The sequence below is a fragment of the Candidatus Poribacteria bacterium genome, from assembly GCA_009839745.1.
GTDB lineage: Bacteria > Poribacteria > WGA-4E > WGA-4E > WGA-3G > WGA-3G.
Genome location: VXPE01000079.1, coordinates 1 through 57,671, shown reverse-complemented (window position 1 = coordinate 57,671; position 57,671 = coordinate 1). Strand labels below are relative to the sequence as shown.

Here is a 57,671-nt window from a genome sequence, read left to right as displayed (position 1 = left end):
GGGACGTACGAGAAGGACATCGCCTATGCCGACCTGTTCAATAGGGATGTGTTGTTCTTCGCCGTTTTTTAGGCGACACGCGATTTGGGGGGACAGTTGAGGGAGCTTTTTGAGGGCTGCGTTTATCTTACCTTTGGCGCGGGCTTCGATCAGTTTCCCTAACTTAATCAACGTAATGATAACCGCGGCTGTCTCAAAATAGACGTGGGTTCCAAAGCGTGTCCCTGCGTCCATCCCCAATGCAATCGTTACAACGAGGCTATAGAGGAACGCTACGGATGAACCCATAGCGACGAGGACATCCATATTGGCGGATCCGTGGCGCAAGGCTTTAAAACCACCGATGTAATAGTCCCAAGCAACGTAACCCTGCACCGGTAATGCTAAGCCAAACATGAACCAGTTAACCCAGCCTGCTGATGCCCACGCACCTAACAGATTCATATCTCTACCCATACTGAGGAGAAAGAGTGGAAGCGTGAAGATGATCCCGACAGTGAATTGCCTCTTTTGCCGTTGGAATTCCGCAGCGCGGGCAGTGTCTTCTTCACCTTCATCGACAACGTCAAAACCGAGATCTCGGATCTTATCGACGATGGTTTCCTCGCTGAGCGTGGACGCATCAAAGGTAACCGCCGCATATTCAGTGGCGAGGCTAACTTCTGCGGCAAGGACACCATCCATCTTTTTCAGATGTCGTGTGATGGTGCTTGTACAGTTTTCGCAGTGCATCCCAGTGATGGGTAGATTAATCTGATGTTCCATTTTTTTCAATTAGCTGCTGCTTAATCGAACTGGCGTTTCTTTATCAATTTTAGCACATCGCGGGCAAGAGATGCAAGGAAGGGATATAATAAGCAAAAGTCTCTCAGTTAGCCTAAGTGGACAGGTAGCCCCGTTTCAAGGGATTCGTTGGCAGCGATAGATAAAATAGCGGTTTTGGCGGCATCGGGATAAGGGGATCGGATTGCGCTGCCATCGCCTGTGCGGACTGCTTGAATAAAAGTGCTGTCCATATCAATTGTGCAATTGTTTTGTGGATTCCACGTGGTTGTCTCATCAGCAGTAGAGAGCACCAACGCGCTACGGAGATGGTATTCGAGCGAACCGTCCTCACAGAAGATGTCTAAACCGGAACGCCGCATCCCGTTCGTTGTAAAGCAGGCGGAAAACATAACACCGAAGACACCACTCTCGAAGTGTAATGAGACAGCGGAGGCTTCCTCAATATCGTAATCGGTATTCGGGATCATATCGTTGCGTGCGACAGCATAGACGGTTTTGACTTCACCGAAGAGGTATCTCGCCATATCAAATTCGTGTGTCGTCTGTTCCATGAGCTGCCCCCCGGATTTCGCCTTCTCGCGCCACCATCCACCAGGCATACCACCCATCCAATATCCCATGAAAAATCCGACGCGTCGAGAAGCGAGAAGTTCTTGTGCCTTATCGATAATATCAAGATACCGTTCCTGATACCCGGTCGCGGTGATGATCCCTTTTTCTTCGACTTCAGCTGCGATCTCTTTCGCTTCACTGGTGTCCATGTGCACTGGCTTCTCTACAAACATCGGCAGTCCAGCAGCAATGACAGCACGCTCAGGGGCACCATGGGCAAACGGCGGAATTGAAACATAAACGGCATCCAATTCCTCGCTCGCGAGCATTTGATTATAGTCTGCGTAGGCTTTACCACCGTATTGGGCAACAGCCTGCTCCGCTTTCTCAATGACAATATCACAGAAGGCGACGAATTTTGTGCCGCCAATTTCGGTTAATTCACGTAGGTGACGGTTCATGTTGCCACCCGTGCCGATAAAACCTAACCTAACGTCTGACATTTTTTTAAGTTTCCTTGCGGTTCGATGAAGTCGTTCGGGACTTTGATGTTTCCTTACGTAACGCCGCCTTCCATTTCATTACAGGCTACGTTTCGGATGCTATGAAATGTTGAGAAACGAACGGTTTATTAGAAAATATTGGGCAGGCACAAGACCTGCCCCTACAGTTTGTGATGTGTGTTTAACTGATAGCCGATAGGCATTAAAAAACGGAATTCTGTGCTGGCGTGAGCATGAGCGATGGCAGAACACCTATGAGTAATACGCCAATCGCTGCGAGGATTAACCCAACAACAAGTGTGCTTGGGTATGCGGTAAAGCTCAGTTCCTCTTCGGGTTCACGCATATACATCGTGACAACAACACGGAGATAGTAGAACGCCGATATCGCTGTATTGATGGCACCCACGATAACAAGCCAGATATGCCCTGCCTGAACTGCGGATTTGAAGACATAGAATTTTCCGACGAACCCGGCAGTCGGTGGAAAACCGGCGAGTGATAAAAGCATAATCGTCATAAACATAGCAAGTAACGGTTTTCGGAGACCGAGTCCGGCGTAATCGGAAATCATGAGACTCTCGCCGTCCTCTGTTTTCGCCAAGATGACCGCACCGAACGCACCGATGTTCATGACACAATAAACGAGTAGATAAAGCATCGCACTCGAAATTCCGTCGTTATTTGCAGCCGCCAAACCGATGAGCACGTAACCCGCATGGGCAATACTTGAATAAGCGAGCATCCGCTTGATGCTCGTCTGCGCAATGGCAATGACATTTCCGACAGTCATCGTTAACATCGCCAATACAATCACAACGCTACTCCACTCGACTTGCAGGCTTGGTAGGGCTTCCATGAAAATTCTGAGGAAGGCTGCGAACCCTGCCGCCTTTGGTCCGGCAGAGATAAACGCGGCTATCGTTGTGGGCGCGCCTTCGTAAACATCGGGTGCCCATTGGTGGAACGGAACAATAGCGACCTTAAACCCAAATCCAACGATCAGAAGGAACATGCCTGCTAACAACAGTGGCGATTTATTCGGGGCAGTAATTGCCTCAGCGATCGCGGGGACATTCGTCGTTCCTGCCCCCCCGTAAATCAGAGCGATCCCGTAAAGGAAAAATGCACTGGCAAACGCGCCGAGCAACAGGTATTTCATGCCCGCTTCGCTTGACGCAGGATTATCTCGAAAGTAGCCTGCCAACACATACAACGATAACGACATCAGTTCCAATCCGAGGAAGACAATAATCAACTCATTGCCCGCAGCCATCAACATCATACCGAGGGTCGCCAGCAGAATCAGTAGGTAGTAAGGTCCCTGTTTTCTGTCATCCCTGCTCAAATAACTCATCGAAATCAAAGCGACCAAAATCGTCGAAACAAGGAAAATGATGTTGAAGAAGAGGGAGAAATTATCCACCTTAAACATGTCGTTGAACTGGGTGCCCACAGTGCCTGCTTGGTGCATCTGGATAGAGACCCATAGTGCAATTCCAGCGCCAACGATCGTCATCCAGCCGAGAATCGCTTTTGAAATAGAGTCGAACAGGTCAAAAACGAGGACGATGAGCAGTGTTAAAGTGATAATCAGCTCCGGCATCAGTAATTGCCAGTTAATCTCTATTGGCATTCGAAATCTCCTTTTTAATTTTACCTTGCGGAAGAACGACGCTGTTAGAAATTTGACGGTTTTTTCCCAACATCCGCCTGCGCCGTTGTTGCAGGCTACGGTTTATGATGTCTCCAAACATCTGCGCGTAATCGAATGGAGTGCAGCACAAAAAACCGATAACTGATAACCACTACAGGAACACAAACGTTACAATCACAAAGAGCGGGACTAAAATTACTACCGACCAGAGCATATATCCGAAGAAACTCGGCATACGGATACCGCTTTGTTCCGCGATTGCCTTCACCATGAAATTCGGAGCATTACCGATATAGGTATTTGCCCCCATAAACACCGCTCCAACAGATATAGCTGTTAGCAATTTGACGAACTCTAAGTGTTCGGGACCTGTCAATTGTCCAGACAAAATTTCCGGTATCATGGCTTCAGTGAGATGCAATTTCCCGAGTGCTGTGTTGAAAAAGGTCAAATAAGTCGGGGCATTATCTAAGAAACTCGACAGAATTCCAGTTATCCAGAAATAGTGCATCGGTTCTTTTATTGCCCCAATTAACCCACGTAACTCGCCGTTTTCACCCGCCTTTAGAATCGCTAACGCCGGAATAATGGTCATAAAGATACCGGCGAATACTTTGGCGACCTCTTCAATCGGCTCCCACGAAAACTCATTCGCCTGACGCAACTTACCACTGAAGGGTGTGAACCTGAGAGATAACAGACCCATGACGACAATCAATACATCGCGGGTAATATTCTGCCAGTATACATGGACACCAAAGATATTGACTTCTCCCCACTTGAAACTACCACTCATTAAGACAGCAGCGACGATGCCGAGGAGGAAGACGAGATTGAAAAGTCCATCTACACGGATTGGTTCGTTGGTACCATCATCTGGCACGACACCGCCTTCCCGTTTAAACATGAATGTGTCTAACACAAAGAAAAGCACAATTAAGATCACACTGATAAACAGCATGTGCGGAAAGAGAGCCGTCGTTGTCCAGAAGAAAGGGACGTTGTGCAAGAATCCCAAAAACAGCGGCGGGTCGCCCAAGGGTGTTAAAGAACCTCCGATGTTACTTACGAGAAAGATAAAGAAGATGACCAGATGGACCTTGCTTTGCCGATACGCGTTTGCTCGAATGAGGGGACGGATGAGAAGCATCGACGCGCCTGTTGTGCCGACCCATGAGGCGATAGCAGTGCCGATAAGGAGTAAGAACGTGTTAACCAAGGGCGTGCCACGTAATGTCCCACGCACGAGAATTCCACCCGCGACCGTGAACAATCCCCATAACAGAATAATAAACGGGATATAGTCTATCAGGTAGATATGCAGAATGTCGTAAAACGCTTCTCCTTGAAACGCTATGAGATACGGAATAGCGAAGGCTAACGCCCAAACCAATGACATTTTGCCGCCGTGGTGGACCAGGAAATGAGAATCCAACACGAGTGGAAAAATCGCAATAGAGAGGAGTATACCAACAAACGGGATAATACTCCAGATAGGCAATTTTGCACCGTCTACGCCATGCCCGTGGTGTGCATCACCGCCATGTGCGTCGTCTGCTCCGAAGGAACCCCCCACTGAAACTAACAGCGCAATCCCTAAAATTACACAAAAAATAAGACCGGATGTGAGTTTAAACTTCATTTATGATCGAGAGTCGCGATTCGGAGATCGCTCCTACTGCTCTGCCTCCTTTTCAATCTTTTCACGTTGGACGCGCTGTGTTCCGTGTAGAGCGAGTTCAGTGTCTTGTTGTATCCGTTCTCCCGCGCGTCCGATAGCAGGTTCAGTTTGCACCTGCGTCACGACAAGGCCTACGGATTTCTCCATCTTATTCAAGAAAGGTTTCGGATAAACGCCGATCCAGACGATGAACAGCAATATGGGGAGCATCACAACGATTTCACGTGCGTTCAGGTCAGGTAAGGCTTCATTTGTCTTATCCAGTGTCCCAAACATCACGCGTTGGAACATCCATAGCATATACACGGCTGCGAGAATTACACCCCCAGTTGCCAGAACTACATATATTTTTGAGAAGGCTCCCTGAACAAAACTACCGAGCAGTATCATATATTCGCCAACGAATCCATTCAAACCCGGTAGCCCAATTGAGGATAGCGTCACCACCATAAAAATTGTAGCAAAGATAGGCATACGCTTCGCCAAGCCTCCGAAATCCACAATCATCCTGCTGTGTCGTCGTTCATAAATCATTCCGACCAAAAGGAACAACGCGCCCGTGCTCAAGCCGTGATTAATCATCTGTAAGACGCTGCCTTGAATACCGGCGGGATTTTTAGAAAACAACCCCAACACCACAAATCCAAGGTGGCTTACACTGGAATATGCGACCAGTTTTTTCAGATCGGGTTGGACCATCGCCACCAATGCCCCGTAAATAATGCCTATGACAGCGAGCGGGACGATCAATGGCGTGAATTCAGCCGCTGCATCAGGAAAGAGGGGTAGGCAAAATCGGATGATGCCATAGGTTCCCATCTTCAGCAGCACCCCGGCAAGGATTACACTTCCCGCCGTGGGGGCTTCAACGTGGGCATCTGGTAGCCACGTATGGAAGGGAAAAAGCGGAACCTTAATGGCAAATGCAATGAAAAATGCCAAGAACAATAGATGTGAATGTTCAAACGGACCGCTGAGCGTCGTGAGGTCGAAACTGTTGTTGTTTTGGAAATAGAGTGCCAAGATACCAACCAACATGAGGGCACTGCCTGCCATTGTGTAAAGCACAAACTTCACAGTGGCATAAATTCGGCGTTCTCCCCCCCAAATACCGATGAGGAAGTACATCGGAATCAACATCGACTCCCAAAATACGAAAAAGAGGAACAGGTCCAAGGCACAGAAGACACCCAACATCCCGGTCTCAAGAGCAAGGAGCGACATCATAAAACCGCTGAGCCCTTTCTCAATCGAGTTCCATGCGGCAAGGATACATAGCGGTGTCAGGAAAGTTGTAAGCAACACTAACCATAGCGATATACCATCGATGCCGATGTGGTAGCTTGTCCCTAAACCGGGGATCCACGCCTGCTGTGTGACGTTTTGGAACGTTGCAGTCGTTGTGTCGAACCCGGTATAAAGCCCCAACGAGACAATAAACGTCAGGAGTCCAATGACAAGTGCAGTGCCTTTGACAGCAGATGCCCCGAGTCCTCTGAGCAACGCGATCGCTATCACGCCGAGTAATGGTAAAAAGATGACTGTTGAGAGTAGCAAAAAAATCTCCTTTTTAATGGTTATCGGCTAAAAGAATAAATCATCGCCTAAAGAAATTTTTCCAGAACTACGCCGAAGGAAAAAACCAAAAAAGTTTTCCCAAATTGCGCTGCAGACACTGCCCGCCCCTGGGGTCCCTAAAAGGAAACCGCGTAGGGGTGACAGGTCTATACAAAAAACAGATAGTATGCAAGGAATAACACTATGCCGAGAACCATTGATACAATGTAGGCTTGGACAATTCCTGTCTGGAAGCGGCGCAACGTTCCGCCAATAAATCGGATAATAGAGCCTACACCGTTGACGATTCCATCAATAATGCCGTTATCTACAATCCGCCAGAGTAGGTAATGAGAACCGTTTTTAATCGGTTGCACAATGAGTGCGTTGTATACCTCATCAACATAGTACTTGTTCGCAAGAAGTTTGTGTAGGGCATTTGTCGGTTCATCGGATGGGGTCCTGTCGCGATAACGCGACCATGCAAACGCAATGCCTGCCAAACCGACTACAGATGAAATCACCATGAACAAGATCATATTACCCGATGCGTCATGGTGTGCCTCTGGAAATACACTCTTTGTGAAGTGGTGGAGCCAACTGTCATGTCCACCCCAGCCTAAAAGTAAGCCGATTAAGGCAGAAGGAATCGCCAGGATTGCCAGGGGTACCCACATGACAGGTGGCGATTCGTGAAGATGCGAAGCAACTTCAGGTTCAACACGAGATTCACCATAAAACGTCACAAAGATTAGTCGGAACATATAAAATGCTGTCAAAAATGCCGTGATTAAACCGATGACGTAAATAATAGGCGAACTTCCCCATGCACTGTGCAAGATTTCATCTTTGCTCCAGAAACCGCTTAGAAATGGAAACCCCGCAATAGCAAGCGCCCCCACTAAAAAGGTCCAGTGCGTTATCGGCATCTTTGCTTTTAAGCCGCCCATCTTCCGCATATCCAATTCATTCGCCATCGCGTGCATTACACTGCCAGCGGTAAGGAACATCAATCCTTTAAAGAAAGCATGCGTTACTAAATGGAAGATGCCAGAAGCGTAGGCTCCAACACCGACACCCAAGAACATATAGCCGAGTTGGCTTACAGTGGAATAGGCGAGGATACGTTTTATGTCGTTCTGGGTAAGTGCTATTGTTGCGGCGAAGAAGGCAGTCAAAACCCCAATCCACGCGACCACTTCGCCGGTATGTGCTATATTATAAAGCACAGCCGATCGAGCTATCATATATACACCCGCTGTCACCATTGTAGCGGCGTGAATCAATGCACTGACAGGTGTGGGACCTTCCATTGCGTCTGGAAGCCATACATAGAGCGGAATCTGCGCCGATTTACCTATCGCGCCAACGAAGAGTAGCAACGTCGCAATTACGAGGGTACTGGCACCAAAGACTTTCTGAAAGTTATCTGCCTCAGCGGCATCGAATATCGACGCGAAATCGAGGGTTCCGAACGCAGCAAACAGAGTAAACATACCCAGCAAGAATCCGAAGTCGCCGATCCGGTTCACGATGAAAGCCTTTTTTCCAGCATCCGTTGCCGTTTGCTTCTCATACCAGAATCCTATGAGGAGATATGAGCAGAGTCCAACGCCTTCCCATCCGACGAACATCATCAGATAGTTGTTTCCGAGAACCAAGATCAGCATTGCAAAGACGAATAGGTTCAGATAGGCAAAATAGCGTGTATATCCTGCATCGCCATGCATGTAGCCAATCGAATAGACGTGGATGAGAAACCCGACACCCGTAATCACTAACAACATCACTGACGTTAGTGCGTCCACGCGGAACCCGATATTGAAAGCGAACGACTCGCCTGTAATCCATTCATACAGGGTTTCATCGAACGGGGCGGCACCGCCGTGCAAACTGGCAAAAGCGATAATCGAACAGACTAAAGAGATAAGCACTGCAAGCGAACCTATCCACCCACTCAGTTGCTCGTTCCCTTTTAGCCCCTTATTTTCTGCAAGTCCTAATAACCCGTTAATCAGAAACCCAACAAGTGGGGCAGCTAACAGGACAACAATTAATTCTATTGTCATTTTTTATCCTTCTATGGGTTCGAGGTATTCAGTAAGAGATTTCTGACGCACATCGGAATCTTCTTGAACGGATAGCCAATTTTGCTTAGCCCTTCAACGAATTAACTTCATCCACATTAATCGTCTGTCGATGTTTGAAGACGCTCACGATAATTGCGAGTCCAATCGCGACCTCAGCAGCGGCGACGGTCATAACAAAGAAAACGAACACCTGTCCCGTTGCCTCACCGAGACTCCGACTGATTGCTACAAAGGCGAGGTTCGCCGCATTCAGCATCAGTTCGATACACATAAAGATGATGATAGCGTTTCTGCGGATGAGGACCCCGATGACTCCCGTTGTAAACAGGAGTGCACTCAAGACGAGATAATACTCTAATGACATTTTTTAATTATGTACTCCTGGACACCGCTCCATTACATTACGCGGTGGTTTCCGGTTAATTCCGACCGGGTCTGGGTTAAAGTAGTTGCCAAGAAATAGTTGTGGCAATCGCAATCGTTTTCTCTTGCTATACGCGAGGGATTGACCGCTGACAACGATTCTTTATTCAATTTTCTTCTTGACTATCGCGTTTGACCAAGACGATAACGCCAATCAATGCCGCCAACAAGATAAGTGAAGTAACCTCAAACGGTAAGAGGTACTTGCTGAACAGGAGCTCACCAATGTCGTAAGTGGTTGTCGTTATCGCTGCAGGTTCTGCTGATGCCACTGCGGTGTCATTCAGGGCATTCACTGCGATGTAGATACCTTCGGCGGCAAAAAGGATGCCTAAAATAATAGCGAATCCCTTCAGTTTCGTTCCAATCGCCCCTTTCGCCGAGAGGGTCCCCAAGTTCAAGAGCATAATCACAAAGAGGAACAGGACCATAATCGCGCCGGCGTAGACGATGACTTGGACAGCCGCGACGAAATGTGCGCCGAGCAGGACGAAAAGTCCCGCTTGTGCGAAGAACGTTACAATGAGCGAAAGCGCGCTATAAATCGGATGTCGAAACGAGATAACAGCAATCGCGCCAATCAGCGAGACCCCTCCAAAGAGAATAAATAGAATCTGTTCTGCATTCATAAGCATGCCTCCTATTCTATTGCGTCGAGAGCGGACGGTGTGAGCCGGTTGTCGCTATCTTGGATTGCCGGCTTAGGTGTCTTCATTACAAGGAGACTTGCGACAATAGATACAACAATAAACGCGGAGACGACATTACCAATACCCACGATGAGGCGAGAGTTGGTCGTTATCCATAAAATGCCGGTTACGACAATTGAAGTCAAGGCGACAGGCAACAGGAATTTCCAACCGAAGTTCATGAGTTGGTCGTAGCGGAACCGCGGGAGCGTCCAACGCACCCAAATAAACACGAACAGGAAAATCGCTGTTTTGACAAAAAAGATACCGAACGAGATCAGTCCGCTCCATACAGGGCCGCCCATATTTTCTAAACCGAAGAAATGCCATCCTCCTAAGAAGAGCGTCACTGTCACGGCAGACCCGACGATCATGTTCATATATTCAGCCATAAAAAACATTGCGAATTTCATGCTACTGTATTCGGTGTGATAGCCTGCGACCAGTTCCTGTTCTGCTTCAGCGAGATCAAAGGGCAATCGGTTGGTTTCTGCGAACATCGCCGTTGTAAACGCCAGAAATGCCGGAAAGTGAATCAGGAAATTCCACTGCCACGGATAGGCACCTTGTTCTACTGCGATTGTCCGAAGACTGAGAGAACTCGTTAGCATCAATATTCCGATAATACCCAATCCGAGTGTTAGTTCGTAACTAATCATCTGTGCAGAAGAGCGTAACCCGCCCAGAAGGGAATACTTGTTATTAGATGCCCACGCCCCGAGCACAACACCATAGACGCCAAGAGACGTTATCGCCAATATATAGAGGATACCGATGTTGATATCTGCAATCTGGAGCGGTATTTCATGCCCAAATACCGTAATAGCACTCCCAAATGGCACGACTGCGACCGCCATAAATGCTGGGACTAACAACATCGCGGGTGCCATCACATACAGCGGCTTATCCACGTGATCTGGGATGAGGTCCTCTTTAAACAGGAACTTAAGCCCATCTGCGATAGGTTGGAGGAGGCCTTGGGGGCCAACCCGGTTGGGTCCCAACCGATCCTGCATCCATCCGCTCACCCGTCGTTCCGCCCAGATCATTATCATCACACCAATAAGCAGCAGATGGACAATGATGAGAATCTTGACGATTGAACTGATGATTAAAACGAGAGGGAAATTTTCCATATTTTAATTTTACCTTGCGGAGGAACAACAGACGTTTCGACTTTAACGTGCGTCCCTCGTATCCGCCTGCGCCGTTGTTGCAGGCTCCGGGTTTTGGTGCTATCCTAAGAAGCAACGGTATTAGACGAAAACCTCTTAACTGATAACCGATAACTGACAACTGACAACTATTCTGCTAACTTAATCCCAGCATCTCCAATTTTTTGATGTGTTGCATCAGCATAACCCGTTACATTCTCAGCGATTTCCAGTGCGATTTCACCAGCAAAGTGATAGTTCATCTCACCGCCCAACTGCTTGGCAAGCTGCTGCGTAATTTCCCAATCCACACGTGCTTCGCCCGGCGGATCAAGCGTCTTACGAATCCGCTGCACCCATCCTGTAGAGTTGGTGAAGGTGCCATCTTTCTCTGCGAAGGTTGTTCCTGGTAGGACGACATCGGCGAACTGGGTTACTTCTGAAGGCAAAACATCTTGCACAATAAGGAAATCGACGCTCTCCAATGCAGCTTTTTCAGCATCTTCAAGGGGACGTTCCGGTGCACCACTCACGAGGTAGACGACTTTGGCACTCGATACCTTTTCCCAAAGCGCATCACCCTCTAAAACGGTGTTGCCATTCGCAGAACCGAGTATCGTTCGTGCCCCTGCCGTGTTTGGATTCTTGTCGGCTTCAATTGTAAATTGTGGGAACTTGTGTTCTTCACCGGGCAGATGCCCAAAGAGTCCCAACTGCGTTGTTTTCAGGACATCATGCGCGAACTGCTGTAAGACGTAGTTGTCTTCATTGGTGCCCTGTGCAGAGCCGATAACAACACTATCTTCGGTTTCTATTTCCGACAATTTTTCTGTAATCGTGGCTAAGGCATCTGCCCAATGTGTTGGCGTGAGAACGTCGTCAACCCGTTTAAGGGGAAGTTGGAGCCGGTCATCGCTGTTGACATAGTGGTAACCGAGGCGACCATCGTCGCACATCCAATGTTGGTTGATGTCTTCGTGGAAGCGCGGCTTGAGTCTGTAAACACCGTCGGCTTTATATTCTACGGTGATATTGCAACCGACGCTACATCCTGAACAGACGCTGTTCGCTTTCTCCAAGAACCATGGACGCGACTTAAACAGGAAGTCTTTGCTAATCAATGCCCCAACAGGACAGATATCAACAACATTCCCTGCCAATTTGTTATCCAGGACCTGCAAGGGAACACCCTCGTGGCTGCGTGGGATATCAATTTCATCGTGGGAGCCGCGGTGAACTAAGCCTAATTCGCCCGTTCCGGAAACCTCGTCAGCAAATCGGATACACCGGGTACAGACAACGCAGCGTGTCGCGTAGAGCAATACATCAGGCCCCAAGTCTTTCTTAGGTGGAACATTTTTGACCTCAAGATAGCGACTCTTATCATATCCATGTCGATGCGAGTAGTCTTGCAAATCACACTCACCAGCCTGATCACAGACGGGGCAATCAAGTGGGTGATGCACAAGCAGAAATTCCAATATGTCCGCGCGTGCCTTTTTGACGCGCTCGCTATCTGTGCGAACAATAAAGTCGTATTTCCCATCAAGTTTCCTATCGGGGGGTGCTGTTCTCAGCACCGTGGTACACCCGGTTGCGAGTTGTCGATCCGGGACAATTGCGCCAGCGGGTGGAAAGAAAACATGCGGTTCAACGAGACACATTCTGCAGTTTGCAGGACGGCTCAACCCTGGGTGATAACAGTAGTGAGGAACTTCAATACCGTGTTGCCTGGCTGCCTCGACTACATTCGTTCCATCTTCAACCTCTATCTCAAGGTCATTCAGTTTAACAAATGCCATTTTTTAATTTTTCCTTATAGGTCAGCGAACTCCTTCGGAATAAACCGCTGTTGATACGCGTAATTTTCCTCCGGTGGGACAGTCGCTTCAGCAACAGGTAGAGTGACAAGTTTCCCTTCTCGGATAGCGGCTTCAAATTCGGGTCGGAACTTGCGCAGATAACTCACGGCGGGCCAGGAAACTGCGATGCCAAAGACACAAATCGTATTCCACGTCATTGTATCCACATTCGCAATGTTATTGGCGACACTTTCCAGCAACTCTAAGTCTTCGTAGATCTCTTCTGTCTCACCGGTATCCCCCCATCTACCATTTTCAGCAACACCGAATTTAGGACGTGTCATCGTGCTTTTTCGCCCATTTCCATCGGCGATACGTTGCACAATATCTCGCACCCACGGGGTTCCCCAGCGGCACGGCGTGCACTGCCCACAAGATTCATGTGCATAGAACTTCATGATATTGAGCAGGCAATCGACGATGTTCCGTGTCTCGTTCATGACAATGATGCCCCCGGAACCGAGCATTGACTTGGCAAGTGTGAGCGAAGTAAAATCCAGTCGCGTGTCCAACTCGTAGTGTGTTAAAATCGGGGCGGAACTCCCACCAGGGATAACTGCTTTCACCTCTTTGCCGCGTAGCCCCCCTGCGACCTCAATAAGTTCTGAACAGGTCAAACCGAGATCGAGTTCATAAACACCGGGTTCGTTAACATCACCACTGATGCAATAAAGTTTCGTGCCTGTGTTGGGGTCGGGTGTCGGCGGATTCGCGCGCGTATCGGCATACGTCGGTCCCATCTGGGTGTACCATTCAACGCCGTTGCCAATGATGAAGGGCAGATTACACAATGTCTCAACATTCTGGACGACGGTTGGTTTTCCAAATACGCCTTCAACAGCAGGGAACGGGGGTTTGTTCCGAGGTTGCCCACGTTTGCCCTCAAGCGATTCAATGAGTCCCGTCTCCTCGCCACAGATATAAGCACCGGCACCTGGGTGTGTATAAATGTCGATGTTGAGACCCGTGCCGCGGATGTCTTTGCCGAGGTATCCCTTCTCGTAAGCTTCCTTGATGGCGGCATCTAACATCTTTTTCCCGAGTGTGAATTCACCGCGAATGTAGACATAAGTCGTCTCGATGCCCATTGCATAGCAGCAAATCAGGATCCCCTCAATCAATAGGTGTGGATTCTTTTCCAAAACGTAGCGATTGCTAAACGTCCCTGGTTCACTTTCGTCGGCATTGCAACAGAGATAACACGGTTTTATGTCTCTCGGAACGAAACTCCATTTCAAGCCTGTCGAAAATCCGGCACCGCCTCTACCCTTCAACCCGGAATCCATCACCATTTTCGCAATATCGTCTGGTTGATATTCCGCGATTGCCTTTTCAAAACGGGTGTAGCCGTCGTATTGCCGAAACACATCGAACGTGTTAATATCAGGCACATCCAGATGCTCGTAGAGAATTCGTCTTTCTTCAACCATTTTTTAATTTATTACTCCTGGGCGTTGCTCCATTATATTACGCAACGGTTTCCAGTAAAGTTAGGAACCTTTCCAAACCTAAAGTAGGCTCTCCAACAGCCCCTGGGGGTCTAAACGTTTTTAATTCCCCTTTTTATAACTACTCTCCCGATAGATTGCCTAAGATTTCATCAATTTTTTCCGGGGTTAAATTCTTATACAAATCGTCATTCACCATGATAACAGGAGCAACATCACATGAGGCAAGACATTCCACTTTCATGAGCGTGAACTTCCGATCACGGGTTGTGCCTTTGGCGAGATTGGTTTCAGCAGCAACATCCGTGTCCAACTTCGTCTTAAGATGGTCCAAAACGCCTTTACAATCTCGCAATGCACAAGGAAGGGTATGACATACCCGAATGACGTATTCTCCTACCGGCTCCTCAAAGAACATCGGATAGAAAGTAACGACATCCTTGACCTTCATCACGGACACCTCGAGCTGCTCGGCGACATACTTCATGACGGCGGGCGTAATATATCCTGCCTGCCTTTGCGCGAGATGAAGGGTCGGAAGCATCGCCGCTTCTTTAACGGGGTACCGCCCTATCAAGGCGTCGAATTCACGTTGGTTTTCTTCATTAAACGCGAAAGGCGTTTCGATTTGAATGAGTTCATCTGACATATTTTTAATTTTCCTTGCGGTTAAAGGATGTGGTTTGTGCTTTGACGCTTTTCGCTCCAGAGCCGCCCTCCACTGCGTTTCGGGCTTGCGATCTTAGGCTCAGAAGAGAGATGTTAGGGGTATCAAAAACCCATCCATTAGACTGCCGCTACGAATGCCTCCTGTACTTTGCGAGGTAGTTGAATAAAAATGAAATAGGATTCCGGATATAAATAGTCTTCCAAAGACGCATCAATAACTCGAAGATACCCCGCACAAGCCGCTTCTGCATCAGGCAGAATTTGGTAGAATTTCCGCTTCTCTATGTCCTCACAGTCTCCATTTTCGATGCAAAGCCCGAATTGGGTTTCTAATAGTTTCTTTTTCATTTAAAAATGTTACGATTGTGTAACATTTAGTGTACAAAAGATATTCAGCAGAAACCCTTGTAACGACAAGGGTTTATCCATGTTTTTTTATCTGATTCTCCGTAGTAAAAAAAATAATTTGGCGAAAAGTGTAACATTCGAGTAACGACGGTTTCCTCTGCTACGGTGCCGCAGGCTAACAGCCTACGCTACATTAGTATTTTCCCCCAAACTGAATACGGTTGCCTTCTCGTGCTTTTCTAATAAACGGCAAAACGCTCTACCGGTTAGCACTTTCAAACAGCTATCTCCATTACTCTGTCATTTTCTGCAATTTCTATAGTGCTAACATCTACGGATAAACATCCTTCAATTGCTTCATAAATGTTTTCAAGTAATTCTTCAAAAGTGTCCCCTTGTGTAGCACAACCGACGATTGATGGCACTACTGCCCAATATCCGCCTTCTTCAGCTTTGTGGATAACAACTTTTAGTTTCATGGAATTTAATGCCACTCCCTTCAAAAATTGCTTTATCTATCTTTGCGAAAACTTCCAAAATCAATAGTTGCCGTAAAACTGAATACGGTTGCCTTCTGGATCGCGGATGTCGAAAATGGCCTGCCCATTTTCGTTCTCAAGTTTTCGTAATCGTTTCCCTTTCGATTTTATGTGCTGATGAATGGCACTGACGCTTTCAACGTGGAACATGAGTTTTTGTCTGCCTTCGTTGGGTTTGCTGGCACTATGGAGACACAACGTGCAATCACCTGCATTAAAACGGAAAAAGCGGTGTTCTGGGAACGGTTGATCTTCGTCAGGTGTCAATCCGATGACATCCCTGTAAAAGGCGATGACAGTTTTCATGTCTTTGACGAAAAGCATAATGCCGCTGAGATTTATTTCATTCTCTTTCATTCCATTCTCTCCATTTTAGCGGTCCAACTCCCCGGCAATAACATTCAGACTTCCCAAGACAGCCACGGTATCCGAAACCATTCCGCCCTCCAACATGTGGGGGAGTACTTGGAAGTGAAAGAAACTCGGTGGACGGATGCGGATGCGATAAGCCGTGCCGCTGCCATCACTGAGAATATAAAATCCGAGTTCGCCGTTCGGGGACTCGGTTGCACAATAATGCTCACCCTTTGGCGTTTCGACACCGTGTCCATCCATGACAACCTTAAAGTGATGGATTAAGCCCTCAATATGCCCATAAGCATCGGACTTATTCGGCATCGTGATCTTATTATTCTCAACGTTGACCGGTCCGTCAGGCATATTCTCCAAGACTTGGGTAACGATACCGCAACTCTGGATCATCTCCTCCATCCGGACCAGGTAGCGATCGTAGGCATCACCATTCGTTCCAACTGGCACATCAAATGTGACCTCATCGTAACTGGAATACGGTTCAGCCTTGCGTATATCATGGGCTACACCGGCGGCTCGAAGGCAGGGACCTGTTAATCCGTAGTTGATGGCATCATCGGCTGAAATGGGTCCGACCCCTTTCGTCCGATCCATCCAGATACGGTTTCGTGTGAGGAGCGTGTGTGTCTCCTTCAACGCCTTCGGGAAGTTATTGATGAATTCGCGTATATCTTCTTCACACCCGGCATAGAGATCGCGAAGCACACCGCCAATACGCGTGTAACTGGTCGTCAACCGTGCGCCAGTCGTCTTTTCAAAGATGCTATACAACTTCTCGCGTTCCCGGAAACTATAGAGGAATACAGAGAACGCCCCCAAGTCTAGGGCAGCGGTTCCCAACCATAAGAGGTGATCTGCGAGTCGTGAGAGCTCCGCCATCAATATACGGATGTATTGACACCGCTTTGGAACCTCAATGTCAAGCAACTGCTCGACGGCAAGCACATAACCGAAATTGTTAGACAACGGCGACAGATAGTTCATCCGGTCGGTTACAACAATGTACTGGTTGTAATCCAAGTGTTCACCGAGTTTCTCAAATCCGGTATGCAGGTAGCCGGCATGTGGTGTCGCCTTCAGAACGGATTCGCCATCAAGTTCTAACACAATGCGAAGGGTGCCATGCGTTGCCGGATGTTGCGGACCGAAGCTGAGAACCATCTTCTCACCTGTGGCGCGTTCCAGCCCACCTTGCATAAGATACTCCTTTTTTGTAGTTATCGGTTACAATAGTTATCGGTTGTCGGTTGTCGATTGTCGGTTAAGAGGGTTTCTTGTAACAATCTTCCCAAGTGTTGGAATATTCCAAGTTTTGGGTGAATTGTTAGCCAACGCCTCTTGTAACTGAACACCGAAAACTGAAAGAATTTTTGAAAAAATCTGAACCGAAAACTACTCCTCTGACAACCGTTTAGACATTCTGTTTATCAAAATTAAAGCGTTCGCGCTCACCACGTCCGCGGAGTGGATAATCCTTACGAAGCGGGTGTCCTTCAAAATCGTCCGGCATCAGGATCCGACGCAGATCGGGGTGTCCCTCAAAATTGATACCGAACATGTCGTAGGTCTCACGCTCCAACCAGTTTGCACCTTTCCACAATGCAGTCACGGATGGAATGCTTAAGTCACTTTCATGGACGGGCACCTTTACTCGGAGGCGACACTGTCCCTGATAGGAATAGAGCTGATAGACCACCATGAACCGCGCGTAGTCAAACTGCATCAACTCGGATTCCATCTGAGAATTGTCAACAGCGGTAACATCAACGAGAAAGGTATAGGCGAGTTCAGCATCCGTTTTCAGATACTCCAAAACGGCGTAAGCCTGTTCTTTACGAACAACAACGACGGCAGTGCCGCGCATTTCGTCCTGTGCCAAAAGAGCATCTGCGTGATGTTCCTCTAATTTTTCAAGGACGAGAGGTTTCGACTGTTCTTCAACTTCTTTCTCTTCATTCATACGACTGCCTCTACTCCCTTAGGTGAAGCACCACTGGTGATTTTCTGCTGCACCTGTATCACGGCATCAATGAGATCTTCGGGGCGTGGCGGGCATCCGGGTATATAAACATCCACGGGGATGAACTGATCAACGCCTTGGATGAGGGTATAGGTGTCAAACACGCCGCCGCAGGAAGCGCATGCCCCCATCGAAATCACCCACTTCGGATCCGGCATTTGGTCATAAATCCGTTTTAGCACCGGCATCATCTTGATGGAAATCCTGCCGGAAACGATGAGCAGATCCGATTGGCGGGGTGAAAAGCGGATCGCTTCAGAACCGAATCGAGAGAGGTCGTATTTGGAAGCCAAGGTCGCCATCATCTCAATGGCACAACACGCTGTTCCGAACGGCATGGGCCACAACGAATTCTTACGTCCCCAGTTGACAACCTTATCTATACTCGTTGTGATGATATTTCCATCCGTCTCTCCGACCCCGCGTCCAACAAAATCTAATCCCATGTTAAGCCTCCTTTCTTCCAAGCATAGATATAGCCGAGAAGAAGAATGCCGATAAACACCAGCATTTCAATTAAAATAAATAAACCACTCGTTTCAGAGAATTTCTTGAAGACCACTGCCCACGGGTAGAGGAACACCACCTCAATATCGAAGATGATAAAGAGCATCGCGACGAGGTCAAACCGGATTGTAAATCGTTGCCTTGCATCGCCAACGGGTTGGACACCAGATTCGTAAACGGAGAGTTTAACGCGGTTCGGGCGTTTGGGTCCAAGAATATGGGTTAGGGCGAGATTAATACCCGCAAAGAGGACTGCGAAGAGTCCCAACAACAAGATTGGAAGATAATCTATTAACATTGTTTCTAATCTACTTGGTTTCCCTCACCGAATTTTCGGGCAGGAAGTTTCCCAAACTTTTAAGTTTGGGAGGAATGCCCGCTCCTATAGTTAAAGTTAAGGCGTGTTAGCAATCTGAAATCAGACCGCTTTGCGTCCGTTGTTAATCGCTTGTTTCCTTCTAAGGTGTATATGGAAAACAAGCCTCTTGCGTTAATACCAGCAAGTCGCGTTAGACCATATTTGACATGTTTTATCAAAGTGTTTTTGATTAATCCTTTGCCTAATACAGTACCCCCCTGCCGTGAACGTTTCCGCCCTTTGGATTCTTGCTGTCTGTGCAATTCTCTGCGTTTTATCCGTATCGGTGATATACAGAAGATACTCGTATTATCGGGGATGCCTTCCCCACCGACAGCGTGATATGCTAAGCACCAACTATCAACGCAATGTGCCTCAAAAGTTTCTGCTAACTTTTTTGAGGACTTCTTGAGTCCAAGCCGATCGCGTATCTCTTTGGTTTTCCACCCTTGAGGTGTTCGCAGTTCCCACCGTTTTTCTATTTTCGTGTAAAACCACTGTTTACCGACTTCCAAAGGGCTAAACGACTGATTCCACTTCTTGGCACGTTGTAGGGTTCGTGCCTTAATATCTTCAACACAAACATGTGTGATAGGATAAAGTTTGGATAACCAATCAAGGATACGCAGTTTCCAATCCCATCTTGCGCGCGTGCCTGCGGGGATACGCTCTCTATTCGCAAGACGATTCGTTCTGTTCTTGCGATTTGGACATTTCCGTGAACGTCTACTCCTCCGCAACTCACGACGCTTTTCTACCTTCTTGCCGACCTTGTTATGGGCATCCGCTTGAACATTCAGATAGGTATGTCCCTCGCTTTTGACGGTAAAACCTTCCTTTTTACTGCCAGGGTCAACACCGACAGCAATCTCTTGGGTATGTTCTTTGGTTTCGTAGTTTAGGCGAATACAAAAGATACCATTAGACCAATAGGGTGTTGCTAACCCTTTCTTGATGAGCACCCCTGCTTTGTTAGGGTGTGTCGGCATTAATCGTTTGCCAGACTTGCTTGTTACAGGAACAAACATGGTTTGTAATCTCCCTTTCGGGTTGTATATTGCCCCTTCCAGATCGCAGTATCCAAGAGGAATCAGACGAGGGGAGTATCCGAAACATAGGTTTGGCTGCCACGCCAAGATACCACGATAGTTTACTGTAGAAAACCGTTTAACTTGTGGAGTGGACGCTTGGCGCGCTTCGCACAAGCCCAAGTCTTTAGACTTGGGTGGTTGACACATCTTAATAATGGCTCGCAAACTTTGCCAAAGTTAAAAGTTAATGCCGATTCAGAAACACAATTTCCTAATATGCTTAATATTTTCTCATATTTCAAAAACATTGTCAAGTTTTTTTTAGAAAAAAAAGCAAGTTGATGTATTTCCCTGAATCTGTTATCATAACTTCATGCCGAGACTCAATCTCAAACCCACTCACAAAGCAATCCGCGACTACTACGCCACGCTACAGCAATACGCACAACACGACATCATACGCGAAAGCGCGGTCAGTTCTCCTTTTGAAACCCTTCTGCACGCCTGCGCAAAGCAGATAAACGCTACGCTTGTCCCACAATATCCAATGCGCGCTCCAAAAGGAAATCGTATCGTTATCGACGGTGCCATCATCGACACATACGGACTCCCGCTCGCCTACTGGGAGGCGAAAGATATAGCGGATAACCTCCGTAAAGCTGCACAGGAGAAACAGGATGTAGGCTATCCGCTGGACAATATCCTCTTCCAAACACCGCAGCGCGCCATCCTGTATCAGAACGCAGTAGAGGTGCTTGATATAGATATCACCGACCCCGCCAACCTGATTGCCGCCCTCCAATATCTATTTGCTTACGTCCCACCCGAGATTGACAATTGGCAGACGACCGTCTCCGATTTCAGAGAACAGGTGCCGGACCTCGCAGGCAAACTCAAAGAACTCATTGAACAACGCCACGAAACCGATTTTGCGTTCAAAAAAGGGTTCACCGACTTTTACGAAATTTGCCAGACCTCCATTAACCCAGATCTCTCACGAGATGCGGTTGAGGAGATGCTCATTCAACACATTCTCACCGAACGTATCTTCCGCACGGTTTTCAATCGGTCGGATTTCGCCCGCCGAAATATCATCGCCCGCGAGATTGAAAATGTCAGTGACACCCTTATGGAGCACGCAGTGAGTCGCGACGCGTTTCTCGCACCGCTCGACCGCTTCTACCTCGCTATCGAGCAGGCTGCCCTGCTCTGCAAAGACTTCTCTCAAAAGCAGCACTTTCTCAACACTTTTTATGAGAAGTTCTTTCAAGGGTTCTCCGAGGACGTAGCCGATACACACGGCATCGTCTACACCCCACAGCCGATCGTCGATTTTATGGTGAAAAGTGTGGCGTATATCCTTGAAACCGAGTTCGGTCGGTCGTTGTCGGACACTGGCGTTCACATCATCGATCCGTTCGTCGGCACAGGCAATTTTATCGTCCGTCTCATGCAGGACATCCAAGGCACGGCGTTGGAGGAGAAATACCGCAACGAGTTGCACTGCAACGAGGTGATGCTCCTGCCTTACTACATCGCTAGTCTGAACATTGAACAGGAGTACTATCAACGGATGGGAACGTATCTGCCGTTTGAGGGGATCGCGCTTGCGGACACGTTCGAGTTGCTTGAGCAGCAGCAAAGAGAACTCTTCACACAGGAAAACACAGAACGCGTGGAGCGACAGAAAGCAGCAGATATGTTTGTCGTCATCGGCAATCCGCCCTATAACATGGGACAGATTAACGAGAACGATAATAACAAAAATCGGACGTATGAGACGATGGATGATCGAGTTGCGGAGACGTATGTAAGAGATTCCGAAGCAACACTGAGGAATAAACTCTACGATCCGTACGTTAAGGCGATTCGGTGGGCATCTGACCGGATTGGTAAAGAAGGGATCGTTGCCTTTGTGACGAATAACGGTTTTCTTGACCGTATGGCGTTTGATGGGATGCGGAAACACCTCGCCGACGATTTCGATGCGATTTATATTCTGGACTTGGGCGGGAACGTCCGTAAGAATCCAAAGTTATCTGGAACAACACACAACGTCTTCGGCATTCAGGTTGGCGTGAGTATTAATTTCTTTATCAAGAAAAGTGCTGAGAAAACAGATTCAAAATCCACCGAAATCTTCTATGCTCGCGTTGATGAATTTTGGCGGAAGGAGGAGAAGTATAACCATCTCAATTCAAAGGAACATTATCAAAACGTTGAATGGCAGCAGATAATACCGGATCACCGCTATACATGGTTCACCGAAGGATTGCACGCTGAGTTTGACACCTTCCTACCCATGGGAAGTAAGAAAACAAAAAATAGAACAGATGGAAAGACTATTTTTAATCTATATTCTCTGGGTGTCGCCACGAATAGAGATATTTTGACTTACTCTTTTGACCTTGAGTTGTTACGAGAACGGGTGCATACATTTATTGAAATATACAACACCGCTGTTGACAAAAAGCGAAGGCATAATCTAAAAACTCCAGTTGAAGATTTCATTGACACAACTGACTCGCGTATCAAATGGACTCGCCAAGTTAAAGCATCACTGAAAAAACTGGAGCCAAGCACCTATGAAGATACCCACTGTCGCACAGCTTTGTATCGTCCCTTTTGTCAGAAATATCTCTACTTCGATAATTTCTGGAATGAGGAACGTTATCAACAGTACCGAATCTTTCCAACACCTGAGACGGAATCTGAAAATCGAGTGATTTGTGTGCCAAGTAAGGGCGGGCGGACCGATTTTTGGTGTTATTTAACAAATGTAATCCCAAATTTGACGATAACTTCTATAGATGGAAATCAATGTTTCCCATTCTACACCTACGATGAGGATGGCACAAACCGCCAAGAAAACATCACTGATTGGGCATTGACCGAATTCCGAAACCACTACGGCGATGATACCATCACCAAGTGGGATATCTTCCACTATATTTACGCTCTCTTGCATCATCCCACCTATCGGGAAACATACGAAATGAACCTCAAGCGCGACCTCCCGCATATCCCAACCCCCCTTGCCCCCCTTGACAGGGGGGTTGCATCGGACTTCTGGGGATTTGCCACTGCGGGGGCGGCGTTAGCAGACCTCCACATCAACTATGAATCCGCGCCGATATACGATCAATTGCGGCAGCATGAAACCCCCGGCGTGCCGGTCGATTGGAACGTGGAGAAAATGAAATTCTCCAAAGATAAGACGCAGTTGATATACAACGATTTCTTGACGCTGGACGGCATCCCTGCAGCGGTTTATGATTACAGGTTAGGCACTCGGTCTGCGTTGGAATGGGTGGTGGATCAATATCGAGTGAAAGTAGACAGGCGGAGTGGGATTGAAAGCGATCCGAATCGTATGGATGAACCGCGATATATCGTGGATTTGATTAAGCGGGTTATTACGGTGAGTCTAAAAACGGTGGAGATTGTTGGGAATTTGCCGGAACTTTGAGCCAGAAATGCGTAATGAATTGCGCGACTACGAACCATATCAGTTACAAGGACTATCCCGTCTCTAACCCTCTAATTTTTTGATAATTCGGGACTTCAATTCTTCGTCCTCCATTTTTTCCGCCAAATTTAATGCCCTCTGAAAATCTCGCTTGGCATCATCTGTGAGCCCTAACTTCTCCTTGGCAATACCTCGGTTGTAGTAGGCATTTGTATGGTTTGGATTGAGACGGATAGCCGCGTCATAGTCCGAAATAGCCGCTTTAGGATGCCCTAAATTAGATTTCGAGACGCCTCGATTGTTGTAGGCATCTACATCGTTTGGATTTAGACGGATAACTGCATCATAATCCGAAATAGCCTCAAAGTATTGTCCAATCTCGTCTTTCGCATTCCCTCGGTTGTAGTAGGCACTTGCATCGTCAGGATTAAGACGGATAGCCGCATCATAGTCAAGGATAGCGGCTTCAGGATGCCCTAAATTAGATTTAGAGATACCTCGATTGTTGTAGGTATCTGCATCGTTTGGATTTAGACGGATAGCCGCATCATAGTCCGAAATAGCCTCAAAGTATAGTCCAATCCGGCCTTTCGTAAAACCTCGGTTGTAGTAGGCTTTTGCATGGTTTGGATTTAGACGGATAACTGCATCATAATCCGAAATAGCCTCAAAGTATTGTCCAATCCGGCCTTTCGCAACACCTCGTTTAAAATAAGCATTAGCAAGGTTAGGGTTTAGGTCGAGTGCTTTATCATACGCCAAAATAGCGGATGCATAATCTTCCTGATCGAGCAGCGCATTACCTTTATTAAAGTAACTCTCGGCAGATTCGACAGTGTCATTTGCGTTGTTAATGCTTTCCATTAGACTTTCTCTCTTGTGGCCTGAGCATCGGACTTTAAGGAGGTTTCCAATTCTTTTCCCTCGGGGAACTTTGACGGCACTGTTGGGGTGGGAGCAGTTTCGGTCTCACTTATCTGTGTGGGATTCGTAGAAGCATCCGTGCTCTGATTAGGGTGAACAACTTGAGTAGGAGTTGTCTTGTTGTCCTTGTTCTTTTTCACCTTTTCGTAAACAGAAAGCAACATGGGAGCGAAAATCCCTGCAAGGATTACATACTGCCACCGAGTGTTATTTTTTGTGTCCCGCTCAATTCCTGCGATTCTTATTTGCATATCGACCACAGTTGTATTCAAGGCAGTTACGCTCTCTTCGAGTTTCGTAATAGTTTCAGTCAAGGACTTCATATTCCTATTCAATTCTTCCACATTTTCGGCAAGTTTCAACACATCTATATCTTTGGTAACCGTTATAACGCCCGAATCCGATGACTCTTGCCCATACGCAGCAGAGACAACAGAAAGAACGCACAGAATTCCGATGAGTATAACTCGCCTATTTCGCATTGTAAATCCCCGTTTTCCGTAGCGTAAACTTTTAGTTTGCGCACGCTTTATACACAATCTAAATGAAGATTAATTTATTAATTCGGTAATTTCCTAACGGGTCCGGTGCGGTTAGGAAACCGCATCTACCGGGCCGGGGAAAATATTGGATTACCGATTTATTTTCTGAAACTTCATAAAGATTGTGCTACAAAGAGGTAACTTAGGTTATTTTAGCATATTTTTTATAAAAGAAAAAGCAAAATACAAACGACTGCTAAATCCGCAAAATCTGCGTTATCCGCGCTAACCTACAATGTCAAGTGAGTTTCCAAATTTCCGTTCGATTTAGGGCGACAAGCGTTTCATCTCCCATGTTCCATCGGGCTGGAGCGTATAACAGAGTCGATCATGGAGACGGTTCGGACACCCTTGCCAAAATTCAAATAGATTCGGCACGAGTCGGTATCCACCCCACTGTGGTGGACGTGGAATGGTATCTTGGGCATAGGTCTTTTCTACTTGTTGGAACCCTTCTGTGAGATGTTCTCTTCCCGTAATCACAAGGCTCTGACGCTCTGTCCACACGGCGAGTTGACTGCTTACAGGACGACTGGCGAAGTAAGCATCTGATTCCTCCGCTGTCATTTTTTCGACAGTGCCGGTACTGCGGACCTGCCGATCGAGTTCACGCCAATAGAATACCAACGCGGCGTTCGGGTTTTCAGCCAGTTCCTTTCCCTTTTGGCTCCCATAATCCGTGTAGAAACAGAAACCTCTCGCATCGAAACCTCTGAGGACCACCATTCGAGCGGAAGGAATACCTTGGGGTGTTGCTGTCGCTAACGTCATCGCATCCGGTAGGTCGAGTTTGGCGGCAATCGCGTCCGAGAACCATCTTTCAAATTGTTCAAACGGATCGGACGAAACATTCTCTTCAAGTAGGTGTCCATCATGGACTCTATATTCTCTGCGTAGTTTATCGGTATTCATTTTTTAAACTATGGTCTCCTGGGCTGCGCTCCATTATATTACGCGCAGGTTTTCAGTCACGTCACGATCCGTCTGGAAATCTGCCCATTTTTAAAAAGGGCAGAGGACAAGGTTCCAAAATTCACCAGCGGTCACTGAGTAGTGCGTTTCAGAGAATGTTTACTTTTTCCAAAAATTCGGTGAAAAAAGGATAAGCACGGTATAAAGTTCTAAACGTCCCAGTAACATACAGAAAGACAAGATGTATTTTCCAGCCGTGTGAATATGGGCGTAGTTATCGGTGGGTCCCACACTGCCGAGACCGGGACCGATGTTTCCGAGTGTAGCGATTGTCGCACCTGCGGCACTCACAAGATCAAGCCCCAAAGTTGCCATAATGCACGTTACAATCGCAAAAATCCCGATGAAAAAGAAAAAGAAACCGAGAACATTGGTCATCACTTCGGGGGGGACGACTCGATCGTTAACACGAATAGGGAGCACAGCATGTGGGAAAAGGAGGCGTTTAATTTCGGCGCGACTCTGTTTAATAAGGAGTAGGAATCGGACCTGCTTCATACCGCCTCCCGTGGAGCCGGCGCACCCCCCATAGAACATAAGTGTCACTAAAATGAATTGGGAGAGGGCGGGCCACTGCTCGAAGTCAGCCGTCCCGTAGCCAGTGGTCGTGATGATAGATGTCACCTGAAACGTAGCATAGCGTAGCGATGTCCACATTGAATCATAAGGGATATCCCCATCGACCTGAAACCTGATGGTATTCCATGAAATTAGGGTAATACTCACTGCGATAACAATACAGTAGAATTTGAATTCTGTATCCTGGAAATAGGCTTTGACATCGCCCCGAAGCGCACGATAATGCAGCGCGAAATTGGTTCCGGCGAGAAACATGAAGAAACTGATAACCATGTCAACATAAACACTGTTGTAGTGCCCGATGCTCTGGTTCTTCGTTGAAAACCCACCAGTTGCCATCGTGCCGAAGGTGTGGCAGAGTGCGTCAAAGAGTGACATGCCGCCGAGCATCAGGAGGGCTGTTTCTAAAAAAGAGAGCAGGAGATAAACGCCCCAGAGAAGTTTAGCGGTTTGTGCGATACGGGGGGTGAGTCGATCGGTCTGCGGTCCGGGCGCCTCGGCACGAAAAAGCTGCATACCCCCGATGCCGAGCATCGGAAGAATGGCGACGGCAAGCACAACAATTCCCATGCCACCCAGCCAGTGGGAAAGGCTCCGCCAGAAGAGCACAGCGTGTGAAAGATGCTCAATTTCGGTGAGGACAGTGGCACCCGTCGTCGAGAACCCTGCCATAGATTCAAAATAACAGAAGGAAAATTCTACCCACGGGGAGCGACCTTCACTGCGAAACACGTCTGCAAATATGTAGGGGAGCGATCCAAAAAGGGCAACTGTCACCCATCCCAAAGCGACAACTGCAAAACCTTCGCGGATGCCGAGTTCTTCCTGTCGTGCGCGAATGCTAAAGCGGAGAACCAAACCAACAACTAAGGTGAGTATCGCTGATATGACAAAAGCCGACAAATTGCTCTCGGCTTCACCTGCTCTTGTCTGATAATAGATAGCCACTCCCAAAGGCAGCAGCATCGTTCCGGCGAGACAGATAAGCAAATTACCAAGCGTATAGGCGATTAATTTAAGACTCATATTTAATAGTTATCGGTTATCGGTTGTCAGTTAAGAGAGCTTGATATATCAATCCGTGACCTCTGGGAATAATCCAAACTCGGGTAGATTGTTACAGAAGTGTCTCTTTACCGATAACCGATACCTGAGAATTGACAACCATTTAGTCTCTCCGCTCCGCGAACAGGTCTTCGACAATTGGAATCGCGTCGGGCATACTAAAGACGATCACGCGATCTGCAGGTTGGATAACAGACTGCCCGGTTGGAATCATGAGTTTTTCTCGTCGAAGAACGGCGCCGATAAAGGCATTTTCTGGAAATTTTGATTTGAAAGAGATGAGTTCCTTGTGGACAATCTTCGCGTTGACGCCAGCGACAATCTCAATCACTTCCGCATCTATCCCGTGGAGCGATGCAACAGAAATGATATTTCCGCGACGGATGAGCCGCAGGATATTGCTCACAACTGTGAGATGTCTACTCACCGCGCCATCGAGTCTCGGAATACGTGCCAACAAAGGGAGATAACGGGGGCGCTGCACGAGCGCGAGGACACGCTGGGCGCCGTTCTCTTTAGCAGTCATGCATGCCATAATGTCGTTTTCATCGTCCCCTGTGACGGAGACGAATCCATTAACACCCTCTACACCTGCTTCTTCAAGGAGTCTGTATTGAAGATAATCGCCTTGTAAAACGGTGGTCCGCTTGAGGCGTTGGGAGGCCAGGCGCGCTTGGGTTTGATCGGCTTCAATAAGTTTGACATCGGTGTCATTTTCTTCAAGCACACGAGCGAGTCCAATGCCAATGGGACTTGCCCCTACAATGATAACACGATCGAGTTGCTGGTTAAATGTGATACCACTAATGCGTAACAATTGCTCAACTGCCAGCGAACTGCCGATGACAAATGCTTCATCCCCTTGTTGCAGCGCATCTGCCCCTCTCGGAATGATAATGTGTCTGTTGCCGTTACTGATCAGGTTGCCGTTATTAGGGGTGCCACGACGACTAATAGCAGCAAAGCGGATATCGGCGAGCAGCCCACTTGCGTCCAACTCGGCGAGCGATTTTCCTATTAAGGGGTTTGACTGTCTGGTACGAAACGAGACAAGTTGGACTTTTCCGTCTTCAAAGTCGACAATTTCTCGTGCCTCAGGTATCTGCAAGAGCCGGACAAATTCAGCAATGCAGCGTTGCTCTGGACTCACCAGTAGATCAATGCCGAAATCTTTAGGCGTCAGTCCACTTTCTGTAGAGAAGTAGTCAGGATTTGAGACACGTGCGATTTTTGTGCTGACGCTGTATCTGCCGGCTATCTGACAAGCCAGCATATTAATCTCATCACTATTCGTAACGGCAATGAGGAGATCCGCTTCGTCAATACCAGCGGTCTTGAGAAGGCGCGGGGATGCTCCGGAGCCTTGCAGTGTCTGCAAGTCCAATTGTTCATTAACCCGATCGCAAGCAGCATCGGATTCATCAATGAGAACAACATCGTTATCTTGGACAGTGAGAAGTTTGGCAATATGGAACCCAACCTCTCCTGCACCTATAATTATCGCTTTCATATTTTTAAAGTTGTCAGTTATCAGTTGTCAGTTACACCATTTCTGAAAGTCCATTGTTTGGAGACCAGATTATTGAATTTTTTCATGCTTTCAATATGTATCAAGCGGGGGGCAGGCACACATAAGGTTCCTGTCGCCATAAACCTCGTTGATACGTGCAACTGCGGGCCAAAATTTAGCCTCGCGGACCCACGGTTTCGGAAACGCAGCTCTTTCACGGGGATAGGAATACTCCCACTCGGATTGTGTAACCATTTCTACGGTGTGAGGCGCGTTTTTCAACACATTGTCTGCCCGATCAGCGGCACCTGCCTCAATTTCCGCTATCTCTTCACGAATTGAGATAAGGGCATCACAGAACCGCTCTAATTCTGCTCTCGATTCGCTTTCCGTCGGTTCAATCATCATCGTTCCCAAGACGGGCCAAGAGACAGTCGGTGCGTGGAATCCATAATCCATCAATCGCTTTGCGACATCCGTCACATCTATATCAGCACTCTTCTTGAAAGCACGCAAATCGATGATACATTCGTGTGCCACTAAACCATTTTTTCCGGTATAAAGGACAGGATAATGCGGTGCAAGCCGTTTGGCAATATAATTGGCGTTCAGGATCGCGACTTCTGTCGCTGCTGTAAGTCCTTGCGGTCCCATCATCGCTACATAAGCCCATGAGATAGGCAGAATTCCTGGACTTCCCCACGGTGCAGCGGATACGGCACCAATACCAGCATCACCCCCGACGGGGACAAGTGGATGTGTTGGCAAAAAATCTGTGAGATGTGCCTTGACCCCAATGGGTCCCATCCCTGGACCCCCGCCGCCGTGTGGGATACAGAAAGTTTTGTGAAGGTTCAAATGGCAGACATCCGCGCCAATATCCGCAGGCTGTCCGATGCCAACGAGAGCATTCAGATTCGCGCCGTCCATGTAGACCAGTCCACCGGATTGATGAACAATATCGCAAATTTCTCGAATTTTCTCCTCAAAGACCCCGTGTGTTGAAGGGTATGTAATCATGGCAGCTGCAAGATTTTCACGATGCTCGTCAGCTTTTAATTGGAGATCCTCGATATCAATATTCCCATCCGTATCGCACGCCACGACGACCACTTGCATCCCCGCCATCACAGCACTCGCAGGATTCGTGCCGTGCGCAGATGTTGGTATTAGACAAACATTACGATGCGACTCCCCGCGACTCTGGTGATATTTTCGTATGACTAACAGTCCGGCATATTCACCTTGCGAACCCGCATTCGGCTGCAATGAGATACCACTATAACCCGTTATTTCAGCTAACCACATCTCCAATTGTGAAAATAGATGCTGATACCCCTTTGCTTGTTCCAGTGGTGCGAAGGGGTGCAATCCGCCAAATTCGTTCCATGTTACCGGGACCATCTCCGCCGTAGCGTTGAGTTTCATGGTGCAAGAACCGAGCGGTATCATCGCATTCACAAGGGAGAGGTCTTTGGTTTGAAGTTTGTGGATATAGCGAAGCATCTCGGTTTCAGAATGGTAACTATTGAACACCGGATGCGTTAGGTAGGCACTCTTGCGTTGCAAATCTATTGGAATTTCACTCGCGGGAACGTTTTCCAAACGTGTCTGTGCACCAAATATTTGCAAGATTTCTTCAACATCAACAGGTGTTGTTGTTTCGTCTAAAGAGATACCGATATGCGTTGAATCAATTGCCCGAAAATTTATTTCTCTTGCACGTGCAGAAGCGAGCAATTCTGCTGTTGCTTCCGCTGGGATCGTAACAGAAAGTGTATCAAAACAGGGAGTTGTGCCTGTTGTAAATCCCAGTTCTTCAAGCCCCGCCCGTAATGCGCAAGTGAGGGAGTGGACGCGTTCAGCAATATGTTTAAGTCCGGTAGGTCCATGATAAACCGCGTACATCCCCGCCATTACAGCGAGGAGGACCTGTGCGGTGCATATATTGCTCGTGGCTTTTTCGCGTCGGATATGCTGCTCCCGCGTTTGGAGTGCCAGACGGATCGCGGGTTTGCCGGTCGCATCTTGAGAAACCCCCGCAATCCGTCCGGGAATACTACGTTTAAGTTCTTCATGTGTGGAAAGAAAAGCTGCGTGGGGACCGCCGTATCCGAGCGGCACCCCAAATCGCTGAGCGCTACCGATAGTGATGTCAGCGCCGAATTCCCCAGGAGGACGTAAGAGTGTTAGTGCCAACAGATCCGTTGCAGTAACGAATAAACCGCCAGCGGCATGCACTTGTTTAGCGAACTTACTGTAATCGTAAATCGCCCCATCTGTAGCCGGATATTGCACGATGGCACCTAAGATCGGTGTGTCAAAATTGACCTCGCGATGATCACCGATTTGTAGTTCAATACCGAGGGGTTCAGCGCGTGTTTGTAGGACAGCGATTGTTTGTGGATGACAGGTTTCTGAAACAAAAAAGTTTCGACTGATCTTCTGTGGTACATTCGCAACACACATTCCCATCGCCTCAGCGGCGGCGGTTGCCTCATCTAAGAGGGAGGCATTCGCGACAGGTAAACCGGTTAAATCAATTACCATTGTTTGGAAGTTAAGCAATGCCTCCAAACGTCCCTGTGAAATCTCGGCTTGATAGGGGGTGTATTGGGTATACCAACCGGGGTTTTCCAGAATATTTCGCTGGATGACTGGCGGAACAAAGCAATTATAGTACCCCATTCCAATAAAGGAACGGAAGACCTTATTTTCGGAGGCGAGCTTCTTTAACGATGTGAGAACTTCTGACTCTGACTTTGTAATATGGGTTTGCAAACTACGTCCTGAGCCACACACCTCTCCATTTAAACGGAAAGGAGAAGCTAAACGAATGTCCGTTGGCACAACCTCTTCAATGAAATCAGCCATTGAAGAATAGCCGAGCGTTGACAACATCAGTTCAATATCTTCTGAACGGGGCCCGATGTGTCGATCTGCGAAGGATCTTCCGTTTTTCTGTTTTTTATCCATGTTCCGCCTCAATATGTGCCTGATAACTCTCGGCATCAAGAAGCGCGTCAAGTTCGCTGTCGTCAGTCATCCTAATTTTGAGAAACCATCCCTCATCGTAAGGGGCTTCATTAACCTGTTCTGGGGCATCAAGGAGGGATTCGTTCACCTCAATAACCTCCCCGCTGACAGGGGCATAGAGGTCAAATGCGGCTTTGACAGATTCTATCACGCCGAACTCTGTTTTCTGTGTGAGCTCAGTGCCAACTTCAGGCAATTCAACGTAGACGATATCCTGTATTTCGGATTGAGCGTAATCGCTGATACCGATGGTAACAATGTCGCCTTCTTGTTTTGCCCATTCATGGCTTTCCATGTATTTTAAATTTTGTGGAATCATCTTTTTAATTATTTAATCTGGTCAGCACAGACGATGTCCGTGCTGGTTTTCAGTTGAATCAATACCGAGACTGGGCAGTCTACGTATATTATATCTATGTGAAAAAAATCACGTTCCTGTTGAAAGAAAAGGCACCTTCACAATTTTTGCGGGGTGCATCTTACCACGAATTTCTATATCAATGTTTTCAGTTTCAGGTACCGCTTGTGATTCAATAGAAGCGAACCCGATACTACATTTGAGAGTTGGTGACGGGGCACCACTGGTCACGTCGCCTATGTGTTTGCCCTGCTGATAGATGGCATAACCCGGGCGTGCTACGGCGCGGTCAAGCATCTGAAATCCGATCATCTGTTTCGTGATGCCCTTCTTTTTTTCTGATAGGAGTGCCCTTTTGCCGATAAATTGTCGATTCTTAAGTTTGACGAATCGACCCAACCCAACCTCGAACGGGTTCGTATCGTCGTTCATATCCATGCCGTAGAGACGGAGTCCGGCTTCAAGGCGTAACGTATCGCGTGCGCCGAGTCCTATGGGATGCCCTTCTGCTGCAATTACAGCGGGATAGAGCACTTTCCATAAGTCTTCTGCCGTGCTTGCGTTAACATATAACTCAAAACCGGTTTCACCGGTATACCCTGTTCGTGAAATTATAGTAGGGATCCGCGCAACTTTACCTACCACGAACCGAAAAAACGAAATTTGAGAAACATCCCGTTCAGGGACAAACAGGTTCAGAATATCTATTGATTTTGGACCTTGTAGTGCGATGAGCGCGGTATCCTGGGATATGTCTTTGACTTCTGCGCCTGTGTCGTTACAGGTCTCCACCCACGCCAGGTCTTTTTCAATATTGGCAGCGTTGACCACCAGCATATAGTGGTTATCAGCCTGTCGGTAAATGAGTAAGTCGTCAACAATTCCGCCTGTTTCATTGCAGAATAGCGTATACAACACACGCCCATCGCTTAAACGACTTGCATCGTTTGTGCTGAGTTTCTGCACCAATTCGTTTGCCCCCTGTCCAGAAACTTCAATCTCTCCCATGTGGGACAAATCAAACAAACCGACAATACTCCGGACAGCCAAATGTTCCGTAACGATGCTGCTATACTGAAGGGGCATCTCCCAACCGCCGAATTCAGTGAATTTCGCATTGAGGTTTTTGTGAACCTCATAAAGGGGCGTTCTCTTCATCTTTTAAAGTCCATAGATACCAGCGAGATTTCCACCGAAAATCTGTGCTTCGGCATCATCGCCGAGTTCCAAACGCTTCAGGGCGTTGATAACCTGAATGGGACGGTACTCAGGTAAATTAGAACCGAAGACTATCTGCTCAGGTCCAAGCGCGTCAACGGCGGTTTTTACTTCCGTTGGCACAACGGTATCTGGATCCGTTCCCCACCGCCGATGGAAGCGTAAGATAGTCGTCCCCAACGAGATATTTTTATTCGCTTTTGCCACGGTGATAGCCGACTCTAAATCGTCTGGAAATCCCATGTGATCCATGATAACCGGGGTTTCTGGTACCCAACTTGCCACAGTGCCGATCCGATTCGGGTGGCAATTGTTGGGTCCAGAATGAATTGAAACAATAAGTCCGTAATCACGGGCAGCTTCAACGACCGGACGCACGATTTCATCATCCACGTTGTAGTTGTGAACAGCAGGCATCAGTTTGATGCCGCGCATGCCCCACGCCTCGGCTGCCAACCGAACCTGCGCAACGGGTTCTGGTTCCGTTGGATGCACGAGAGCACACCCCAAGGCACGCGAATTACCGCGAATTGCATCGGCAAGCTCACTATTTTGGGGAAGGGGTTGGGTATTCGGCATAATAACCGCAACATCCATGTCGGCTTCATCCTCTAATGCCAACAAGGGTGCTAAATCAAGGTTTCCATTTTCATCACGGAATGAATCGTTGAGATAGGCTTCAAAATCTCCGCGCATGACGGGCTCCTATTATTAATTTCCTTTATGGGGTCAAAGGTTCGTTCACAAGGATCGGTCCAGTTGTACCAACTTCAAGGGGCAAAGCCGCCTCCATCACGGAATCTCGGTAAACGGTGTAGGCGGATTCCGCCGCAGCAGCATCGGGAAAACGAATGATAAAAACGATCTGTGCCTCCATCCAATTTTTTAAATCTGGGTTATCCCGATAGCGAGCAGATACGCCGATTGCTGTATCGCTCAATTCTGGGACATTGACGGGCAACGTGTTGTAAATCTGACGCAATGCCCAATTCGATCGGAATAACTTGACACTTCCACTCATCTTATTGCTTGGCAGTAAAGTCAGCATCGGTGATTCTGAAGCAGGTTCTTTGATCTGTGCGGCGATATTTTTTGCGAGCAGCACCATTGCTTCACGAATACCGGTTGCGAATTCGTAGCCTTCAATCTGAATAAAATATTTCCCTTTTGAAAATCGGAGATACCCGCCCGAAAGGATCGCTTTGCTGCCCACCCATTCAAATTTGACTTGTGGATAGATGTGAAAGTTATAAATCCCAAATGCATTTTCGGGGGTGCCCATATCGAAAATCTCGAGCAAAATCAAAGGCTTTGAACCGAATCGAGGGGTCTGGTATTCCACCTCCGACTGCCGCTGAAAACCGTAAGCGTAGAACAGATCTGGTGCCTCAGCTCTGTCCCGATAGAGGGTCTTACCCTCGTAGGTCGACGGTGAACGCGACTGGACCCAATCCAATATTTCGCCATCGTCCGGTAAGAGAAGTTCAGGCGAAATATTTGTGTGTCCGATGTCCTGCGCCGTTGCCAATTCCGGCGACATGCTTGTAATGTTCTCGTAGACCTCCTGCATCACCAATTCTACTCTCTTCAGTGTATTGCTGTGCCAGACCCCGTAAATATATGCATCCTCCTGTTGAACAGCCGTCCAATTTCCGTGTTCTTCACCGCACGAAATCAGCAGCAAACCGCAAAACAGGATCATACTGAGTTGAAAAGAACATCTTGTCTTACATTTCATTCGAGCGCGGGCTCCCACACTGTGTTCTACTACCACTGTTCAGCAAGCTGGTTATAGAGGTCCTCTATCAATTCTTCTACAATAAGCCTTCTGGCTTCCTCACCCGTTTCCATCGGTTCAGCCCGATTGGGGACGATATAGAAGTCATGAACCTGTAGGTAGTTATCACTTTCCTCAATAATTTGGTTGCGGACCCTATCTATAAATTGGTATTCTATCTGGAGCGTCATTCGCACGAGTTCGACTTCACCATTCGGTCCGAATCCGTGCTCTTTTACGTTGTAATCCTGTATTGTCATCGTAAATTCGGCATCGTTTCCGTCTCGCCATTTACGGTTGAAGCGTTGGGTTAGCTTCTCATGGATGACTTCATCGTTGGGACGCTGGGAGGCGTTATCATAAGCAAAATCTGCATCCAGGATTTCAATAGGTGTGATACGAATGGTAGAGATGTGTTCTAAATACTCTGATTTGGAAACATAACCGCATCCAGAGATCAAAATTAGCCCAATTGGTAAACTTACCAAGGTGAACAGCCTTTTAAACATTTTTCTCTCCCGAATTTTGTTGGAAAATGGGACCCGACGGGTATCCTAAAGTGAGTTTGGGGCTCCCGAAGTTTTGCCTGTTCGGTTTAAAATATTAAACGATCCATTAGTGCAGGTCGCTGAAAATTGACTGGAGCCGCTTTCGGTCGTGGTGCTGTCTGTTTTCCACCATAAAACACAGATTTAACGGTATCAACAACGTATCGTTTATAGGTAGGTGACAATAGCACAACAAAGACGAGAACAAGGAGTATGAGAACAATGGCTAAAAAATAGGTGAGCCATCTCTGATCGAGCAAATCGCCTTTATCAAAGGCGTGTTTCGTTAGGTTCCGTCGTGATTTCATCGGATTGCCCTCATTCGGTTGCGTATTTTACTGTGTCCATACGGGCGGCTGTATCGTCCGGGTCAAAGACCGGATTACTTTATGATATTCATATTATAGCACAAACACAGGGAACGTGCAAAATATTTATAGTAAAGTTTAGAATTAATAGGACATCCTGTGCCGGTTCGGTTAGGAAACCGAACCTACCGGGGGCGGAAAGTGTCCATTTATTTTTCGGATCCACTATAATTCGCTTTGACTGCAAGTTCAATATTGAAAATCGGGATATTGGAGGTTGAACATAGAAATAGGGTAAAGGAAGTGCCCTTCACCCTACTTCGTGTTCTATGGAATGGTTTTTACGACGTGTCCCGAACTATCGAGAACGCCCTTTGGGAATGCGCGGTGAGCGTTGATTCCGGAAGTCGCGAGGGTTATCTCGTTGGTCATAGCGGTTCCCGCGTCGTTCACGATTGTCATTAGAACGCCTATCACGGTAGTCCCGAGAGTCCCGAGAGTCTCGAGAGTCCCGATTATCGCGGTAGTTAGAGCGTCCAGAGTCGCGGGAGTCTCTGGGTGCATTCCAATCGGATCCGAACTCACGATTCTCCTCTGATCCGATATTCAGCTCCGCAACGGGGACACCACCTGCGGCGACAAGTGTCAGATCTACGCGATCCTGTTCGTCAATTGTGAGAATACGGACGGTAACCTCGTCACCGACCTGCATAACATCCTCAGCGCGACGGACATACCCGTCTCCCATCTGTGAAATATGAACAAGTCCATCCTTACCGGGCAGGATTTCAACAAACGCGCCAAACGGGGCTGTTCGGACGACCTTACCGGTGTATTCCTTGCCAATCTCAGGCATAGCCGTGATTGTCCGAATTTTCTCTTCTGCCCGTCTGACATCCTCGGCACTCGTTGCGGCAATTTCAACCGTCCCATCATCTTCAATATTGATGGTCGTGCTTGTTTCTTCCTGGATGCCCTGCACAGTTTTGCCACGTGGACCGATGAGGTCTTTGATCTTCTGCTGCGCAATTTGGAGGGAATAAATTCGAGGGGCGTAGGGCGACAATTCCGCACGCGGTTCGGCTATGACAGCGTTCATCTGTTCGATGACTGAAAGGCGTGCCTCTCTTGCCTGATGAATTGCCCGACGCATCAACTCAGGCGTGACACCCTCAATCTTGATGTCCATCTGTATAGCGGTGACACCTTCACTGGTGCCAGCGACTTTGAAGTCCATATCGCCGAGAAAATCTTCAGTTCCGAGCATATCGGTAAGGATGGCTTCCTGTTCACCTTCCTTAATAAGCCCGACACCGATCCCCGCGACTGCTCTTTTAAGGGGGACACCTGCATCTAACAGTGCAAGTGTCGCACCACAGACTGTTGCCATTGAAGATGAGGCATTAGATTCCAAAATCTCGGAGACGACTCGAATGGTATAATGAAAGTCCTCTTTATTCGGGATGACCGGTTCCAACGCTTTTTGTGCGAGGGCACCGTGCCCGATTTCCCTGCGTCCGGGTCCCATCATGCGTTTGACTTCACCCGTACTGAATGGCGGGAAGTTATAATGCAAAAAGAAAGAGCGTCTTGCTTCGCCATCAAGTCCACGTTGGACGTCTTCATCCCCCGATGTACCGAGCGTTGTTACACAGAGCGCCTGTGTTTGTCCTCTGCTAAACAGAGAAGAACCGTGGGTGTGCGGGAGTAATGCCACTTCTCCCGAAATCGGACGAATGTCGGTTACACCGCGACCGTCAACACGTTTCCCCTGCGTGAGAATTGCCTCACGCATCTCTTCTTTCTCGATGTCACTTAAGATAGAGATGGTATCTTTTGTGGCATTCGAATCGGCTTCTTCCGGTGTATCCTCAAGAATTTCTGAGAGCACCTCTGCCTGCACCTGTTCGAGATAATCCTCACGTAACTTTTTGTCTGCCATGCCGATGGATTCTCGAATGCGGGACGTGGCGAGATCTCGGACACGGCTGCTGAGGTCAGACTCGACACTTTTAGCGGCATAGTCGCGTTTTTCGGTGCTACAGCCGGCAGCTAACCCTTCTTGAAGTTTGATGATCTCTTGTATCTGCGTATGGGCAGTGCTAATTGTGTCAATGACTTCATCTTCGGGGATTTCATGTCCACCGCCTTCAACAGACATAACAGCATCCGACTTGCCACTGACGAACAATTCCATACTTGAGGCGTGCAGTTCTTCGTAAGTGGGATTGATGATTAACCTGTCTTCAATTTTTCCGACGGTGACAGCAGCAACGGGTCCATTAAAGGGTATATCAGAGATTGACAATGCTGCAGAAGTTCCGATAAGGGCAGGAACGTCTGCGGGGTGAATGCCATCCGATGAAAACACGTTACATAAAATTTGCACCTCAGCTTTAAAGTCCTTTGGAAAAAGCGGACGAATACAGTGGTCAATTAAACGAGCGACCAACTGTTCTGATGTCCCGGGACGCGGCTCGCGTCGCCCGTAAACTGTTGGTATCCTTCCAGTGGCGTATGCCCTTTCACGATAATCTACGGTTAAAGGGAAGAAATCGAGGTCATGTTCAGCATCATCGGCTACCACCGTGACTAAAACAACTGTTCCACCGTATTGCACCCAAACGGCACCATCTGCCTGTTTCGCAACTTTCCCGGTTTCAATTGATAACTTTTCGCTCCCAAGTTGCATTTCAACTTTCATTCTATATACTACTCCTGTATTTCCTATTTATTTTGTCGTGTCACCAAGTATAAACGATAAAAAATCGGTACCGGTAAAAAATCTAACGCCTCCTCGATCCGATAGTGTCACGAATTCCGAGCTCATTAATTAAACGGTAATAGCGTGTTGCGTCTTTCTTATAAAGATAGCGTAACAAGCGGCGCTGTTTGCCAACTAATCGGAAAAGCCCATGGCGCGAATGATAGTCTTTTCGGTGCGTCTGAAAATGCGTAGTCAACTGTTTTATACGCGCATTCAAAATTGCCACTTGCGTCTCTGGGGAACCAGTGTCTTGTTGATGGGTCTGGTACTGTTGGATTAATTCCTTCTTCTCTGCTGCATCAATTGCCAATTGCGTTCACCCCCTTTTGGTCGAACAACTAACTTTGTAATAGCACTTTAGTAATAGCAAGTTTACGACACTTGCTAAGTCCAAGAAGAATTATCTCGTAAAGGTAATACTACGGGACATCTGTGCTTTGTAAAACATTAAATATGAATAAATACAAAGGCGAATTCGGGAGATCGCTCCCTTCTCTACCTATATTTGCATACATATATAATATCACAAATCAATGCAAAATTCAAATTAAACTCACAATCCCTTGATGCCACCTAAGTTTAAGCGGCATTACCTACAGGGAAGTAGGCGACGCGAGAATTTCTGTCGCCGCTGCGATATCGCGCTGGATCTGTTGAACCAGAAATTCTATATTTGAGAATTTCCTTTCACTCCTAATCTTCTTCACGAAAAATATTTCCACGAGTTTACCGTAGATGATTTCATCAAAATTGAAGAAGTGTCCCTCCACCTGAATATTTACACCGTTAAACGTAGGACGCATTCCGATATTCAATACGCCGTCTAACCACCGTTCCTCTAACTTCGCCCGGATAGCATAAACACCATTAGGGGGATAGACTTGATTCTGGGTCTCTATATTCGCGGTGGGAAACCCAATTTCTCTACCACGTCCATCACCGTGGACGACCTTGCCGATCAAGGAATACGGGCGTCCCAATAACTGTGCGCTTTGCCGAAGATCGCCTTGTGCAAGGGCTTCTCGGATCCGAGTGCTATGGACGGGAGTCCCCTTGATTTCTGTCGGTGGCACGACAGAAACATCGAAGGCATATCCGTTGCTAAGTTCCACCAGTCGTTCTGCATTGCCTGCCCGATTTTTTCCAAATTGGCAGGCATACCCAACAACGACGTGCTTCGCTCGACATTTCTCTAAGAGCACTCGCTCTACAAAGGCTTCAGGAGACATTGAGGCGATCTGTGCGTCAAAACTGAGCATAACAATTTCGTCAACGCCAAATTGTTGAAGTATTTCGACGCGTTTCAGGAGAGGGGTCAGGAGAGGTGGGCACCGTTCTGGAGCAAGGAAGGCAAGGGGATGCGGGTAAAAACCGACCAATACACTCGCCAAGTTATCATGCGCAGCGTGTTTAAGAAGTGTGTTAATAACGGCTTGGTGTCCAAGATGGATACCATCAAACACCCCAAAAGTGACAGCAGTCTCTCTGTCAAATTCAACTATATCGTTCAGACTATAAGGTGTGATTGCGACCTGTGAATCGCTCCCACTACAGGCATTTTCCACGTTGCTCAATCCTTCTGGCAATCACCATATCTGGAATGATCTGGATCGATGTAGCGTTGTGAAGCTTGAACAAGCGCGGCAATGGCTAATGGATAGGGCATGGCAATCCGACATCCTGCGGCGCGGGCGTGTCCGCCACCTTGAAACTCTGCGGCAAGTCGACTCACATCAACGTATTCTTGGCTGCGTAGGCTCACTTTTGTACTTCGATCCGTCATCTCAGACACACAGAGTGCCACCTCAACCCCCGCAATGGCTTGGATCTGGTTTACAACGCCCTCTACTGCATCAGCAGCCGTTCCGGTTTCGCGAAACATCGCTTGTGTCGCATACACCGAGGCTATCTTTCCATCATCCGTGATTTCTAATGTCCTGAGAACCTCACTCAACAGGTGCATTTTCGCAACAGGGACCTGTTCATAGACGTTCCGATAGACTTTATCCGGCGTGAAGTCGCCAATCCCAATTAATTCTGCGGCAATTTGATGGGTTTCGGCTGTGGTATTACTATGTCGAAAACAGCCGGTATCAAACATCAATCCTGTATAGAGACAAAGCGCACACGCTTTGCATATCGGGAATTCGTGGTGTTTAATGAGTTTGTAAACAATCTCTGAAGTGGAAGAAGCGGTAGGTAAAATGAGGTTAATGTCACCGAATGCCTCTGCGGTGGCGTGATGGTCAATGTTAACGAGGCTGTGTATCGGAAGCAAAGTTTTGGAAAGTCCCTTTCCAATTCGTTCCAGCGTACTCGCATCTAACACAATCAACACTTCAGGACGATATGTTCCAACGGAGTGTGCGCCCTCAATACCATCCCAAAACGGGAGAAATCGATAATTAGGTGGGACGACATCCGTGTTAAATATCTTTACGGATTTACCCAGTCTCGTCAGAAAAAAGTAAAGCCCCAATTCGGAACCGATTGCATCACCATCGGGATGAATGTGCGTTGAAAGCGCGAAGGTGTGGTATTGGTCAAATAAGGTAAGGAGCGCGTCGTAGTCCGGTGTATTAGCCATCTGTAGGGTGTTCATGAAGCATCGCTGCGTGTCTTATGTCGTTTCGTCTTCGGTCGTTACAGATTTGAGGAGCCCATCTATTTTAAAGAGATAGTCAGCGGATTCATCTATAGCGAACCGGAGTTCCGGCGAATGGCGGAGCGTCAGACGGTTTCCGATTTCACGCCGAAGAAACCCCGCTGCACTCTTTAAACCCGCGAGCGTCTTGCTTTTCTGCTCCTCATCGCCGATGACGCTCACCTTTACATCCACATACTTCAGATCCGGGGACACGGATGCCTGTGTGACAGTGCAAAACGCGACGCGCGGGTCCTTGACAGAACGTTGGATAATCTCGCTTAATTCTCGCTGAATGAGGGCACCTACCCGATCTTGTCTTCTATTCTCTATCATATCCATTCTACCTCTTGCAGCACATTTTGGTTGGCAAACTTTATCAAAAGAAAAACTCCGTTTCGTAATCTACTAATTCAGCTTCTACATTCGTCTCAACAAAAGTGATAAGATGTGAGATGATCTTATTCAGATGGACAGCATCGTTGGAAACTGAAACGGCAGCTAATATGGCGAACTGATGTGCCTCCAAGGCTTCAACTTCAGCGATGGCGATGTTGAAGCGGTTCTTAAGTCTCGCGATGAGGCTTTTGACAACCCGACGTTTCGCCTTCAGCGAGTGACTTTCCGGGATTCGGAGACGAATTTTACAAACACCGATATGCATGAATGTGTCAGTCAATTGTGGGTGCGATTCACAACCGCAGCCCTTATGAAAATACGCTACTGTCGGAAGGGGACCCATTTAGGAAAGCGAGCGTGCCACTTGTTCGTAAACGTAGCATTCAAGGACATCCCCGACTTTCAAATCATCGAACGTTTCAATCCCTATTCCACATTCGTAGTTCGCTTGGACCTCATTGACATTATCTTTGAATCGGCGAAGCGAATTGACTTTACCTTCGTGAATCAATCGATTATCGCGAAGTATACGCAGGGGTTGATTAAAGGAAATGCGTCCCCAATTGACGTAACTACCGGCAACCAAACCCAGGCGTGGGACTTTGAATAATTCACGGACCTCCGCCCGTCCGATAACGACTTCTCGGACCTCAGGATCCAGCAGGCCTTCCATAGCTGAACGAATATAGGAGATGAGATTATAAATGATGTTGTAGGTACGGACATCAATCCCCTCCGTCTCTTTCGCCTGGACCGCCTCCGTTGTAGGATGAACGTTGAAGCCGACGACAATGGCATCAGAAGCGGAGGCAAGCAAAATGTCGGTTTCAGTGATCCCTCCGACCGCCTCATGAATGATGTTAATCTTAACCTCATCGGTACTCAAATCGAGCAGTGATGAGGCAACGGCTTGCACGGAACCTTGCACATCGCCTTTAAGAACGACGTTCAATTCTTTAATCTCGCCTTCCTGAATTTGTTGGAAGAGGTTATCCAAACTGACGTGGCTATTTGCCCCGAGTTTTTCATTGCGGTATTGGTCCTGACGGGCTTCACTGATAGTACGTGCGTCCTTATCGGACTCAACGACATAGAATCGGTCACCCGCTTCTGGGACACCGGTAAAACCGAGCACTTCAACAGGACATGACGGTCCAGCTTCTTTCATCCGCTTCCCGAAATCGTCCATCATTGCCCTAACTTTTCCAGAATACCTACCTGAAACAAAAACATCACCAACCCTCAATGTACCCGACTGGACGAGAACGGTTGCGATGGCACCGCGCCCTTTGTCAACCTGTGCTTCAATCACAACACCCCGTGCTGGCTTACTGGGGTTCGCTTTGAGCTCCAACAGTGCTGCTTCCAATAGGAGCATCTCAAGCAAAAAGTCAATGCCTGTTCCATCTATAGCCGAAGTCTCAACACAAATTGTTTGTCCACCCCAGTCCTCTGTTAGGAGACCCTGTTCTGCCAATTGTTGCTTGACGTAGTCTGAACGTGCCCCGGGGACATCTATTTTGTTAATTGCGACGACAATAGGAACCTTTGCGGCTTTCGCGTGACTGATCGCTTCAATTGTCTGAGGCATGACACCGTCGTCAGCTGCGACGATGAGAACGACAATATCGGTCACTTGTGCCCCGCGCGCTCGCATCGCGGTAAAAGCAGCGTGCCCGGGTGTATCCAAGAAAACGATGCTCCCCCCTTTTAATGTTACGTGATACGCTCCAATATGTTGTGTTATGTTACCCGCTTCAGATTCACTGATATTTGATTGACGAATGGAGTCTAAAAGAGAGGTTTTACCGTGGTCGACATGTCCCATGATTGTGACAACCGGGGCTCGAGGTTGTAAAGATTCCGGGTCATCCGGTATCTCAGTCAGCAGTTCTTCTTCGAGCGTCTTTGCCCTAACTGCTTCAAAACTCAGATGTTCCGATAGCATCACAAGTGTATCGTAATCAAGCCGCTGATTGATGTTAGCCATCACTTTCAACTTCATGAGACGCATAATCAACGCTGAAGGTTGCAACGCTAACACGGCTGCGAGGTCAGCAACAGTCGTGCCTTCCACAACCTGCAAACTATCGGTTGTCGCAGCGGCTTCCGGCGCAGCGGCGTTTTCAACAGCGTCTTCGGACGCAGAGACAGGGGCTTTGACCGGTTCGGCAGCCAATTCTGATTCAAGAAGAGAGACGGTGTCTGGATCAAGAACACTCATCCTGTTTTTAACGCGAACGCCATGTTCCTCAAGTAGAGCAATAAGTTCCTTGTTTGTTAGGTTGTATTCTTTTGCCAATTCATAAACACGCGTACCGGGGACTTGGTTTTCCTCTTGACTCCGTTTGGCGGGATTTCCCCGCCGGCGTTGGGCTTTGCCCATAGTAATACCTCCTTTTCTTCCTTATGTACCCATAGACTTTTGGATTTCTTGAAGAAGCACTTGTTCAAACTGCGCTATATTCTCACTTGCCAGTTGCACACGTAATAAAGAATTAATCCGTTTGGGAGACTTGAAAGCCTTCTGAATACAGTCTTGAGAGAGACAAACATAAGCCCCGCGCCCACCTAACTTCTTTTGGCTGTCGATTCGCAATTGTCCATCCGTTTGACAGAGAAACCGAACCAATGCTTTCTGCGGCAATTTTCCACGGCATCCGATGCAAGTGCGGATAACATCCCTCAATGACTTCACCTACTTTTAAGACTCACTCGGTATCAAAATCATCATCCTCAGAAGCGGTAGATGTGTCCTTCTCTATCTCCTCGGCGTTATGCTCTGCCGCCTCGGTTTCAAAAGCATCGGCGTCTGGGTCTATCTCAACGTCCTCTGTTGAATCCGGCACATCCGCAGTTGCTTGTTCTTGCAGATTTTGGTCAAGGTGCTCCTCTTGATTGTCTTTTTCTTGATTGTCTGGGGCTTGCTCAGGTGTTTCATCAGAACCTTCCGGTTTAAAGAGTTCATTAATCGAAACAGTATCTTCGGATTCACCCTTTATGTCAACCTTCCAACCCGTCAATTTCGCGGCGAGTCGCGCATTCTGTCCGCGTTGCCCGATCGCTAAAGACAACTGATTGTCCGGAACAATCACAAGAGCACTCTGATTTTCATTATTCAACTCAACCCTACGCACACCCACTCGAGCCCCCAGTGCATTCGCAATAAAGACACTGGGATCTTCACTCCATTCCAGTAAATCTATTTTCTCATCATCAAGTTCACCGACGATCGTCTGGACCCGTATCCCTTTGACGCCCACACATGTGCCTACGGCATCAATACCTTCTTCTGTTGCCCGGACGGCTACCTTCGCTCGATTCCCAGGATCGCGTGCGACCGCCATAATCTGAACCTGACCTTCATAAATTTCAGGGACCTCCTGCTCAAATAACATTGATACCAAGTCCCGATGCGTCCGAGATACGATAATCGGAGGACCCCGCATCTCATTCTTCACAGATAGAATTAAACATTGTAAGCGTTTACCACGCTCATAGGTGTGAGAACGCGGCGTCTCGCGAGGGGGTAAAAATGCCTCTGTCTGCTCAAGATCCAAAATAACGCCACCCCGCTCAAAACGTTGAACGTATCCCGTAACAATTTCGCCTTCGCGTTCCGCAAACTCTTGATAAATCTTTTCTCGCTCCGCCTGCTTGATTTTCTGGAAAAAGATTTGCCTCACTAACTGCGCTTGGATCCGCCCAAACTCATTAGGAGTGACCACAACATCCTCCAGCATTTCCCCAACCTCAATGTCCTCTTGAAGTTGCACCGCTTGCTCTATCGGAATCTCTGTCGAGAAATCACGCATAATATTGACCACTTTTTTCGGGACATAGCAGCGTATATCATCTTTCTCCAAATTAATCTCAACAGAAACGTTGGCATCAGCCCCGTGAACGCGTTGTGCAGCGAGAAGTAATGCATCTTCTAATGCTTCAACGTAAACCTCTTCAGGTAAATCGGTCTGTGCCATATTTTGACGTATAGCGTTTTGGAGGTTCTCTAACATAATAATTGATGTCCGCGGTCTCTTTTTAGTATACAGGTTGGCAAGCGTCGTCCTGTATCAGCAGTCCGCGTGCTCCTTTCCATCTTTTTATAGTGGTAGTGTGTCTCTGGTGCTTGTTCTCTACCATTTCAAGTGTATACGGGCATTGAGAATTTGCGAAATTTTAACGGAGATGTCCTTCCCATGAGCCTGCGTTAAGACGACTTCTTCAGGGTGTACCTCTACAACAGTGCCTTGTATCTGACGTGTGTGATCATTTTGGGCGATGATTTCTATCTGAACGGTCCGCCCACAATTTCGCTGAAAATCCTTAGCAGTTCGTAAGGGTCGGTCTATGCCGGGAGAAGCCACTTCCAACTGAGCATAGTTTGCTAAATGCTCATGAACCTCTAAAATCGGACGGACGACCTGGTTCACCATTTGACAATCCGCCACCGAAAGCCCATCTCTTTTGTAAATGAGGAGGCGCAGCGTTTTGGAATGTGTTTCAACATCCACAAGCTCGATACCATCAGTGTCAAGCATCGGTGCTAACATCTCGATAATGGAGTTTTTCTCGGCTGCTGTCATACCAACATATAATATAAAAAATAAAAAAACGCGATACTCCCAATCATAGAGGTCTTCGCGGTTTCTGTGATGTCGTAGTACACAGTTGATAGGAATAGATAAATCGAGGACGAAGACCTCACCTGAATTCCAAGGACTGCGTTTTACGACCCTACCGATGCCGAAGCAACGGGGTATCAATTCTCTCCCATCCACCTCTATGTTACATAATACCCGTTTTCCTTTTTTTCGTCAAGCCAATTTGGAAATCTAAAGGCTTTCGCAAAGATTATGACATAATTGTATCATATTCTGTGCTGAAAGTCAAATTAAATCCAAGCGGTCTCCGCCTATGGATAGGGTAAAAGTAATTTTTATTCCCGTGATAAATATGCTATACTATTTTCCATGAGCATGTTCCGCGAACACTGGATCGGTGGGTTAGTCGCTTATAGCGCTTTTTTCACCATCTCACTTATCATCACCTTCGCCGTTCCAATCCTTTATGATACTGTGCCACAGGAGTGGAATCCAACGATTCCGCCGGTGAGAGATATTGTAAAAATTATCGGCTGTTTTGTTGTAGCAGTCCTGTTCGGATTGTGGCCAGATGTCGACATTAAGAGCAAGAGTCAAAAAATATTTTATACTGTCCTCTTTACGTTGAACGTAGTCTTGATCGTTTTTTTTCAAAAGTATCTGGAATCGGCACTGCTGGGCTTATTCGCGATGCTCCCAATTATGAGCAAACATCGGGGGTGGACACATGCCAAAGTTACGATGATTTTGCTACCCAGCGTGTTTCTGTTAATCCCGATTTATGCCGCATATTCAGAGTGGGAGACAAATGGGACGCTCATAGACGCACTCACTGCCTTGCGAGAGTGGGAAGGACTTATGGGGGCGATCCGCAGCGGTTTTCCGTTCTATGTGGCGAGTTTTATCGGGTACGCGACGCATCTTCATCTGGATGGGATTTTATTTTGTTCGCGGAAGGCGCAACGCCGGAAGGCACGAGTTAACCAATGAACACAACTACCCAACCCTTCCAAGAATTCTTTGATAACCCGATCCTCCGGGCACTCATAACCTTCGCAAAAGAGCGAGGTGTGGAGCTCTATCTCGTCGGGGGGAGCGTGCGGGATTTGTGGCTCGGACGGCAGACGACAGATATTGATTTTACGTTGGCTTCTAATGCGATCCAGTTCGCGAAAGCGTTCGCAGCCACTATCGGAGCAATCGCTATCGCCTTAGAAGAAAATCCGCCCACAGCCCGCGTGATTGTTAAGCCGAACAGCACTTCACAACCTCCGCAGCTCAGTATGGATTTCGCACAGTTCCGAGCCGCATCACTCACTGACGACTTACGTCTCCGGGACCTGACAATTAATGCTATGGCAATTGCGCTTGAAAATGTAGAAACTTTTACACGTATGGCACGCGAACAAATCCTCTGTCGGGTAATTGACCCATGCGGTGGTATGAAAGACTTGGAGACAGGCATGCTCCGATTTCCGAGTGAGCAGGTGGTGATAGCGGATCCGGTGCGGCTTCTACGGATTTATAGATTTGCAGCACAGTTAGATTTTGAGCTCACCCAAGAGGCAATCGATCTCGTAACAGCCTATAGGTCGATGCTGTCTAATGTAGCAGCGGAACGATGTCGAGACGAACTGATGAAAATTTTTCACGTTAAGAAGGCACACCCATATTTACAACAAATGGAAGTATCAGGACTCCTCACACAGGTCGTTCCGAGCATCGAAGAGACACGTCGGACTTTGACCTTCCTTGAGACCTTCGAGGAAAATCCAATGCCTCCGTTCCTACAAACTTACCGCGAGGAAATTGAGCGCTATCTTCGAGAGAAAGTCAGTGTAGAAACCGATAGGCGTTCGCTCATCAAATTGAGTCTACTCTTGGGAAACAATGTGGGGGGTATCGGTAAACGCCTTCGATTCAGCCGAAAGGCGGAGCAGTTTATGGAATGCCTCATCTCGGGAAGCGAGACACTTAAAAACATAATCTCCCAATTGACACAGAAACAGATAAACCACTTCCTGAGAAATCATGCCTCCGATTGGTGGGGTATCCTTCTATATTCAGCGGCAGTGTATCCGATGGATTCGGCAATTCTAAAACAGATTGCTGATACTTACTATGAACACATTCTACCTATCTGTAAGCAGGGGAGACTCATCACAGGGGACGATCTGATTCAGGAGTTCCATTTGAAAGAAGGAACGCAAATTGGAGTGCTGCTGAAGGAGATTGAGGACCGTCAATTTGATGGCGAAATCCGAACCCGGGCAGAGGCATTGGCTGCGGTGGCGGTGTTAATTCGGAAGTGTCCCTAACGTAACTATTCCGTCGGTTTCTCTGCGTTACAATTTCGTTTGATATTTTCGTAGGAGTTTCGGAATCAAAGATAGCAAGAGCAGAAGCACACCAGCGATTCCAAGATAGAGGAGCGTCTTCCAAATATTGCCCTCACCCCTCACAAATGCCCCACCGAGCTGGACAAACACTGCTGTCCCCGGCAACATGAAGATAGCAGAGACGAGTACATAAGTGGGAAACCGAATACTGGTTAACCCATAGGCATAGTTTTGGAGATTGAATGGGAAAATCGGGACCACGCGTGTAAACATCACGATACGCCAGCCTTGTTCTTCAACCTGTTCATCTATTTTGCGGAATTGCGCATTGTCTTTGACCCAACCTTCAACGAGGTCGCGAGCAACGTAGCGGGCAATTAGAAAAGCAACAGAGACAGAGATAATCGAAGCCACGGACGCGTAAAAGATGCCCCACAGGGGTCCGAAGACGAAACCTGCCAAGATAGTTACTGGGGCACCGGGGAGGAAAAAGACAGTGGATACCAGATAAAGCCCAATGTAGACTAAGGGCGCAATTCTGCCAAAACCTTCTACCCATGTTTTGATTTTCGGAACGTTTTCTAAACGAATGTCGTCTGTTACGCCGTAGGCTCTCAATACGAGATAGACAGTCGCGACGACCCCAACCGTAATGAGAATTTTAATGATGCTCTTTTTCATTTTTTGTCGAAATTGCCTCTAAGTAGGATTTAATCTGCGTCTGATATCGGACAGGAATACGGTTATTTTCTACGGCTGCAGCATACGCACGCGACGCGTTGAGGACGACATCGGCATAGGGTAGATAGGCAGGCGCGTCGTCGGTTACCTCACCCGTAAAGACACGAGAAACACCTTCCGCATTGCCAGATGCACCCGTCGTCAGGGTCAGTGCTTCTCCGTTAACCTGAAAGGCGGGTGTTTCCGCACCTGTCAGGGGTGTGGTAGAATCTGGGCGGTCTGTTTCACTCGCCATGCCGCCTGATTCGGCTGTTTGTGATGCTGAGGATGGATCGGAATTTGACGAACCTTCACGAGTCCCCTCAACCTCGCGGCTCCCCGCGTCTTGTCCAGGTCCGCCATCGCTATTCGCAATTCCACCGCCTGCGGATTGCGTTTCAAGAGTCGCCAATGCCAGTTCCTTTTGGTTTGCCGTGAGGTGTGCCTCCAATTCCGCAAGATCGGACGACTTTTCCATCTGCTCAAGGGCAGCAATAATGTCCTGCAAGGTCTCCGGTGTGACGGCTTGCCCCTGAATCTGGTTCAGTGAATCACCAAGAGTACCCTCTGGTAGATCTTCAGCCAAACGTTCAAAGAGTTCCATAAGTTCCGCTTGGAGTTCCGATGGTATCGCAGCCTGTTCAGTGAGGTTTTCCAGTACTGCAGCGAGTTGGTCGGCATCCATACCGCGAAAACTTTGACTCGCTTCTACTGCTTCAGCAATGGCAGTTTGTTCTGATCGCTGCGTGCGGATCTCTTTTTTTAAGGCGCTGAGATGTTTTTGCGCTGTGTTGAGATTCGATGCCGCTTTCAACGCTTTCATCGTATCGGTCATCTGACGCTTTAAGTCCGAATTCTCAACATGTTCTCCTTCAAGGTTTTGAATGATTCTATCTAACGCCTGCTGCTGCGAATGCGTCAGGGGTTGCGGCACCTCATAGAAAGGGGGAATAGTGAAGGATAGCCCAATCAACAGCAGCGGAATCGGAAAAAATTTCAGGAACTTTGGGAGACGATACGGGCTTACGTTTACAACGTCTAAGGTTGTTGCAGTCTCTGCGGCATCTCGAATTTGGAGTTCTGCGAATTCACTTTGGGGATCGGTTCGCATCAATCCAAACGCCGTCCCGAGCCGCTCGCTGAGTCCCATTTTTTCGTCAACAGCCCGCGCGACAGCGTCTAAATCCTGACGATGCTTGACACTGAGACATACACCGACAGCCACCGCGACAAAAATAATAACCCCACTCACACTTAACATTCGGATCGGTAGGGGAATCACTCGGTTCAGAAAGAACAACACCACAAGCAGCACCAGCCCACAGAAGAGCGTAGACGTGATCGTCTGCAGGAGTGCCTGCCGATACATTCTACCCCGAATGTCGGTCAGACAATTTTGGATGTGTTGTGCATCTAATGTTTCGACGGGGGTGTGTTCAGAATTTACCATGTGAGTTCCTCAACTGCTGCCATAACCGTATCTGGGGTAATCGCCTCGAGATTTTCGCGTGCGCGATCGGGATATGCGTCCCATTCTCTGGACGACAGTATTTTCATAAACGAACACCCTTTGCGCGCGACCACGGCGTGTCGGTCCCACGGCGGTGCCCACTGGATAAGGTTAGAGGCACCGAACAGGGCAATCGTCGGCGTTTTTACAGCCGTGCTGAGGTGCATCGGTCCTGTATCGTTGCTGATGTAGAGATTACACCGTTGCAGCAGTGCCGCCAGTTGCATCGGGGTCGCCTGATTGACAATAACGGGTGAATGGGACATCGCGTCCGCCACCTGATCTGCTAATTCACCTTCGCGCGGTCCAGTCGTGATAATAATATGTGCGTCGTATGTTTCATGGAGGCGATCCGCAAGGGTTGCAAAGTTTGATGCATGCCATCGGCGATAGACTGTCGCGGCACCCGGATTGAGCCCGATAATGGGGCTGCCGTCATTCAGCTTTCGGTCTTCAAGAAAATTGTTCACCCATGCCTTGCCTGCCCTATCCACAAATACTTCCGGTTGAGTGTTCCCTGCTTCAATACCCAAAGCGCGAATCACATCGAGATACCGCTCCGTTTCATGCTGCGCTGTATTATTCGGAACTGCGAGATTCAGCAATGTCTTTCCACCAGCGTTCGTTTTGAATCCAACACGGAACGGGATTCTCGCAAGAAATGTGTGAAGAACGAGACGGAACGTCGGCTGCAGCACAACCGCCATTTGGAATTTTCGTCGAGCCATCTGATAGATGAGTTTCGGCACGGAGGTTTGATACGTAAGAACCTCGTTCAGATGTGGGTTTGCGGACACTAACGCCTCTCGTGTCGGGGCTACCATATAAGCGATATAGGCATCTCGAAAGTGTTGGCGTAAGGCACGAATGACAGGTGTTGTGAGAACGGTTTCTCCGAGTGGCGCAAGTCTTATGATTAAAATGCGATGAATCTGATGAGGGGCAAACATCCTGTTCCTTCGCTGGCTATTGCAAATTTGTGCTGTTCACGATATAATACCCCAAAACAGACTGGATGTCAAGATGTATTCCTATCTCCAAAACTTAAAAGAGAAATATCTACGCGGTTGGGAACAACAGGCGACTGTGATCCTACTGGCTTCTGGGCTCCTGCTAACGTTGCACAGGTATTACAGCCGACGGAGTTTTTTCAGGCAACACTTCGCAGAATACTTTCTTAACCTCCCATTGGTAGAGAGCCATTCCTACTATTACTGGTTTCTGACGACGGCACTCACCTTACTCCTCGCGCCTGTCCTTGTTGCGCAATTTGGAACAAAAGAGCGGTTGAAGGACTATGGGTTCCAACTCGGGCATCAGAAACTTGGATGGGGTGTGACAGGAATAGCGTGGTTCCTGATGATACCCGTGGTGATTCTCGCGGTTATCGTATATCCACCTTTCGTAGCAAAGTATCCACTTTGTAAGGCAGTCGCGAGCAGTTGGCAGGCGTTCTTCCCGTATCAACTCGCTTACGGTGTTTACATGTTTTCGTGGGAATTCTTCTTCCGTGGGTTTATGCTCTTTGGACTTGAACGGAAATTCGGGAACTACACCCTCTTAATTCAGACGATTCCTTTTGCGGTGATGCATTACTCAAAACCCTTACCGGAGGCAATCGGTTCTGTGATTGCGGGTGTATTGCTCGGTGTGCTGGCACTGGAAACGCGTTCGTTCATCTACGGCGCGGTAATTCACTGGCTCGTCGCGATGACGATGGATATAGTAGCTGTATCTTTTCCACGTTTCTGAGAATAAACATTTTGTTGCGGTTGCTCAGTAATTGTGCTATAATGTATCAATGATGTGTGAAGAAAAAATACTAAGGTCTGGAGAAGTTGTTATGAAGATGTTAAGGTTGTTCCTCATCATTGCGTTAGTTTTATACGCCAGCACACCTGTGTTTGCTGAATTAAGCGTTGAAGATTTAGAGAAAATTCGCCAGATTGTCAATGAAACTGAGGTCCGGTTAGGGAAACGTATAGAGGCAGTTGAAGGGCGGTTGGATAAACGTATCACGGATTTACGGGACCGCATAAACTTCCAAGGCCATTTAATTATTGCGCTCATCGTTGCTATTCTCACCTTCGTTGCGGTGCCAATGGGGATTATTGTGTATCAATACAACCGGAACCGCGACCGACAAGAAGCAGAAATTAAGGCACTCCGCGACCAAGAAGCAGAAATCCAGATACTCCGACGGAGAATAGAGGAACTTGAACGGAAACCAATCATCCAGGCTTGACCAACAGAAAAACTATGGCACAACCCGACATCCTCCAAACGATACTCAAGGACAGCAATTACCACCTTGACCTGTTTGACCTATCTGAAATTCAGAATTTACGTCAAAGGATAGAGGGCAAAAAAACACCTATCACCTATTGCCCTATTCGAGGAAAAGCAGTCCAGATAAAACCTGAAGAACTGATCCGTCAATTGTATGTGGAACGCCTCTTGAACCGGTACCATTATCCGCGAGAACGTGTCCGGTTTGAACACCTCGTCAACTTCGGTAGAGAAAAGAAACGCGCCGACATTGTTATCCTTGACAAAGACAGAGTCGATACCCCCTATATTATCGTTGAAGTCAAAAAGCCGAAACTCCAAGAGGGTAAGGCACAACTCCGTTCCTACTGCAACGCTACTGGCGCGCCCATCGCTGTATGGACAAATGGCCAACAGATTTCGCACTACCACCGGAGAGATCCAAACTACTTTGAAGACATCACCAATATTCCTAACGCCGATCAGACCTTGGCGGATATCCTCAACGAGCGTTTTACCCTCAAAGATCTCGTGCTTAAGGATAAACTTGCCACGGAGCACAAGTCCTTAAAGGATGTCATTTTGGAATTAGAGGACGAAGTGCTCGCCAATGCAGGCGTAGATGTTTTTGAGGAGGTTTTTAAACTCATTTTTGCCAAACTCTATGACGAATTCAAGAGTCAGGAAGACAAAATGTTTATCAACCGCCTCCTACGGCACAGAATCAATACCATTGTTCAGGAAACAGGTCAATCTTACGACGTGGAGAATCCAGATTATGAGGTTCTGAAGGAAGCGGTTGCAGAAATTCCAGATGATGATTTTCGCGCTATGGCGTTCAGAAATACGGGACAAACTGACACCCAACTCAAAACCAAAATTCAACGGCTTTTTGACGATGCAAGGGACCGGTGGAGAGGCGTTTTTCCTGAACATTCAGCGTTTGAACTTTCTGACAGTCACCTTTCTGTCTGCGTTTCCAGTTTGCAGGATATAAAGTTATTCAACTCCAATTTGCAGGTTGTCGATGAAGCGTTTGAATATCTGGTGAGTAAATCCGCCAAAGGCGAAAAAGGACAATACTTTACCCCACGCCACGTTATAGATATGTGTGTCAAGATGCTTAATCCGCAGCCGGGGGAATATATGATTGACACCGCTGCTGGGAGTTGCGGTTTTCCAGTGCATACCGTTTTCAAACTGACGGGGACGCTTTTCACCAATGCAGAAATCCCTGAAGCAAACAAGGAGTATGTCCTCAAAGTGTTTGGGATCGATTTCGACGAAAAGACCGTCCGGGTGGCGAGAACCCTGAATCTCATTGCAGGAGATGGTGAAACCAACGTTTTGCATCTCAACACGCTGGATTATGAACGGTGGGACGACAGCACAGAGAGAAATAACAGGTGGAGCCGCACTTATGGCGCCGGTTTTGATCGCCTCAAAGCGTTAAGGATGGAGCCAGACGAGAACAAATCATTTGGTTTCGATATTCTGATGGCGAATCCACCTTTTGCCGGGACATCAAGGAGAGTCGTATCCTGCATCAATACAACCTCACCTTTAAACAGAACGGTAAAGCACACACCAAAGTCGGACGCGATATCCTGTTTATTGAACGCAATCTTGATTTCCTCAAACCCGGGGGACGGATGGCAATTGTGCTACCTCAAGGCAGATTTAACAACACGTCTGATAAATATGTCCGTGAATTTATCGCGGAGCGCGCCCGTATCTTGGCTATCGTTAGTTTGCACGGTAACACCTTCAAACCGCATACCGGCACGAAAACGAGCGTTCTGTTCGTGCAAAAGTGGAACGACGATCCTACCGAGGGCCCGCTCTGTCCAAAAGTTGACAACTACTCCGTCTTTTTAGCGGTGAGTGAAAAAGGTGGTAAAGACAATTCTGGCGATTACGTTTTTCTTGAGAATAGCAATGGACAGCACAAATTGGACAAAAACGGTCATCTGATTGTTGATCACGATCTCCACAACCACAACGAGGAGCTTTCCGATGGTATTGCCGAAGCCTTTATTGAATGGGCAAAGAACGAAGATTTAAGTTTTTGGAGGTAATAGGAGCTCGATTCAGCAATATGTTAGCACGCTCTGATGAAAGCAAGAATGATACCCAGAACAGCGATGCCAGCTGTCATCGTCCATTGGAGCGTCTTGATTCCTGTCTCAATTCGGTCAAGACGTTGCCCTTGGGACCTAACCTCGTCGCGAAGCGTGTTAACATTCGACTTAACGTCCGCAACATCCGACTTAACGTCCGCAACATCCGATTTGTCGGCTTTTTGGTCTAATTTTTCGATAACAAACTTAAGTTCTTCTCTAACGTCCTTGACATCCATCTTGTCGGCTTTTTCGTTTATGACATGATCCACGCGGCCTTCAAGCCGCTCCAATCGGATGCCTACATCTTTGAGTGTCTGTAATAATAACTCGTTGAAGTGATTTGACATCGGTAACTCCTCCTATGGTGTAGAATAACAGAAATTTGTGTGGATGTCAAGTAATTATCGCGGAGCGGACAATTACGGAATAATTAATAATGCAGTATTCTGTCGTTGATTATCAATCTATAGTGGATGCCTCTCATTCTCTGCGGCTTGATGCGGAGTTTTTTCGACCTGATTATCTACGGGTTCAACGCAAACTTGAAAAGATTGGTTCGCGCCGACTCATTGATTTTCAAGTCAATATTAGGCACCCGAAAGAAATACAACGAAATTATGTGGATGAGGGTGTTCTATTTTTGAGAGCACAAAATGTGCGTCCCCTATCCATTGATCTAACATCCAACCCTGTTTACATATCGGAAGAAGATGCAGAGTGTTTACAAGACAACACCATCTATTACAAAGATATTCTGATAACGCGATCGGGCGCAAATGCTGGTCAGTGTGCTATCTATCTTGAGGATAGCCATGCTATCTCATCGTCTCATACCTTTATCGTCCAAAGTGGCAGCTTAAATCCGTTCTTTCTCGCCATTTTCCTCAATACGAAGTATGGTGAAGCATTAATACAGAAGGGTAAATACGGTAGTGCCCAACCTGAAGTTGCCCCGCCTTTTTTGTATCAAATTCCTGTGCCGAATTTAGAAAATCTTCAAATGGAGATAGAAAAAACCTATCTCCGGTCAAAAGATCTAACAGAACTATCAAAAACCCGGTATGCCGAAACCCAAACCCTTCTCCTTGACGAACTCGGACTCACCGACTATCAACCGAAGCACAACTTAACCTTTGCCACAGATTATGTCAGCATGCAACACGCAGAGCGTATTGACGCGGATTACTTCCAGCCAAGATACGATGATATTATCAGTGCCATTAAAAGTTATCAGGGGGGTTGGGGAGTGATTGCGAATCAAGCCCAGTTAAAAGATAGCAATTTCAAACCTGAGCCTGAAACGGAATACAAGTATATTGAACTTGCTAATATCGGGCGTGATGGGGAGGTAAAGGATTGTATGGTAGGGCAAGGACAAGATTTGCCAAGTAGAGCACGATGCAAGGTGAACACGGGAGATGTCATTGTTTCATCTGTTGAAGGCTCACTGGAAAGCATAGCCTTGATAACAGGGGAATATGATAATGCTCTCTGTTCAACTGGATTCCATATTATCAATTCGGATGTACTTAATTCGGAAACTCTATTGGTGTTTTTGAAGAGTAGCGTCGGTCAGTTACAACTCAAGAAAGGGTGTAGTGGGACAATCCTCACAGCGATCAATAGAGACGCATTCGGTAGAATTGCTCTCCCAACAATTAGAGCAGAGAAACAGTCTGAAATCCAACAGAAATAGGACTTACGCAATAATGTTTGACATAACCTCATAGAAGGGGTAATATGTT

52 protein-coding genes and 1 pseudogene (1 of these 53 running past the window's edge) are annotated in these 57,671 nt (G+C 47.5%); 7 read left to right on the top strand and 46 right to left on the bottom strand.

Features of this window, described 5'->3' with window-relative positions:
* From F4X88_13140 to F4X88_13045, 20 genes are all read right to left on the bottom strand, one after another.
* On the bottom strand, positions 1 to 765 hold the 5' end (the start) of the coding sequence (locus F4X88_13140; GenBank protein MYA57237.1) for a copper-translocating P-type ATPase. The gene continues 1,461 nt to the left of window position 1, outside the view; only the first 765 of its 2,226 coding nucleotides appear in the window; it begins with the start codon at positions 763 to 765; its stop codon lies off the left edge, out of view.
* A 107-nt stretch (positions 766 to 872) separates the two neighbouring features.
* The gene (locus F4X88_13135) at positions 873 to 1,841 is read right to left on the bottom strand and encodes a Gfo/Idh/MocA family oxidoreductase (protein ID MYA57236.1); all 969 of its coding nucleotides are present in this window, start codon (positions 1,839 to 1,841) and stop codon (positions 873 to 875) included.
* A gap of 202 nt (positions 1,842 to 2,043) precedes the next feature.
* Complete coding sequence (locus F4X88_13130; protein ID MYA57235.1) at positions 2,044 to 3,471, bottom strand: NADH-quinone oxidoreductase subunit N; 1,428 nt, start codon at positions 3,469 to 3,471, stop codon at positions 2,044 to 2,046.
* A 178-nt stretch (positions 3,472 to 3,649) separates the two neighbouring features.
* Positions 3,650 to 5,140, bottom strand: a complete 1,491-nt coding sequence (locus F4X88_13125; protein ID MYA57234.1) for a sodium:proton antiporter — start codon at positions 5,138 to 5,140, stop codon at positions 3,650 to 3,652.
* 33 nt (positions 5,141 to 5,173) lie between these two features.
* On the bottom strand, positions 5,174 to 6,736 hold the full coding sequence (locus F4X88_13120; GenBank protein ID MYA57233.1) for an NADH-quinone oxidoreductase subunit M: 1,563 nt from the start codon (positions 6,734 to 6,736) through the stop codon (positions 5,174 to 5,176).
* 167 nt (positions 6,737 to 6,903) lie between these two features.
* A complete protein-coding gene (gene nuoL / locus F4X88_13115; GenBank protein ID MYA57232.1) occupies positions 6,904 to 8,805 on the bottom strand; it encodes an NADH-quinone oxidoreductase subunit L in 1,902 nt (633 codons plus the stop codon).
* 85 nt (positions 8,806 to 8,890) lie between these two features.
* Positions 8,891 to 9,190 (bottom strand): NADH-quinone oxidoreductase subunit NuoK, encoded by a 300-nt coding sequence (nuoK, locus tag F4X88_13110; GenBank protein MYA57231.1) that lies wholly within the window; start codon positions 9,188 to 9,190, stop codon positions 8,891 to 8,893.
* 166 nt (positions 9,191 to 9,356) lie between these two features.
* Positions 9,357 to 9,878, bottom strand: a complete 522-nt coding sequence (locus F4X88_13105) for an NADH-quinone oxidoreductase subunit J (GenBank protein ID MYA57230.1) — start codon at positions 9,876 to 9,878, stop codon at positions 9,357 to 9,359.
* 11 nt (positions 9,879 to 9,889) lie between these two features.
* Positions 9,890 to 11,074: an NADH-quinone oxidoreductase subunit NuoH gene (gene nuoH, locus F4X88_13100; protein MYA57229.1), complete on the bottom strand. Its 1,185-nt coding sequence runs from the start codon at positions 11,072 to 11,074 to the stop codon at positions 9,890 to 9,892.
* A 167-nt stretch (positions 11,075 to 11,241) separates the two neighbouring features.
* Positions 11,242 to 12,894, bottom strand: coding sequence for a molybdopterin-dependent oxidoreductase (locus F4X88_13095; protein MYA57228.1), 1,653 nt, complete (start codon positions 12,892 to 12,894; stop codon positions 11,242 to 11,244).
* Between the two features lie 14 nt (positions 12,895 to 12,908).
* The gene (nuoF, locus tag F4X88_13090) at positions 12,909 to 14,384 is read right to left on the bottom strand and encodes an NADH-quinone oxidoreductase subunit NuoF (protein ID MYA57227.1); all 1,476 of its coding nucleotides are present in this window, start codon (positions 14,382 to 14,384) and stop codon (positions 12,909 to 12,911) included.
* A gap of 139 nt (positions 14,385 to 14,523) precedes the next feature.
* Positions 14,524 to 15,051 (bottom strand): NAD(P)H-dependent oxidoreductase subunit E, encoded by a 528-nt coding sequence (locus F4X88_13085; protein MYA57226.1) that lies wholly within the window; start codon positions 15,049 to 15,051, stop codon positions 14,524 to 14,526.
* Positions 15,052 to 15,188: 137 nt separating this feature from the next.
* Positions 15,189 to 15,419: a hypothetical protein gene (locus F4X88_13080; GenBank protein MYA57225.1), complete on the bottom strand. Its 231-nt coding sequence runs from the start codon at positions 15,417 to 15,419 to the stop codon at positions 15,189 to 15,191.
* Positions 15,420 to 15,694: 275 nt separating this feature from the next.
* Positions 15,695 to 15,898, bottom strand: a complete 204-nt coding sequence (locus F4X88_13075; protein ID MYA57224.1) for a type II toxin-antitoxin system HicB family antitoxin — start codon at positions 15,896 to 15,898, stop codon at positions 15,695 to 15,697.
* Between the two features lie 60 nt (positions 15,899 to 15,958).
* The gene (locus F4X88_13070; GenBank protein MYA57223.1) at positions 15,959 to 16,315 is read right to left on the bottom strand and encodes a hypothetical protein; all 357 of its coding nucleotides are present in this window, start codon (positions 16,313 to 16,315) and stop codon (positions 15,959 to 15,961) included.
* Positions 16,316 to 16,330: 15 nt separating this feature from the next.
* The gene (nuoD, locus tag F4X88_13065; protein MYA57222.1) at positions 16,331 to 17,527 is read right to left on the bottom strand and encodes an NADH dehydrogenase (quinone) subunit D; all 1,197 of its coding nucleotides are present in this window, start codon (positions 17,525 to 17,527) and stop codon (positions 16,331 to 16,333) included.
* Positions 17,528 to 17,741: 214 nt separating this feature from the next.
* Positions 17,742 to 18,290, bottom strand: a complete 549-nt coding sequence (locus F4X88_13060; protein ID MYA57221.1) for an NADH-quinone oxidoreductase subunit C — start codon at positions 18,288 to 18,290, stop codon at positions 17,742 to 17,744.
* On the bottom strand, positions 18,287 to 18,796 hold the full coding sequence (locus F4X88_13055; GenBank protein ID MYA57220.1) for an NADH-quinone oxidoreductase subunit B: 510 nt from the start codon (positions 18,794 to 18,796) through the stop codon (positions 18,287 to 18,289). The genes F4X88_13060 and F4X88_13055 overlap by 4 nt, the downstream gene beginning before the upstream one ends.
* On the bottom strand, positions 18,787 to 19,155 hold the full coding sequence (locus tag F4X88_13050; protein MYA57219.1) for an NADH-quinone oxidoreductase subunit A: 369 nt from the start codon (positions 19,153 to 19,155) through the stop codon (positions 18,787 to 18,789). Before F4X88_13050 ends, F4X88_13055 begins: the two co-directional genes overlap by 10 nt.
* 59 nt (positions 19,156 to 19,214) lie before the next feature.
* On the bottom strand, positions 19,215 to 20,243 hold the full coding sequence (locus F4X88_13045) for a hypothetical protein (GenBank protein ID MYA57218.1): 1,029 nt from the start codon (positions 20,241 to 20,243) through the stop codon (positions 19,215 to 19,217).
* Positions 20,244 to 20,619: 376 nt separating this feature from the next.
* Between F4X88_13045 and F4X88_13040 the strand changes: the two genes are divergently transcribed.
* Entirely contained in the window at positions 20,620 to 23,715 is a 3,096-nt protein-coding gene (locus tag F4X88_13040) for an N-6 DNA methylase (protein ID MYA57217.1), read from the top strand.
* Positions 23,716 to 23,778: 63 nt separating this feature from the next.
* On the opposite strand, the gene F4X88_13035 is transcribed toward F4X88_13040, so the two are convergent.
* From F4X88_13035 to F4X88_12930, 22 genes are all read right to left on the bottom strand, one after another.
* A complete protein-coding gene (locus F4X88_13035; protein ID MYA57216.1) occupies positions 23,779 to 24,579 on the bottom strand; it encodes a tetratricopeptide repeat protein in 801 nt (266 codons plus the stop codon).
* On the bottom strand, positions 24,579 to 24,953 hold the full coding sequence (locus F4X88_13030; protein ID MYA57215.1) for a hypothetical protein: 375 nt from the start codon (positions 24,951 to 24,953) through the stop codon (positions 24,579 to 24,581). Before F4X88_13030 ends, F4X88_13035 begins: the two co-directional genes overlap by 1 nt.
* 495 nt (positions 24,954 to 25,448) lie before the next feature.
* Complete coding sequence (pdxH, locus tag F4X88_13025; protein ID MYA57214.1) at positions 25,449 to 26,093, bottom strand: pyridoxamine 5'-phosphate oxidase; 645 nt, start codon at positions 26,091 to 26,093, stop codon at positions 25,449 to 25,451.
* A 159-nt stretch (positions 26,094 to 26,252) separates the two neighbouring features.
* Positions 26,253 to 27,758 (bottom strand): TrkH family potassium uptake protein, encoded by a 1,506-nt coding sequence (locus tag F4X88_13020; GenBank protein MYA57213.1) that lies wholly within the window; start codon positions 27,756 to 27,758, stop codon positions 26,253 to 26,255.
* 142 nt (positions 27,759 to 27,900) lie between these two features.
* Positions 27,901 to 29,307: a Trk system potassium transporter TrkA gene (gene trkA / locus F4X88_13015; protein MYA57212.1), complete on the bottom strand. Its 1,407-nt coding sequence runs from the start codon at positions 29,305 to 29,307 to the stop codon at positions 27,901 to 27,903.
* A gap of 90 nt (positions 29,308 to 29,397) precedes the next feature.
* Positions 29,398 to 32,283 (bottom strand): aminomethyl-transferring glycine dehydrogenase, encoded by a 2,886-nt coding sequence (gene gcvP, locus F4X88_13010; GenBank protein MYA57211.1) that lies wholly within the window; start codon positions 32,281 to 32,283, stop codon positions 29,398 to 29,400.
* Entirely contained in the window at positions 32,276 to 32,662 is a 387-nt protein-coding gene (gcvH, locus tag F4X88_13005) for a glycine cleavage system protein GcvH (GenBank protein ID MYA57210.1), read from the bottom strand. The genes gcvP and gcvH overlap by 8 nt, the downstream gene beginning before the upstream one ends.
* 108 nt (positions 32,663 to 32,770) lie before the next feature.
* Positions 32,771 to 33,859, bottom strand: coding sequence for a glycine cleavage system aminomethyltransferase GcvT (gene gcvT, locus F4X88_13000; GenBank protein ID MYA57209.1), 1,089 nt, complete (start codon positions 33,857 to 33,859; stop codon positions 32,771 to 32,773).
* Positions 33,860 to 33,862: 3 nt separating this feature from the next.
* Positions 33,863 to 34,615, bottom strand: a complete 753-nt coding sequence (locus F4X88_12995; GenBank protein ID MYA57208.1) for an amidohydrolase — start codon at positions 34,613 to 34,615, stop codon at positions 33,863 to 33,865.
* Positions 34,616 to 34,640: 25 nt separating this feature from the next.
* Positions 34,641 to 35,657: a hypothetical protein gene (locus F4X88_12990; protein MYA57207.1), complete on the bottom strand. Its 1,017-nt coding sequence runs from the start codon at positions 35,655 to 35,657 to the stop codon at positions 34,641 to 34,643.
* 29 nt (positions 35,658 to 35,686) lie between these two features.
* Positions 35,687 to 36,205, bottom strand: a complete 519-nt coding sequence (locus tag F4X88_12985) for a hypothetical protein (GenBank protein ID MYA57206.1) — start codon at positions 36,203 to 36,205, stop codon at positions 35,687 to 35,689.
* Between the two features lie 86 nt (positions 36,206 to 36,291).
* The gene (locus tag F4X88_12980; protein MYA57205.1) at positions 36,292 to 36,552 is read right to left on the bottom strand and encodes a hypothetical protein; all 261 of its coding nucleotides are present in this window, start codon (positions 36,550 to 36,552) and stop codon (positions 36,292 to 36,294) included.
* Between the two features lie 358 nt (positions 36,553 to 36,910).
* Positions 36,911 to 39,256 carry a polyribonucleotide nucleotidyltransferase gene (gene pnp, locus F4X88_12975; GenBank protein ID MYA57204.1) on the bottom strand — a complete coding sequence of 782 codons (2,346 nt, stop codon included), beginning with the start codon at positions 39,254 to 39,256 and terminating at the stop codon, positions 36,911 to 36,913.
* Positions 39,257 to 39,338: 82 nt separating this feature from the next.
* Entirely contained in the window at positions 39,339 to 39,629 is a 291-nt protein-coding gene (gene rpsO / locus F4X88_12970) for a 30S ribosomal protein S15 (GenBank protein MYA57203.1), read from the bottom strand.
* 283 nt (positions 39,630 to 39,912) lie between these two features.
* Positions 39,913 to 40,905 (bottom strand): bifunctional riboflavin kinase/FAD synthetase, encoded by a 993-nt coding sequence (locus tag F4X88_12965; protein MYA57202.1) that lies wholly within the window; start codon positions 40,903 to 40,905, stop codon positions 39,913 to 39,915.
* A complete protein-coding gene (locus F4X88_12960) occupies positions 40,890 to 41,921 on the bottom strand; it encodes a bifunctional oligoribonuclease/PAP phosphatase NrnA (GenBank protein MYA57201.1) in 1,032 nt (343 codons plus the stop codon). The genes F4X88_12965 and F4X88_12960 overlap by 16 nt, the downstream gene beginning before the upstream one ends.
* A gap of 18 nt (positions 41,922 to 41,939) precedes the next feature.
* Positions 41,940 to 42,299: a 30S ribosome-binding factor RbfA gene (rbfA, locus tag F4X88_12955; protein MYA57200.1), complete on the bottom strand. Its 360-nt coding sequence runs from the start codon at positions 42,297 to 42,299 to the stop codon at positions 41,940 to 41,942.
* Positions 42,300 to 42,342: 43 nt separating this feature from the next.
* Positions 42,343 to 42,705, bottom strand: coding sequence for a DUF503 domain-containing protein (locus F4X88_12950; protein ID MYA57199.1), 363 nt, complete (start codon positions 42,703 to 42,705; stop codon positions 42,343 to 42,345).
* Complete coding sequence (infB, locus tag F4X88_12945; protein ID MYA57198.1) at positions 42,706 to 44,748, bottom strand: translation initiation factor IF-2; 2,043 nt, start codon at positions 44,746 to 44,748, stop codon at positions 42,706 to 42,708.
* Between the two features lie 21 nt (positions 44,749 to 44,769).
* A complete protein-coding gene (locus tag F4X88_12940) occupies positions 44,770 to 45,060 on the bottom strand; it encodes a YlxR family protein (GenBank protein MYA57197.1) in 291 nt (96 codons plus the stop codon).
* Between the two features lie 13 nt (positions 45,061 to 45,073).
* Positions 45,074 to 46,378 carry a transcription termination/antitermination protein NusA gene (nusA, locus tag F4X88_12935; GenBank protein MYA57196.1) on the bottom strand — a complete coding sequence of 435 codons (1,305 nt, stop codon included), beginning with the start codon at positions 46,376 to 46,378 and terminating at the stop codon, positions 45,074 to 45,076.
* Between the two features lie 120 nt (positions 46,379 to 46,498).
* A complete protein-coding gene (locus F4X88_12930; GenBank protein ID MYA57195.1) occupies positions 46,499 to 47,128 on the bottom strand; it encodes a hypothetical protein in 630 nt (209 codons plus the stop codon).
* A gap of 207 nt (positions 47,129 to 47,335) precedes the next feature.
* Here F4X88_12930 and F4X88_12925 point away from each other — a divergent pair, with 207 nt between their 5' ends.
* Together F4X88_12925 and F4X88_12920 are read left to right on the top strand one after the other, a co-directional pair.
* A complete protein-coding gene (locus tag F4X88_12925; protein ID MYA57194.1) occupies positions 47,336 to 47,956 on the top strand; it encodes a hypothetical protein in 621 nt (206 codons plus the stop codon).
* Entirely contained in the window at positions 47,953 to 49,284 is a 1,332-nt protein-coding gene (locus tag F4X88_12920; GenBank protein MYA57193.1) for a CCA tRNA nucleotidyltransferase, read from the top strand. Before F4X88_12925 ends, F4X88_12920 begins: the two co-directional genes overlap by 4 nt.
* A gap of 27 nt (positions 49,285 to 49,311) precedes the next feature.
* On the opposite strand, the gene F4X88_12915 is transcribed toward F4X88_12920, so the two are convergent.
* Genes F4X88_12915 through F4X88_12905 form a run of 3 tightly spaced genes read right to left on the bottom strand, consistent with a single transcriptional unit; the run spans position 49,312 to position 52,485 of the window.
* Positions 49,312 to 49,986, bottom strand: a complete 675-nt coding sequence (locus tag F4X88_12915; protein ID MYA57192.1) for a TVP38/TMEM64 family protein — start codon at positions 49,984 to 49,986, stop codon at positions 49,312 to 49,314.
* Positions 49,967 to 51,475, bottom strand: a complete 1,509-nt coding sequence (locus tag F4X88_12910) for a hypothetical protein (protein MYA57191.1) — start codon at positions 51,473 to 51,475, stop codon at positions 49,967 to 49,969. The genes F4X88_12915 and F4X88_12910 overlap by 20 nt, the downstream gene beginning before the upstream one ends.
* Positions 51,469 to 52,485, bottom strand: a complete 1,017-nt coding sequence (locus tag F4X88_12905; protein MYA57190.1) for a glycosyltransferase family 9 protein — start codon at positions 52,483 to 52,485, stop codon at positions 51,469 to 51,471. Before F4X88_12905 ends, F4X88_12910 begins: the two co-directional genes overlap by 7 nt.
* A gap of 73 nt (positions 52,486 to 52,558) precedes the next feature.
* On the opposite strand from F4X88_12905, the gene F4X88_12900 reads away from it, so the two are divergent.
* From F4X88_12900 to F4X88_12890, 3 genes and pseudogenes are all read left to right on the top strand, one after another.
* Complete coding sequence (locus F4X88_12900; protein ID MYA57189.1) at positions 52,559 to 53,287, top strand: CPBP family intramembrane metalloprotease; 729 nt, start codon at positions 52,559 to 52,561, stop codon at positions 53,285 to 53,287.
* Between the two features lie 91 nt (positions 53,288 to 53,378).
* Positions 53,379 to 53,780, top strand: coding sequence for a hypothetical protein (locus F4X88_12895; protein MYA57188.1), 402 nt, complete (start codon positions 53,379 to 53,381; stop codon positions 53,778 to 53,780).
* Positions 53,781 to 53,794: 14 nt separating this feature from the next.
* Positions 53,795 to 55,881, top strand: a pseudogene (locus F4X88_12890) (N-6 DNA methylase).
* 23 nt (positions 55,882 to 55,904) lie between these two features.
* Here the strand turns inward: F4X88_12890 and F4X88_12885 are convergent.
* On the bottom strand, positions 55,905 to 56,273 hold the full coding sequence (locus F4X88_12885; GenBank protein MYA57187.1) for a hypothetical protein: 369 nt from the start codon (positions 56,271 to 56,273) through the stop codon (positions 55,905 to 55,907).
* Between the two features lie 89 nt (positions 56,274 to 56,362).
* Between F4X88_12885 and F4X88_12880 the strand changes: the two genes are divergently transcribed.
* Positions 56,363 to 57,622, top strand: a complete 1,260-nt coding sequence (locus tag F4X88_12880; protein ID MYA57186.1) for a hypothetical protein — start codon at positions 56,363 to 56,365, stop codon at positions 57,620 to 57,622.
* Positions 57,623 to 57,671 lie beyond the last annotated feature (49 nt).

Coding starts and splice junctions, on each gene's coding strand:
- F4X88_13075 (MYA57224.1), bottom strand. CDS start 15,898: ATGAAACTAAAAGTTGTTATCCACAAAGCTGAAGAAGGCGGATATTGG.
- F4X88_13095 (MYA57228.1), bottom strand. CDS start 12,894: ATGGCATTTGTTAAACTGAATGACCTTGAGATAGAGGTTGAAGATGGA.
- F4X88_13080 (MYA57225.1), bottom strand. CDS start 15,419: ATGAAAAAGAAACTATTAGAAACCCAATTCGGGCTTTGCATCGAAAAT.
- trkA (MYA57212.1), bottom strand. CDS start 29,307: ATGAAAGCGATAATTATAGGTGCAGGAGAGGTTGGGTTCCATATTGCC.
- F4X88_12880 (MYA57186.1), top strand. CDS start 56,363: ATGCAGTATTCTGTCGTTGATTATCAATCTATAGTGGATGCCTCTCAT.
- F4X88_12920 (MYA57193.1), top strand. CDS start 47,953: ATGAACACAACTACCCAACCCTTCCAAGAATTCTTTGATAACCCGATC.
- F4X88_12985 (MYA57206.1), bottom strand. CDS start 36,205: ATGTTTAAAAGGCTGTTCACCTTGGTAAGTTTACCAATTGGGCTAATT.
- F4X88_12980 (MYA57205.1), bottom strand. CDS start 36,552: ATGAAATCACGACGGAACCTAACGAAACACGCCTTTGATAAAGGCGAT.
- F4X88_12960 (MYA57201.1), bottom strand. CDS start 41,921: ATGAACACCCTACAGATGGCTAATACACCGGACTACGACGCGCTCCTT.
- F4X88_13060 (MYA57221.1), bottom strand. CDS start 18,290: ATGAATGAAGAGAAAGAAGTTGAAGAACAGTCGAAACCTCTCGTCCTT.
- F4X88_13135 (MYA57236.1), bottom strand. CDS start 1,841: ATGTCAGACGTTAGGTTAGGTTTTATCGGCACGGGTGGCAACATGAAC.
- F4X88_12885 (MYA57187.1), bottom strand. CDS start 56,273: ATGTCAAATCACTTCAACGAGTTATTATTACAGACACTCAAAGATGTA.
- F4X88_13125 (MYA57234.1), bottom strand. CDS start 5,140: ATGAAGTTTAAACTCACATCCGGTCTTATTTTTTGTGTAATTTTAGGG.
- nuoK (MYA57231.1), bottom strand. CDS start 9,190: ATGTCATTAGAGTATTATCTCGTCTTGAGTGCACTCCTGTTTACAACG.
- F4X88_12895 (MYA57188.1), top strand. CDS start 53,379: ATGAAGATGTTAAGGTTGTTCCTCATCATTGCGTTAGTTTTATACGCC.
- F4X88_13070 (MYA57223.1), bottom strand. CDS start 16,315: ATGAAAGAGAATGAAATAAATCTCAGCGGCATTATGCTTTTCGTCAAA.
- F4X88_13040 (MYA57217.1), top strand. CDS start 20,620: ATGCCGAGACTCAATCTCAAACCCACTCACAAAGCAATCCGCGACTAC.
- nuoH (MYA57229.1), bottom strand. CDS start 11,074: ATGGAAAATTTCCCTCTCGTTTTAATCATCAGTTCAATCGTCAAGATT.
- F4X88_13045 (MYA57218.1), bottom strand. CDS start 20,243: ATGTTTGTTCCTGTAACAAGCAAGTCTGGCAAACGATTAATGCCGACA.
- nuoF (MYA57227.1), bottom strand. CDS start 14,384: ATGGTTGAAGAAAGACGAATTCTCTACGAGCATCTGGATGTGCCTGAT.
- nuoL (MYA57232.1), bottom strand. CDS start 8,805: ATGACAATAGAATTAATTGTTGTCCTGTTAGCTGCCCCACTTGTTGGG.
- infB (MYA57198.1), bottom strand. CDS start 44,748: ATGGGCAAAGCCCAACGCCGGCGGGGAAATCCCGCCAAACGGAGTCAA.
- rbfA (MYA57200.1), bottom strand. CDS start 42,299: ATGATAGAGAATAGAAGACAAGATCGGGTAGGTGCCCTCATTCAGCGA.
- F4X88_12950 (MYA57199.1), bottom strand. CDS start 42,705: ATGGGTCCCCTTCCGACAGTAGCGTATTTTCATAAGGGCTGCGGTTGT.
- F4X88_12915 (MYA57192.1), bottom strand. CDS start 49,986: ATGAAAAAGAGCATCATTAAAATTCTCATTACGGTTGGGGTCGTCGCG.
- nuoD (MYA57222.1), bottom strand. CDS start 17,527: ATGCAAGGTGGGCTGGAACGCGCCACAGGTGAGAAGATGGTTCTCAGC.
- F4X88_13085 (MYA57226.1), bottom strand. CDS start 15,051: ATGTCAGATGAACTCATTCAAATCGAAACGCCTTTCGCGTTTAATGAA.
- F4X88_13050 (MYA57219.1), bottom strand. CDS start 19,155: ATGTTAATAGATTATCTTCCAATCTTGTTGTTGGGACTCTTCGCAGTC.
- F4X88_13055 (MYA57220.1), bottom strand. CDS start 18,796: ATGGGATTAGATTTTGTTGGACGCGGGGTCGGAGAGACGGATGGAAAT.
- F4X88_13105 (MYA57230.1), bottom strand. CDS start 9,878: ATGAATGCAGAACAGATTCTATTTATTCTCTTTGGAGGGGTCTCGCTG.
- F4X88_12905 (MYA57190.1), bottom strand. CDS start 52,485: ATGTTTGCCCCTCATCAGATTCATCGCATTTTAATCATAAGACTTGCG.
- F4X88_13035 (MYA57216.1), bottom strand. CDS start 24,579: ATGGAAAGCATTAACAACGCAAATGACACTGTCGAATCTGCCGAGAGT.
- F4X88_12925 (MYA57194.1), top strand. CDS start 47,336: ATGAGCATGTTCCGCGAACACTGGATCGGTGGGTTAGTCGCTTATAGC.
- gcvT (MYA57209.1), bottom strand. CDS start 33,859: ATGAAGAGAACGCCCCTTTATGAGGTTCACAAAAACCTCAATGCGAAA.
- pdxH (MYA57214.1), bottom strand. CDS start 26,093: ATGAATACCGATAAACTACGCAGAGAATATAGAGTCCATGATGGACAC.
- F4X88_13020 (MYA57213.1), bottom strand. CDS start 27,758: ATGAGTCTTAAATTAATCGCCTATACGCTTGGTAATTTGCTTATCTGT.
- pnp (MYA57204.1), bottom strand. CDS start 39,256: ATGAAAGTTGAAATGCAACTTGGGAGCGAAAAGTTATCAATTGAAACC.
- nusA (MYA57196.1), bottom strand. CDS start 46,378: ATGTTAGAGAACCTCCAAAACGCTATACGTCAAAATATGGCACAGACC.
- F4X88_12995 (MYA57208.1), bottom strand. CDS start 34,615: ATGCGCGGAGATTTTGAAGCCTATCTCAACGATTCATTCCGTGATGAA.
- gcvH (MYA57210.1), bottom strand. CDS start 32,662: ATGATTCCACAAAATTTAAAATACATGGAAAGCCATGAATGGGCAAAA.
- F4X88_12900 (MYA57189.1), top strand. CDS start 52,559: ATGTATTCCTATCTCCAAAACTTAAAAGAGAAATATCTACGCGGTTGG.
- gcvP (MYA57211.1), bottom strand. CDS start 32,283: ATGGATAAAAAACAGAAAAACGGAAGATCCTTCGCAGATCGACACATC.
- F4X88_12910 (MYA57191.1), bottom strand. CDS start 51,475: ATGGTAAATTCTGAACACACCCCCGTCGAAACATTAGATGCACAACAC.
- F4X88_12990 (MYA57207.1), bottom strand. CDS start 35,657: ATGAAATGTAAGACAAGATGTTCTTTTCAACTCAGTATGATCCTGTTT.